Consider the following 55,672-nt stretch of genomic DNA (forward strand, 5'->3'; position numbering starts at 1 on the left):
TCGTGCCGGGGCATGGGCCGGTGGCCAGCGATGCTAAGCCTTTTGCGCAGATGCGTGATTACCTGGGCTGGCTGGATGGCTTGATGCGCGAGGGGGCAGCGCGTGGGGATGACATGGTCGAGATGATCCGCAGCCCGATCCCTGAGCGGTTTGCCGGTATCAGCCTGACCCGTTATGAGTTGATTCGCAGCGTCAGCCACCTGTACCCGCGGTATGAGCGTTTGCGGTTGCAGCGTATCGACGGCAAGCCGCCTCTCTGACCCGAAGAAGCAGCCTACAGGCTGTGGGAGCGGGCTTGTCCCGCGAATGGGGCTACGCGGTGCTTGGCACCGGCTTTGCCGGTGTTCGCGGGGTAAGCCCGCTCCCACAGAGTCCCTGCTAGCTCAACAAGCTATGCGCTGTTCTATGAAAGCCCCTGTACCAAGGAACTAGAAAACTCCACATTGCGGGCAATTGTTGGCAAGCAGGTCGGGCACAAGAATTCTCGGCACACCGGGAAAATTTCCCGGGCACAACAAAAAAACCAAAGGTAGCCGTCATGACCCGATCCCCACGTCGTCCCTTGTTCGCCGTGAGCCTGGTGCTCAGCGCCATGCTGCTGTCCGGCGCGGCACAGGCCGCTGTCAGCGATGAAGAAATCCTCCAGGACCCGAAAAACCCGCAGCAGATCGTGACCAATGGCCTGGGGGTCCAGGGCCAGCGCTACAGCCCGCTGGACCTGCTCAATGTCGGCAACGTCAAGGAACTGCGGCCAGTCTGGGCCTTTTCGTTCGGCGGTGAGAAGCAGCGCGGCCAGCAGGCCCAGCCGCTGATCAAGGACGGCGTGATGTACATGACCGGCTCCTACTCGCGGGTGTTCGCCGTCGACGCCCGTACCGGCAAAAAGCTCTGGCAATACGATGCGCGCCTGCCAGATGACATCCGCCCTTGCTGTGACGTGATCAACCGCGGCGTGGCGCTGTACGGCGACCTGGTGTTCTTCGGCACCCTGGATGCCAAGCTGGTGGCCCTGAACAAAGACACCGGCAAGGTGGTCTGGAGCAAGAAGGTCGCCGACCACAAGGAAGGCTATTCCATCAGCGCCGCGCCGATGATCGTCAACGGCAAGCTGATCACCGGTGTGGCCGGGGGCGAGTTCGGCGTGGTGGGCAAGATTCAGGCGTACAACCCGGAAAACGGCGAGCTGCTGTGGATGCGGCCGACCGTGGAAGGGCACATGGGCTACGTCTACAAAGACGGCAAGGCCATCGAGAACGGTATCTCGGGCGGCGAGGCGGGCAAGACCTGGCCCGGCGACCTGTGGAAGACCGGTGGCGCAGCGCCGTGGCTGGGCGGTTACTACGACCCTGAAACCAACCTGTTGCTGTTCGGCACCGGCAACCCGGCGCCGTGGAACTCCCACCTGCGCCCAGGCGACAACCTGTATTCCTCGTCGCGCCTGGCCCTGAACCCGGACGACGGCACCATCAAATGGCACTTCCAGAGCACGCCCCATGACGGCTGGGATTTCGACGGCGTCAACGAGCTGATCTCGTTCAACTACAAGGACGGCGGCAAGGAGGTCAAGGCTGCCGCAACCGCTGACCGCAACGGCTTCTTCTACGTGCTGGACCGCACCAACGGCAAATTCATCCGCGGCTTCCCCTTCGTCGACAAGATCACCTGGGCGACCGGCCTGGACAAGAATGGCCGCCCGATCTACAACGAGGCCAGCCGGCCAGGGGCACCGGGCACTGAGGCCAAGGGCAGTTCCGTGTTCGTCGCACCGGCCTTCCTCGGCGCCAAGAACTGGATGCCCATGGCCTACAACAGGGATACCGGGCTGTTCTACGTGCCGTCCAACGAATGGGGCATGGACATCTGGAACGAAGGGATCGCCTACAAGAAAGGCGCGGCGTTCCTCGGGGCCGGTTTCACCATCAAACCGCTCAACGAAGACTACATCGGCGTGCTGCGCGCCATCGACCCGGTCAGCGGCAAGGAAGTGTGGCGCCACAAGAACTTCGCGCCATTGTGGGGCGGGGTGCTGACCACCAAAGGCAACCTGGTGTTCACCGGCACGCCGGAAGGTTTCCTGCAGGCGTTCAACGCCAAGACCGGCGAGAAAGTCTGGGAGTTCCAGACGGGCTCCGGCGTACTTGGCTCGCCGGTGACCTGGGAAATGGACGGCGAGCAGTACGTCTCGGTGCTGTCCGGCTGGGGCGGCGCGGTGCCGCTGTGGGGCGGCGAAGTGGCCAAGCGGGTGAAGGACTTCAACCAGGGCGGCATGCTCTGGACCTTCAAGTTGCCTAAACAGCTGCAGCAAGCGGCCAGTGCCGAGGCGCCAGCACCCAGCGCCAAGCCGCAAAGCTGACACCGGGCCGCTTGCGGCCCTACTACCAAATGACGAGAGCTCCGCTGCCAACGATGCATACGTCTGGCACGCGGGGCTTTTTACCATCGGTCCATCGCCTGTCGTTGGACAGGCATCGACCCGCAGAGGCTCAGCATGATCTACGCACAACCCGGAACCCCAGGCGCCATCGTGTCGTTCAAACCCCGCTACGGCAATTTCATCGGCGGCGAGTTCGTGCCGCCGTCCGGTGGCCAGTACTTCACCAACAGCTCGCCGGTCAATGGCCAGCCGATTGCCGAATTCCCACGCTCCACCGCCGCGGACATTGACCACGCCCTGGACGCCGCGCATGCCGCTGCCGACGCCTGGGGCAAAACCTCGGTGCAAGACCGCGCCCTGGTGCTGCTGAAGATCGCCGACCGCATCGAGCAAAACCTGGAAGTGCTGGCCGTCAGCGAAAGCTGGGACAACGGCAAGGCTGTGCGCGAAACCCTCAATGCCGACGTGCCGCTGGCGGCGGACCACTTCCGTTACTTTGCCGGCTGCATCCGTGCCCAGGAAGGTGGGGCGGCAGAGATCAACGCGCTGACCACGGCCTACCATTTCCACGAACCCCTGGGTGTGGTCGGGCAGATCATCCCGTGGAACTTCCCGCTGCTGATGGCCGCCTGGAAGCTCGCCCCGGCCCTGGCCGCCGGTAACTGCGTGGTGCTCAAACCCGCTGAACAGACCCCGTTGTCGATCACGATTTTCGCCGAGCTGATCGCCGACCTGCTGCCAGCAGGTGTGTTGAACATTGTCCAGGGCTTTGGCCGTGAAGCCGGTGAGGCACTGGCCACCAGCAAGCGCATCGCCAAGATCGCCTTTACCGGCTCCACCCCGGTGGGCTCGCACATAATGAAATGCGCGGCCGAGAACATCATCCCGTCTACCGTCGAGCTGGGCGGCAAATCGCCGAACATCTTCTTCGAAGACATCATGCAGGCCGAGCCTGCGTTCATCGAAAAGGCCGCCGAAGGCCTGGTGCTGGCGTTCTTCAACCAGGGTGAGGTGTGCACCTGCCCGTCGCGGGCGCTGATCCAGGAATCGATCTACGAGCCGTTCATGGCCGAGGTGATGAAGAAGATCGCCAAGATCACCCGTGGCAACCCGCTGGACACCGACACCATGGTGGGTGCCCAGGCCTCCGAGCAGCAATACGACAAGATTCTCTCCTACCTGCAGATTGCCAAGGAGGAGGGCGCGCAGTTGCTCACCGGCGGCGCTGCCGAACGGCTCGACGGTGACCTGTCGACCGGGTACTACATTCAGCCGACCCTGCTCAAGGGCCACAACAAGATGCGCGTGTTCCAGGAAGAGATCTTCGGCCCGGTGGTGGGCGTGACCACCTTCAAGGACGAAGCCGAAGCGCTGGCCATCGCCAACGACAGCGAGTTTGGCCTGGGCGCAGGCCTGTGGACCCGTGACATCAACCGCGCCTACCGCATGGGCCGGGCGATCAAGGCTGGCCGCGTGTGGACCAACTGCTACCACCTGTACCCGGCGCATGCGGCGTTTGGCGGTTACAAGAAATCCGGCGTGGGCCGCGAGACCCACAAGATGATGCTCGACCACTACCAGCAGACCAAGAACCTGCTGGTGAGCTATGACATCAATCCGCTGGGCTTCTTCTAAGGGCACACAGGCCCGGCGGTAGGGTGCCGCCAGGCCTGGATGCAAAGACGCACGTGGGGAGGGCTCTGGGTGGGCGCCTCCCCGCGTGCGTCACCCGTGGGTAAAGGCCCGCGTCACCCCCTACCAACGCACCCCGCGAGCTCGTTCCAAAGTAGCATTCGGCCCCGCGGCCCCCCGTGCATTAATGCCTCTACCGGAATTGCCCGGCACAAGAAGAGGACTGCCCCATGTGGACTAAACCCGCCTTTACCGACCTGCGCATTGGCTTCGAAGTGACGATGTATTTCGCCAATCGTTGATGGCTCTGCGGCCATCGTAGCGATGGCCGTTTCTTCTCTGGGGATCGTTGTCCATGCACATTCGTGTTCTCGGCTCCGCCGCTGGCGGTGGTTTTCCGCAGTGGAACTGCAACTGTCGCCAATGCGCCGGTGTGCGTAATGGCAGCCTGAGGGCGCAGCGGCGCACGCAGTCTTCGATCGCGGTGAGCGACGATGGCGAGCAGTGGATACTGTGCAACGCTTCACCCGACATCCGCGCCCAGCTCGAAAGCTTCCCCGCTTTGCAACCGGCGCGCCGCCTGCGCGACACGGCAATTGGCGCGGTGGTGCTGCTGGACAGCCAGATTGACCACTGCACGGGCCTGCTCAGCCTGCGCGAAGGCTGCCCGCACACGGTGTGGTGCACCGAGCGGGTGCATGTAGACCTGAGTAGCGGTTTCCCGCTGTTCACCCTGCTCAAGCACTGGAACGGTGGCTTGCAGTGGCAATGCATCGGCCTGGACCGCGAACCGTTTCGCATCGCTGCCTGCCCAAACCTGCAATTTCGCGCGGTCCCGTTGCTGAGCAACGCGCCGCCGTATTCGCCCAACCGCGGCAACCCGCAATCGGGCGACACCATTGGCCTGCTCATCGAGGACCGGCGCAGTGGTGCCTCGGTGTTCTACGCGCCGGGCCTGGGGCAGGTCGATGCCGAGGTGGCGAGCTGGATGCGCCATGCCGACTGCCTGCTGCTGGACGGCACGCTGTGGCGTGACGACGAGATGCGGGTGTGCGAAGTCGGCCAAAGCCTGGGCAGTGAAATGGGCCACCTGGCGCAGAGTGGCCCGGGTGGCATGCTCGACGTGCTGGAGGGCTTCAGCCGCCAGCGCAAGATCCTCATCCACATCAACAACACCAACCCGATCCTTGATGAAGACTCGGCCGAACGGGCTTTGCTGGATCGGCGGGGGATTGAAGTGGCGTACGACGGCTTGTCTATCACGCTGTAGTGGCTGGCACCGCGTGCCCTGGAGAACCGCAATGACCGACACCCCCATGACACCCCCTGAATTCGAAGCGGCCTTGCGTGCCAAGGGCGCCTATTACCATATCCACCATCCCTTCCATCAGGCGATGTATGCCGGGCGTGCGACCCGTGAGCAGATTCAGGGCTGGGTTGCCAACCGCTTCTACTACCAGGTCAACATCCCGCTCAAGGACGCGGCAATCCTCGCCAACTGCCCAGACCGTGAGGTGCGCCGGCAATGGTTGCAACGGGTGCTCGACCACGATGGCGCGCCGGGCAGCGAAGGCGGCATCGAAGCCTGGTTGCGCCTGGGGGAGGCGGTCGGGCTGACGCGTGAGCGCATCCTCTCCCAGGAGATGGTCCTGCCTGGGGTGCGATTTGCCGTGGACGCCTACGTCAATTTCGCCCGCCGCGCAGGCTGGCAGGAGGCTGCCAGCAGTTCGCTGACCGAACTGTTCGCGCCGCAGATCCACCAGTCGCGCCTGGACAGCTGGCCCCAGCACTACCCGTGGATCGATGCCGCCGGCTACGACTACTTCCGCACGCGCCTGGGCCAGGCGCGGCGCGACGTCGAACATGGCCTGCGCATCACCTTGGCGTATTACGTCACGCGTGCCGGCCAGCAGCGGATGCTGGAGATTTTGCAATTCAAGCTCGACGTGCTCTGGAGCATGCTCGATGCCATGAGCATGGCGTATGAGCTGGAGCGGCCGCCTTATCACAGCGTGACCCAGGAAAATGTCTGGCATCGGGGGATCGCCCTGTGAAACTGATCGATGGCGAACAGGTGCTGGGGTTGCGCCGCGGCTACCGCCTGCAATGGGAGCCGCGGCAGGATTGCCATGTGCTGCTGTACCCCGAGGGCATGATCAAGCTCAATGCCAGCGCCGGTTGGGTGCTGGAGCTGTTGGACGGCCAACGGTGCGTGGCGGCGATCATTGACGGCTTGGCGCAGCGCTTCCCCGATGCACAGGGGCTGGATGAGGATGTGCTGGCGTTTCTGGAGGTGGCCCGTGGCAAGCACTGGATCGAATGACACGCGCCCGGGGCCGCCGCTGTGGCTGCTGGCGGAGCTGACGTACCGCTGCCCGTTGCAGTGCCCGTATTGTTCCAACCCGTTGGACTTTGCCCAACATGGCCAGGAGTTGACCACTGACGAGTGGATCCGCGTGTTCCGCGAAGCGCGGGCGATGGGCGCCGCGCAGCTGGGCTTTTCCGGCGGCGAACCGCTGGTGCGTCAGGACCTCGCGCTGCTGATCAAGGCCGCGCGGGACATGGGCTACTACACCAACCTGATTACCTCGGGTATCGGCCTGACCGAACAGAAAGTCCGCGACTTCAAGGTCGCCGGGCTCGACCATATCCAGATCAGCTTCCAGGCCGCAGATGAGGCGGTCAACAACATGCTGGCCGGCTCGCGCAAGGCGTTCGCCCAGAAGCTGGCGATGGCCAAGGCAGTCAAGGCCCAGGGTTACCCGATGGTGCTGAACTTCGTGACCCATCGGCACAATATCGACCAGATTGCCGACATCATCGAGCTGTGCCTGGCGTTGCAGGCGGACTTCGTGGAACTGGCGACCTGTCAGTTCTACGGTTGGGCCGAACTCAACCGTGCCGGCCTGCTGCCGACCCGCGAGCAATTGCAGCGGGCCGAAGCCATTACCCAAGCGTATCGCCAGCGGCTGGAGGCCCAGGGGCATCCGTGCAAGCTGATTTTCGTCACGCCGGACTACTACGAAGAACGCCCCAAGTCCTGCATGAACGGCTGGGCCAACCTGTTTCTCGATATCACCCCAGACGGCACTGCGCTGCCGTGCCACAGCGCCCGCCAGTTGCCGGTGGCCTTCCCCAACGTGCGCGAGCACAGCATCGAGCACATCTGGAACGATTCTTTTGGCTTCAACCGCTACCGTGGCAATGACTGGATGAAGGAGCCCTGTCGCTCGTGCGATGAAAAACACCAGGACTTGGGCGGCTGCCGCTGCCAGGCGTACATGCTCACCGGCGATGCCGCCAACGCCGACCCGGTGTGCAGCAAGTCGCCGCACCATGGGGTGATCCTCAAGGCCCGGGAGCAAGCGCAGACCGCAGGGCAGGGCATGGCGCAGCTGACCCTGCGCAACGAGCAGGCGTCGCGGCTGATTTTTCGTGGCTAAGCCGGGGCCCCGCTTTGGTCTGGTTGCTTTCGCTGCGGGATGCTTTACGCTGGCGATTACCTTCCAGAACAATAAGAACAGGCTTTCCAATGAGCCAGAGTTTCAGCCCGCTTCGCAAGTTCGTTTCGCCTGAAATCATCTTTGGTGCCGGCTGCCGGCACAACGTCGCCAATTACGCCAAGACCTTCGGTGCGCGCAAGGTGTTGGTGGTCAGCGACCCCGGCGTAATTGCTGCGGGTTGGGTGGCGGATGTCGAGGCCAGCCTGCAGGCCCAAGGCATCGACTACTGCCTGTACACGGCCGTTTCGCCCAACCCGCGGGTCGAAGAGGTCATGCTCGGCGCCGAGATCTACCGGGAAAACCACTGTGACGTGATCGTCGCCGTCGGCGGCGGCAGCCCGATGGATTGCGGCAAGGCGATCGGCATCGTGGTCGCCCACGGGCGCAGTATTCTCGAGTTCGAAGGGGTGGACATGATCCGCGTGCCCAGCCCGCCGTTGATCCTCATCCCCACCACGGCCGGCACCTCGGCGGACGTGTCGCAGTTCGTGATCATTTCCAACCAGCAGGAGCGCATGAAGTTCTCCATCGTCAGCAAGGCGGTGGTGCCCGACGTCTCGCTGATCGACCCGCAAACCACCCTGAGCATGGACCCGTTCCTGTCTGCCTGCACCGGCATCGATGCGCTGGTGCATGCCATCGAGGCGTTTGTGTCCACCGGCCACGGGCCGTTGACCGACCCGCATGCGCTGGAAGCCATGCGCTTGATCAATGGCAATTTGGTGCAGATGATCGCCAACCCGACCGATATCGCCCTGCGCGAGAAGATCATGCTGGGCAGCATGCAGGCCGGGCTGGCGTTTTCCAATGCGATTCTGGGTGCGGTCCACGCCATGTCCCACAGCCTGGGCGGCTTCCTCGACTTGCCCCACGGCTTGTGCAACGCGGTGTTGGTGGAACACGTGGTGGCGTTCAACTACAGCTCGGCACCCGAGCGTTTCAAGGTGATTGCCGAGGTGTTCGGCATCGACTGCCGCGGGCTTAACCACCGGCAGATCTGCGGGCGCTTGGTGGAGCACCTGATTGCCCTGAAGCACGCGATCGGCTTCCACGAAACCCTTGGCCTGCATGGGGTGCGTACGTCCGACATCCCGTTCCTGTCGCAACATGCGATGGGTGACCCGTGCATCCTCACCAACCCCCGCGAGTCGAGCCAGCGTGATGTCGAGGTCGTTTATGGCGAGGCCCTCTGACGAGCAGCAGCGGGCGCTCGCCGGGCTGCTGGGGCTGGGCGACCACTCGGCGCGCAAGAGCCATTACCCGGAGCTGGCAGCCCGCCTGGACGAGCTGGAGGCCGAACGCAACCGCTACAAATGGCTGTTCGAAAATGCCGTCCACGGGATTTTCCAGGCCAGCCTGCAAGAAGGCATGCGTGCCGCCAACCCCGCGCTGGCGCGCATGCTTGGCTACGACAGCCCGCAGGCGGTGTTGTTTTCCCTGACGGACCTGGCCGCCAACCTGTTTGTTGGCGGCGCCGAAGAGCTGCATGCGATCACTGCGACGCTCGCGCGCGAACACAGCCTGCACGGCTACGAAACCCGCTTGCGGCGCCGCGACGGCAGCCACCTCGATGTGCTGATGAACCTGCTGCTAAAGCCTGGCCACGAAGGGCTGGTCGAAGGCTTTGTCGCCGACATCACCGAACGTAAGCAGGCCCAGCAGCACCTGCAGCAACTCAACGACGAACTCGAACAACGGGTCGCCGCGCGGACCGATGAACTGCTCGAGGCCAACCGCAACCTGCAGCAGCAGATCACCGAGCGTAAAGCGATTGCCCGCGCCCTGCGCGATGCCCGCGACGCCGCCGAAACCGCCAACCGCAGCAAGGACAAATACCTGGCTGCTGCCAGCCATGACCTGCTGCAACCGCTCAATGCCGCCCGCCTGCTGATCTCGACCCTGCGCGAACGGCAGTTGCCGGAGGCGGAGCAGGTGCTGGTGGAGCGCACCCACCAGGCACTGGAGGGCGCCGAAGACCTGCTGACCGACCTGTTGGACATCTCCCGGCTCGATCAGGCGGCGGTCAAGCCCGACGTGGCCTTGTACCGCCTCGACGAGCTGTTTGGCCCGCTGGTCTCGGAGTTCAATTCGGTGGCGGACGCTGAAGGGCTGAAGCTGCGGGCGCACATTGGCGACTATGCCATCAACACCGACCTGCGGCTGATGACACGGATTTTGCGCAACTTTCTCAGCAACGCCTGCCGCTACACCGACGAAGGCAAGATCTTGCTCGGGGCCAGGCGTCGCGGCAGCCACTTGCGCCTGGAGGTCTGGGACACCGGGCGGGGCATCGCCGAAGATCGGTTGGAAGCTGTTTTCCTTGAGTTCAACCAACTGGACGTCGGCCGTGCTGCCGATCGCAAAGGCGTGGGCCTGGGGTTGGCTATCGTCGAGCGGATCGCCAAGATTCTCGGTTACCGCGTCCAGGTACGGTCGTGGCCGGGGCGTGGCTCGATGTTCAGCATCGAGGTACCGATCGGCACAGAAGTGCCGCTGCCTGCTCACCCGGCTATGCCGCAAGCCAGCGCTGGAAACCCGTTACCCGGCCGCCGGCTGCTGGTGTTGGACAACGAAGTGAGCATCCTCGAAAGCATGGGCGCGCTGCTTGGGCAATGGGGCTGTGAGGTGGTGACTGCGACCGACCAGGCCGGTGCCCTGGCGGCCTTGCGGGGGCAGGCGCCGGAGTTGATCCTGGCGGATTATCACCTGGACCACGGCGTTGTGGGTTGCGAGGTGGTCAGGCACTTGCGCGAGCATTTTGCCGTCGCCATTCCAGCGGTGATCATTACCGCGGACCGCAGCGATCAGTGCCGGCGCGCCTTGCAGAAGCTTGGCGCGCCGCTGCTGAACAAGCCCGTCAAACCGGGGAGGTTGCGGGCGGTGTTGAGCCAGTTGTTGGGGTAGGCGGTGAGGGCCAAAGGGTCCGCTGCGCGGCCCCAACTGACCTGGAGTAGTCCACTTCAGTTCGACAAGCCTGCCTTATCCAGCACCTTATCGAGCCACGACTGGTCCAGTGCACCCGTGGCAATCTCTGCCTTGACGGCCTCTTCGTGAGCTTCGTGTTCGCGCGCTTTGCCTAGCACGAGTTCAGCCAGGTTCTGGGGGAAGGCGACGATGCCGTCTTCGTCAGCAACGATGATGTCACCGGGTAAGACGAGCATGCCACCAATCGAAACCGGCACGTTGATTTCGCCTGGCCCGCTCTTGTAAGGGCCGCAGTGCACGACAGCCCGTGCATAGCAAGGGCTGGTCTTGAAGCTTTCAACGTCGCGAATCGCCCCGTCGACGATGAAACCAACGCAGCCACGCTGCTCTGCGTAGAGCTTGATCAACTCGCCGATGACCGCATTGTTGGTGTCACCCTGGGCATCGATGACCAGTACGTGACCGGGTTCGAGCAGCGTCAGTGCCTTGTAGATGAACAGGTTGTCGCCGGGGCGCGTTTTGACGGTCAGCGCAGTCCCGACCAGCTTGCCCGAGGTGTTGTAGCGGGTAAGCCCTCGCGCGCCAATGTGTCGACCCAGGTTGTCGCTGATGTGCGGCGTGACGACCGATCGGAACGATTCGATCACATGCGCAGGGGCGAGTGTTGGCGACGGCAGGATACGAGACCCGGGTAACAGCATGACAATCTCCTGAATGGCTTGACCCAGTGGGGTATGGGTCGATGGTAGGAGAGAACTGCCGTTACTTTTAGCGATATTTATTGATCAAAAAACATCGCCTCAGGTGATGATAAGCCGGGTGAAGTCGCAGGCCTGTTGCGCCAACCGCGCCACTTCATTACTGAGCCCTTGGTAGCGGTCTGCCCGGTGCACGCAGACATAGCTGATCGGCGGCAGTGGCAAGTCGGTTTGTACGACCTTCAAACGGCCCTGCTCGATCATCGAGCTCATGCATTGCCTGGGCAGGTAGCTGAGCCCGACACCCGAAATCGCCAACCCGACTTGTGCCACCAGGTAGTTGCTGGTGAGCGTCTTGGTCAGCCGCACGTCATGTTCCGCCAGCCAGCGTTCGTAGGTTTTTCCGGTGCCTGAGCTGCCTCCCTGGGTAAGTACCGTAAACGACGACAGCGATTGCAAGTCCATGGGCGCGTCACTCGGGTAGAGCGAGGGTGAGCACATCCACGCGTTCTCGACAGACGCGAGCGGGGTACTGATGAAGCGTGCATCGCGGAAGATGTCAGGCACGATGATCAGGTCAAGCTCGTCAGCCTCGAGCCGGCGCAACAGGTCGGTGCTCAACTCGATCGAGGGTTCCAGATCGACCTTGGGGTAGGTCTGGTGAATCTGATCGACCAGGTTCGGCAGCCACGTGAGCGCCGTGAGTTCCGTTACGCCGAGCCTGAAGCGTCGGACCAGCGTTTCTTTCGAGCTGATGCGCTCCAGCAGGTTATCCCGCTGGCGCAACATTTCAACGGCGCAGCCATGTAGCTCTAAGCCCTTTTGAGTCAGCCGGGCACTGCGTTTCGAGCGGTCGAAGATGGCTACGCCAAAGGCATCCTCGAGTTCTTGCACGCGTTTAGAGATCGCCGATTGAGACATGTTGAGTTTGGCGGCAGCCGCTTCAAAGCTGCCCAGCTCGACAATCCAGTAGATGGCCTCGATTTGCTTCAGCGTGATCATCGCGTGCTCCAGGTGTGAAAAGCCCGTTTCAGAGCGGCCCCGAAGAGATTTCAAGGCAGGTTAGTGAAAGCGATTGTCCACTAAAAGTGATGATAAGTGGTGAGTATTTGTCGCTTTTTTTCTACCTTTGCGGCGCCTAGATTACCGCCGAATTACAAAAACAAAGGTATGTACCTATGTCGATCGCTGAAGTTGCCTATGCCAAAGGGCGCAGCAGTTACCGGTGGATCGTGGCTGGCATGATCTTCTCGATCTACACCATCGCTGCCGCCGACCGCGCCAATCTCGGCGTGGCGTTGCCTTTTATTCGCAAAGAGTTCGAGATGAGCAACGCCGAAGCGGGTGGGCTGATGAGCCTGTTCCTGCTGGCTTATGCCTTGGCGCAAATCCCGGCAGGCTTGGCCTTCAGCCGCCTGGGCGTGAGCCGGATCTTGCCGACCGCCATGGTCATGACGTCGGTGCTGACCGGGTTGGTAGGTACCGCAGGCTCACTGCTGGCGTTGAAAATCTATCGGTTCGGCCTGGGCCTTGCCGAAGGGCCGCTGCCGATCAGCATGACCACCACCATCAACAACTGGTTTCCGCCGAGAGAAAAGGGCATTGCTTCAGGCATTTTTCTGTCTGCGGTCAAGTTCGGCCCGGTCATCGTACCGCCGCTGTGTGCCGTGATCATCGCGGTGTGGGGCTGGCGCGAGGTGTTCTTTTTCTTCGCCGTGCCGGGCATTTTGCTGTCGATCGCCTGGTACTTTCTGATTGCCGACCACCCTTCGAAAAGCCGCTTCGTCAATCAGGCGGAGCTTGATTACATCACTGACGAAACGCCGCGCGACAACGTCGCCAGCACTGAACCCACCGTGCAGACGACCTCAGGGCGAGGCTTTGAACGCCTGGACTTCTTCATTCGGCGGCGCGAGGTAGCGGCGCTGGAGACCAAGCGCCAGGTCTTCGGTTCGTGGTTGATCTGGGGGAGTGCGCTGGCGTACTGCTTCCAGCTGGGTGTTTCCAGCGTATTGTTGTCCTGGATCCCCACCTACCTGATCACCGTCAAAGGCTTCTCGTTGATGAATATGGGGCTGGTCTCGGCTGCGCCTTGGGTAGGGGCAGTGCTGGGCAACCTGTTGGGCGGCTATTGCTCGGACCGTTGGTTGGGCGGGCGGCGCAAGCCTGGGATGCTGCTTTCAGCGCTGGGTACCTCGGTGATGATGTACCTGTTGATTCATTCACCTGCCGACCCGTTCTCGTATGGCCTGTTGCTGATGGCGACCGGCATCGTGCTGAGCTTCGGGTTTTCTTCTTACATGGTTTACCCAATGGCACTGGCGACCAAGCAGACGTTCCCCGTCGCCAACGCCATCGTCAACATGGTCGGGCAGCTAGGTGCCGCGGCGACGCCGTTTTTGACCGGCTTGTTGCTTGACAGTTATGGCTGGAACTACGTGTTCTCTTACCTTGCGATTGGTTCGTTCGCCAGCTTTGTGCTGTTGCTGACGATTCTGGAGCCGGTGCCGAAGACCCAAAAGGCGTGACCTCACGGCCTGTGATGTCACCCGTTGTGATCAATCCGTCTGTTTGAAAGGAGCTAAAGATGCACGCAGAAGATAAAGCGCTGGTCGCACTGTTCGAAGGGCTGGACACGCCCGGCGTCTCGGATGCCTTGGACAAGCTCGGCCTGCCTGGCCATTGCTTTGGTGTGATGCCGCTCGACAACTACAAACAGGTGGTCGTGGGGCCGGCGTTCACGGTGAAGTACGTGTCGGCGAGCGTGCCACCGGGCACCGTTGGTGACTTCATCGAAGAGGTCGCTGAGGGCGACATCGTGGTGATCGACAATGATGGCCGCACCGACTGCACCGTGTGGGGCGATATCATGACCCAGTATGCCGGGGCCCGGAAAATTGCTGGCACGGTGATCGACGGCGTCTGCCGCGATGTGAACAAGGCCTTGGGCGATGGCTATCCGCTGTTTACCCAGGGGCGCTTCATGCGCACAGGCAAGGACCGCGTCCAGGTCGAATCGGTCAACCAGCCGGTTTCCATCGGCCAGGCCCGTGTCTGCTCCCGTGACATCATCGTTGCCGATGCCAACGGCGTTGTTGTAGTGCCGCGTGAGCGGGCGCAAGAAGTTGCCCAGGTTGCCCGTCAGATCGAAGCAGTCGAAGCGGATATCCGTGCGTTGATCAATGAAGGGCGCACCCTCAAGCAAGCGCGCGAAGCGCTGAATTACCACACCTTGCAACGCAAGTCCTAAGTGGCATTGTGCTGACCCCTGCAGGTGCAGGGGTCAATAGCTGTTATGCCCAGAGGGTTTAGCACCGCTCGCAGCATCGCCTTAAACTAGGCGCGTGCGTCCCGCGCACTGATTCGTTCGTCTTGTTGAAGGTTTATCGTGCACGCCGAAGCTCGTCTACCTGGGGCCCCTGGCATTTTTTGCCTGGGCATGCTGCAGATTCTGGTCTGGGGCGGCTCGTTCTTCTTGCTGGCGGTCATGGGCGAGCCGATAACGCGCGAGACCGGTTGGGGCAGCCAGTGGGTATACGGCGCGTTGTCGCTGAGTCTGATGGTCTCGGCCCTGCTTGCGCCGCTGTCGAGCCGCCTGGTTGCCCGTTATGGTGGCCGGACACAACTGGCCAGCAGTGGCGTGATCGTTGCTCTCGGGTTGTTGATCGTCGCGGCTAGCCAGACGTTGCCGACGTTTTTGCTCGCGTGGGTGATCATCGGTGTTGGCATGGCCGCCGGGCTCTACGAAGCGCTGTTCGCGACATTGGGTGCGCTGTATGCCGAGCGTGCGGGTAAAGCCATTACCGGCATCACCCTGATTACAGGGTTTGCCACAACCCTGTGCTGGCCGCTGGTGGCATTTGCCATCGAGCATGTGGGCTGGCGCTACGCGTGTGTCGGCTATGCCACAGTGCTTCTGGTGACCACGCCGTTCTACCTCAAGGTACTGCCGAGCGCCGTCCGGTCAGCGCCGCGCAAGCGCCTCATCGAGCAGAGCAGTGCGGGTGGGAATCGACGCTTGTACCTGCAACTGACGTGGATCTTCGCGCTGGGTGCGGTCATCATGACCGCCATTTCGGTGCAACTGGTCGCCGTTCTGCAAGGGCTGGGCTATTCGCTGGCTGCTGCCATCGCGCTTTCGGCGTTGTTGGGGCCGAGCCAAGTCGCCTCGCGCGTGTTGCAGATGCTAGCGGGCAAGCGCCACCCCATTTGGACTGCACTGGTGTCAGTCGTGCTGGTTGCGGTAGGCGTATTGTTAGTCGCGTTTGCGCCAGGCGCGACAGCGGTGGGCTTGTTACTCTACGGCCTGGGCAACGGACTGAGAGCGATCGTTCGCGGCCTGCTACCGCTGGCATTGATGCCACCGTCGCAGTACGTGGTGCTGATGGGCAAGATGTCGCGGCCTTCACTGATCGGCCAGGCACTGACACCGTTAGTTGGCGGCTACCTGCTGCAGCACTTCGGTGCCATGGGGGTGCTCATGGCGTTGGGTTGCTTGGCGGCAATCAATGTCGGGCTGGTAGTGATGGTGTTGCGCGCGTTGCCAGCAGCCAAGTCGGCACCGAATGAAACGGACGAAACGATAGCGGTCGATGGAGATAGCGATGCACGATGATGCACGAAGCGAACAGCTGATCACGGGCCCGGCCGGGCGGATCGAATTGATTGTCGATGAACCGGTGGTGCCCGTCAGGGGCATTGCGGTGGTCAGCCATCCGCAACCCTTGCTGGGCGGCAGCCCACACCACGTGGTACCGCTGACCTTGGCCCGCAAGCTGTGCGCTGCAGGCTGGCGCGTGGTGCGCCCGAGCTTTCGCGGAGTGGGGCAAACCGCTGGCGCACATGCCGAGGGAGTAGGTGAGGCCGAAGACAGCATTGTCGTCGTCAGGCACCTGCAGGAACGTTACCCCGAACTGCCCATCGCACTCGTCGGCTTCTCGTTTGGTGCGCACGTGTTTGCCAGGGTCGCGGTCACGCTGGAAAGCTCGCTGCATGCTGTCGCGTTGTTGGGGCTGCCAGTGGGAGAGGTGCCTGGCGGGCGGTTCTATCCAGCGCTGCCGTTGCCGTCCCGCTGCCTGTTGCTGCATGGCGAGCACGACGAGATGGCGCCGCTGGCCAACCTGCTTGATTGGGCACGGCCAGAGCACCGCCCGGTCGTCGTCTATAGCGCGGCCAATCACTTCTTCAAAGGCTGCCTGGCGCAGGTAGCAGACCAGGTGGTCAGGCATTTGAACGAGAGAAGCTGAACGCCCGGCACGATTGATGTATAGCTGCCTAGTATCTAAGACATTTACGGGAAACACGGCTTTCCCTAGGGATGCTGCGATCAACTGTTTTCGAGCCATCCACAGGTTCGACAGGGCGAACAGCGTGGTCAACTGAGCGGTGTTTTTCATCAGTCCACGAAAGCGCACTTTCACGTAGCCAAACTGACGCCTGATCACCCGAAACGGATGCTCGACATCGGCGCCGATATGCACCTTCATGCCGAAGAAGTATGGGTTACCTTTCTTCGTCTGATGCATCTCGGGGGTTGGTACTGTAGTGGTCATGCAGTGTCCGGCACTATCAAAACTATCACTTTTACCAGGTGTTGAAGTGTTCCCGCGTGTGTAACGTTGCTGAACGCACCTGCGCGCCTGTTTCCCTTACGTTGGAAGAGGGATGGTGGGGCGTCCATAACTACTGTTGCTTGTTTTATTGCAGCTCCAACTGCATCGAAGGATTGAAAAAATGAGCTCAACAATGATAGCCCCCCCCGTTAATCCGAATAGCATTGTGCCAGGCAGTCGTGCTGGCATTGACGATCTGCGCATCGAGTTTGATCTTCACCTGAAGAGCCGCTATCCGAAAGAGGCGATTTCAGATTATCCAAGGCCTATGGTCATCGGTGCCACGTGGCCTGTCTCAATCGCGGATGTGGGTATCAACCACGAGGAAGTCTGGGACCCTGACGACGGCGTGGTGGTCGTCATCCCTGCCTACAAGGGCATGGCCGTGGATGATTGGATCATCGCAGACTGGAGCGGCAAGAGAGTACCCGCGAAGGTCGTAGCGGGGGACGTGAGCAACCAGTACCTGACAGTGATCGTGCCCAGTGCCTTCATCAAGGAAAAAGATGACGCGCAAGTAAAGTATTACGTTGCACGCAAAGGCAGCGCTGGCCTCTATGGCACTGTGGGCACTTCACAGGTGTTGATTGTAAAGGTGCGATTCGGCCAACCGGGGCATGTGGGTAACGCAGCACCTGTGCCGTTGAATGCGCCCACCCTGACAACGCCGGCCGCGGGGCCGGTAGGCGAAAGCGACGCCAAGAGCGGCGTGCAAGTGACGATTGCGGCTTACACGGGCATGGCGGCCTTCGATACGGTCGTACTGTATTGGGGCCATGAAACCGTTGAGCATAGCGTGCAAGCGGCACACGTGGGCAAGCCGATTGTCATCACCGTGCCGGAGGCTACTGTACTGGCAGCGGGAGACAGCAAAGACCTTGAAGTGGATTACTACGTCGTTGATGAGGTTGGCAACGAGTCCGAGTGGTCGGTAACCACCCGTGTACAGGTCGCCGTATCGAAGCTTACGTTTGCTGCACCCACCCTCGGCGATCTGGAAGACCTGAAACGCACTATTGTCCAACCTTTCAATTTGGACATCTATGGCAGCTGGGGGCTGGAAATTAAAGCTGACCCCGGCAATTTCCAGCCAGGCGATACTGTAACCGTCAAATGGAAAGCCACTACCGAAGCAGGCCTGGCTCAGGCATCCGACCTGGGTACTGTGGATATAACAGCTGCTGGCGAAGTGCTTACCTTTACACTGTTCCCCAGGGAGTTGTGGGGCCTCGCCAATGGTTCGGGCAGCGCTTATTACGAAGTAGAACGCAATAATACGGTCACGTTGTCACAGTCAGCCATCCTTGATTTCATCGGCACGCGTGCATCCAACGCATTGCCCGCAGTGTCGATAGACGGCGCCGAAAGTGTGGATAATGGCTGGTGGACCGACTCTGATCTGGCGGTGGCAGACCTGGTGATTCCTCAACTGGCCAATCTGATGAAGGGTGATGTTGTTGACGTCGTGATGCGCGGGGTTGCTGCCGACGGTCGTAGCCTGGTTTTCAAACCCAGAAAGCATCGTGTCACCGCAGTCCAGGTCGGCAGTGAATTGCGGTTACGTTTGGACGGGCCTAAGTTCCTGCTGCCCTTCGAGGGTGGCTATGTGGATATCTACTACACCGTGAAGCGGGGCAAGAACAAGGTCAAGTCGTTATACCAGCGATTCTACGTCGGTTATCTTGCCGAGACGCTGCCGGCGCCCACCACTGAAACCGATCTTTCCGGTTCCAATAATGTGTTGGACCCCGGCCGGCAGGAGTTTGCACACGGTGTTTATATCGCGCTGCCGGATCTAAGCGCGGTGAAGGGGGATTATACGCTTCAAAATGATCTGGGAAACCTCGGAAGGGGGGTACCACGAGCAGTCGCAAGACGTAGACGCAGGCGATACCCCGACCTCGTTCCAGGTGCCTGCCGCTGAACTGAAACTCAATGGAAACCCGATTGATGTCGTTGTTTACTACATTGTGTCCCAGGCCAACACACCTGATCGTGCGTCTGCGGACCTGGAGTTTACAATCGCAACGCCGGCGATGCTGGTTGCCCCGTTGGATGTCAGCCAAGCCCCGATGGTGCTGCGCGGAGGGGCCATCGAGATGTGTCAAATGGTGGCCAATGCCTGGGCCGTTATCCCGCCCAAAGTCAATGGCAATATCGCAAGGTCCCAACAGCGATTGCCCACCGGCGGCACCCCTCCGTATACCTATGCTTCAAGTGCCCCAGCCATTGCTCGGGTAGATGCCGACGGTCGTGTCTGGCCATTACGCAATGGCGACGTAACCATCACGATCACCGATGTGGCGAAAAAAACCATCAGCTATCCGGTGCAGGTGAGTTATTGCTTCAGGGTGCTGATCGGCCCAGGCAGCTACAATTTGGTCAGTGCCGAGAGTTTTGTCAGTGCGGAGTCGGCCCTGCCTGTGAATGACGATTTGATCCCGGATCTGCGTGTATTATACGGGGCACAGTTGCCATTAAATCGTCATACCTGGACAGGCCATAGGCTTTTCCCTGAAGGCTACAACAATGGTCCAGGCTCCGGGCCTTTCTATCACGTTGCAACAAAGATAATTCACTTTGCGAATTCTTATAACACGACGGTCACAGGCGCCATGGCAATGAAACCTGTCTAGGGCGGCTTCAAATGAACAGTTCAATTTCGCGCATTTCCCTACGCGTGGTGTTGAGCTGCGGGCTGTTCCGGTTTCTATTTGTCCGAGAACGACATCAAATTCGAAGTGTTCGCCGATGACTTCCTGACCGTTGAACAACGTCGCGCTTGCGCGACGCTGCAACCTTTCATTCGCGGGGGGTTGCCAGAAACAATTCCCCTACTCGAGGCGGCGCTACGCAATTTCACCGCCGATCAGAGCGTGGCGGGCTGACAGCCGGGTGAGCGCGACCAGGCAGCCAGGCTACTTGAGCGGATGGCTGCTCAGCAGCCGCAGCCCGATCCGTTACTGCGTCGCGACGCCGCCCGCCTGGTGGCGCAGCACGACCCGCAGCGGGCGCTGAGCCTTTACGCTGCAGCGATGGCCGATGCGCAGTTGCTTGACCCGGCGGCGGTGTCGCCACGGGACGACCGCGCAATGACGCTCGCCAGCCGAGAGCAGGACGGCGATGAGGAAAAAGCTGACGAGCGTGTGCGCGTTGGCGTGACGCTGATGCACTGGCGCCACGACAAGGACCTGGGCGGCTACAGCCTGGGGCAGGGCGGCTATTACAGCCCGCAGCGCTACACGTCGGTCGGCGTGCCGGTCAGTTATGCCTGGCGCAACTACGACTGGTCGTTGCTGCTGGAGGGCTCCGTCGGTTGGTCCCAGACCCACAGCGGCAGCAGCCGTCTGTACCCGGATGCACATGTCAATCACAAGGTGCTGGCGCAGCATAGCGTCGACTCCAACCTCGACGCCATCAGCGACGCCAGTAACAGCAGCGGACTGGGTTACCGCCTGCGCGGTCTGTTCGAACGCCGGCTGAGCGATCACTGGGTGATGGGCGGCGGGTTCGACTGGCAGCACAGCGATGACTATGCACCGAGCCATGGGGTGGCGGGGCAATCTGGCGCTGCCGGTGACGCCGCTGGAGCCTTACAGCGATTGGCGTTGACAGGCCCATCTAAGGGGCGCTCAGCCGTCTTATGTCCACCACCGGCAGCCCACCGCGCCGCGCTGCCTCCAGGCCTTGCTCGCTGTCCTCGAACACCAGGCAGCGAGCAGGCGACAGCCCCAGTCGCCGGGCGGCCTCTAGAGGGATAGCAGGATCAGGCTTGGCCTTGCCGACATCGTCGATGGTCACAATGACGTCGAACAGCTCGACCAAACCCAGTGCGGCCAGTGAGTTCAAGACAATCTCGCGTGATCCACTGGATGCCACCGCCATGGGCTTCACCCCGGCAAACCGCCTGGCGATTGCAGTCACCTGGGTGATCTCACGCAGATGCTGGGAAAGGTTGGCCAGGTAGTGCTGGCGCATCGTCGCCACCACCTTGGGGCGATCCAGCGTGACCTGGTGGCTCTGTTCGAAATGCGTCATCAATTGCGTCTCGCAGAGCCCGCAGCGGGCAGCGTGCCATGCGCTGTCCATGCCCTTGCCAGACGCAGCGAAGCCCGCGCGCCAGGCGCTAGCGTAGGCGGGCAGGCTGTCGATCAGGGTGCCGTCGCAGTCGAAAATGAAGCCTTCGGCGGCCAGCAAGCGTGTTTCCAGTGGGGTGTCGAGTGGGTGTTTCATAGCGCTTCGACCTGGCCGGGGTAGCGGGTTTGCAGCACTACTGCGAGGGCGTCCGGGCGCCAGAATTCCTGGTCGAACTCCACGGGCTGGCCGCGCTCGCCGAAGCTCAGGCGTTCCAGGTAGAAACTGCTCGAGCCTGGAGAGACTTGCAGCAGGTCGGCTTGAAAGTCGTTCATCGTCTCAGGGTGCATGCACAACTCGCTGCGCGACTGCACGCGGCCGAAACGTTCGCGCAGCAGGGCGGTCAGCGAGGTGTTGAGGTCGGCGTCGAGCAACGCGGGGCACCAGTCGGCGACCAGCACATTGCACTCGAGCAGCACCGGGCGTTGGTCCACGTAGCGACGGCGCTGCAGGTAGAACACCGGCTCCTCCGCATGCTCCAGGCCCATGCGCTTGGCCAGCCAGGCCCCGGCTGGGCGGCGCTCGGCGTGCAAGCACTCGGTGCGTGGCGTGCGCCCTTGGGTGGCGACGTACTCCATGAAGCCTGTGATGCCGGTTGGGTCGTAGCGGATGCGTGGGGGGCTGACGTACCAGCCGCGGCGGTCCTGGCGGTAGATGACGCCGTCGGTTTCCAGCAATTGCAGTGCCTGGCGCAGGGTCACCCGTGTGCAGCCGAAACGCTCGGCCAAGTCGCGCTCTGCGGGCAGCTTGCTGTCGGCGGGCAGGCAGCCTTTGGCCAGGTCACTGGCCAGTTGATCGCGGATACGCAGGTAATGGGGCTGGCTGGCGCGCCAGGTGGCCTGTGGCTGCGACTCGCTGACGAACGAGGTGCGAAACGGGTTCATGGCAATACCTCGGCGCCTGCAGGCAGGGGCTGTTGCTGGGCCAGCAGTTCGTTGCGCCAGGCCAGCAGGCCGTAGGCGGCCAATACCACGAAGCCGGCGTACAGGGCCGCTGTGAGTTGCAGGTCCTTGAACAGGAACAGCCCGACGTAGGCGCTGTCGAGCACGATCCACAGCCCCCAGCTGGCGACGTATTTGCGTGCCGCCCAGAAGCTTGCCACCAGGCTGAGCGAACTCAGCAGCGCATCGATCCACGGCGCGGAGGCATCGGTGTAGCGCTGCATGACGGCGCCAAGCAGTACCGCGCCAGCAAGCCCCGCCGCCAGGCTGACGATGGCCTCGCGGCGCGGCAGGCGTTGCACGCCGACCTTGCCGGCGACGCTGTAACCCTGGCTCCAGCGCCACCAGCCGTAACCTTGCAGCACGGCGAAGACCAGTTGCAGCAGCATGTCGCAATACAGCTTCACGTCGAAGAATATCCAGGCGTAGAGCAGCACGGCGACCACGCTTACCGGCCAGCACCAGCGAATACGTTGGGTGGTCAGCCACACGCCGAGGATATTGAACAGCACGGCGATGATTTCTAACGTTGACATGGGCGCCTCCTCGGCAGCGTCAGTACTGGGGCTTCAAGACCTTGTGCTTGAAGGCGCGCTTCTGTTGTTCCGACAACCCCTCGCGCCCCTGGTACGGCGCGCTGTACCAGCCGCCATAGGTGGGGTTGGGCAGCAGGAACCAGCGTTCACCCAGCCAGGCGAAGTAGGGGCGGGCCGCGTCGAGCTGGGCCTGCTGGCTGCCTCGGGTGGCCATGAAATCACCGAAACTGTCGCCCAGCTGCATCAGCACCCGCGCCTGGGTCCCCACCCAATGACGGCGGCAGGTCTTGTCCGAACCGCTGGCCTGGCAACCGCCAATGGCGGTGCCGGCGGTGAGGATCTGGGCGCTGCTGTCGATGGGGAAGCCGGCGCGGCGCAGGTTTTCCAGGGTTGCCTGCTCCTGGCCTGGCGCTCGGTTGGTCAGGTAGTACGGCGTGATACCACGGCGCGCGGCGGCCTGCAGGAAGTCCACTGCGCCGGGCAGGGCAGGGCCCTTGGCGCGATCGACCCACTGGTACCAGGCGTCGTAGTCATAGGGGCGGTCATTGATGATCGAACGGGCGTTGAGCGGGACGTTATCCAGCAGGGTTTCGTCGATGTCGATGATCAGCGCCGGTGGCAAGCCGTGTAGCGCGCGCGGTGCGTGTGCCAGCGCATCCCAGGCGGGGTCGGCCAAGGCCCTGTCGAGGTGCTGGGTGGCACTGGCATACACCTGGCGGAACAGCAGGTCGTGTTCCACCGACGTCTGGGTCCAGAGCACCGCATCGAGCTGGTCGTTAGCGGGCGGGTGCTGCTGGCAACCGGTGAGCAGCGTTGCCAGCAGGGCGGCGATCAGCGAGACGGACCGGGTCATGGCGATTCCTCAGAAATTCACGGTGGCGGACAGGCGAGCGGTGCGCGGCGCACCCTGGAACAGGTAACCATCCCCCATGTATTCGCCCACATCACGCCAGTAGCGTTTGTCGAAGAGGTTGTCCACGGTCAGGCGCACTACGGTTTCGTAGCCTTCCAGGTCCAGGGTGTAGCGCGCCCCGGCATCGAACACCGTGTACCCGTCGACCTTCACATTGCCGGCCTGGCTTGCATACTTGCTGGCGCTGTAGCGCAGGCCGCCGAGCAGGGCCAGGCCCTTGATGCTGGCGACACTGTAGTCGGCGTGCAGGCTGGTGCGCACGTTTGGCACGTTGATCGCCTGGTGCCCTTCGTAGCTGTCAGTGCCGCTGTCCTCGACCCGGGCGCGGATGGCCGCGGCACTGGCCGACACCTGCAACTGCTCGGTCAGGTGCCCGCTGGCGGACAGTTCGAGGCCGATGTTTTCCTGGTCGCCTTGCTGCACGTAGGTGAAGCTGCCGTCGCCATTGGGACGTGAATACTGGTAGGCCTTGCTGATGCGAAACAGCGCGGCGCCGAGGCTCAAGCCCCGCCAGTCAAGCTTGGCACCTACCTCCAGTTGCCGTGAAACCGTGGGCGGCAGGATCTCGTCGGCATTGGTGGTGAACCACGCCGCTTCACCGCCCAGTGACAGGCCTTTGCTGTAGCTGGTGTACAGCGAGATGTCCGGGCGCGGTTTGTAGATCAGTGCCACGTTGGGCAGGAACTCCGAACGTTGGGTATGGCGCGTGGTGTTGCCGTCGATATTGAAGGTTTTTTCGTCCAGTCGCACCTGGCGGCCACCCAGAATGGCCTGCCAGTGTTCGCCGTAGCTCAGCCGGTCGCTGAAGAACAACCCGTACTGGCGGCTGTCCAGGCGCCGATAGGTGTGGCCCAGCGGTTCGCTGGTCGGCGCAAAGTCGGGTACCGGCTGGTAGATGTTGGCAGTACCCACCCATTCGTTGACCGAGTCGCGGCGGTCGACGATACGGCGCAGGGCGCTGCTGCCGACGGTCAGCTCATGCTGCAAAGGGCCGCTGTCGAAGCGCCCGCTCAGTGCCGCCTGGAGCTCGTCGTTGCGGCGGGTATCGTCGGGGTTGCGGAAGTCGTAGACATCGTAGTCGCCCTCGGGGCTGAAGTAGTTGGGCACGGCGGAGCTGGCGCAGCTCGGGGCGCCATAGCAGCCCCAGGCGAAGGCGCTGTAGTCGTCGATCACCACCCGGCTGCGCGAAGCGCTCAAGTTGGCGCTCCAGTTGTCGTCGAAGCGGTACTCGAAGCGGCTGCCAAGGTTGAGCGAATCGATACCCACCGGTTTCGACCAGCGCTGGTCGGCCAGGCGGTCCTTGGGGTCGATGCCGCTGGGCACCACGCTACCGCCGAGTAGCTGATAGCCCGGCACCGAGCGCTGTTCGCGGGTCTGGTACTCGGCATCCAGCTGCAGCAGGGCGGCATCGCTGAGGTTCCAGTCCACGGCCAGGGAGGCGAAATCGCGTTTGCCGTCCGAGTTGTCCACGTAGGAGCGGATGTCTTCGTGGGCGAAGTTGGCGCGCACGCCCAGGCGCTGCTCGCTGTCCAGCCAGCCGCCAAGGTCGGTGGCCACATAGCGCTCGCCTGATTCGTTGCTCGCGACGGTGACTGAATGTACGTTCTGCGGGCGCTTGGTGACGTAGTTGACCAGCCCGCCCGGCTCGGAAACGCCACTTTGCAACCCGGAAAGGCCTTTGAGCAGCTCGACCTGCTGTTTGTTTTCCAGCGCGACGTTCTGCTCGCCGGTGATGGTGCTGCCGTTGATCTTGTAGCTGTTGGCGGCGCTGAGGGAAAACCCGCGAACCACGAAGTTTTCGTAGTAACCGATCGGTGCATAGCTTTCGCCGGTCGAGGCGTCGTTGCTGAGCACTTCGCTGAGCAGCCTGGCCTGGCGGTCCTTGAGCAGTTGCTCGGTGAACACCGCAACCGAGGCCGGCGTATTGAGCAGTGGCGCCTCGCCCAGCCCCCCCACCGAGGCTGAGGTGGCTTGGTAGCTGTTGGTCTGTGCGCCCGTCACGGTGATGGCCTCCAGCAGGGTGCTTTCTGCCCAGGCCAGGGCCGGGTTCAATGACAGGCTCAGCAGCCCCAGCGCAAGGCCGTGGCGGTGATGAAAAGACAAAGATGAAGCCATGAACGAACTCCTGGGTGACCAGCGGTGTGGCACCGAAAATCGGGTAAACCTGTGCTCGCGATGCCGCGCCTATGCAGCGGCGACAGCATCGTTGAGCGGGCGCTTGAAGGGGGTGTAACTTCAGGCCGGCGTTGCTCCGGTGGTCATTGGTAATGCAGGGTCAGCTGCCCATTCCTGCAGCGAGCCGTCATAGATCGAAACGCCCTGGCGCCCCAGGCGCGTCAGGGCCAGGGCAGTGGCGGCCGCGGAAATACCGCCGCCACAGTAGAGGACCAGTGGCTGGGTGCCTTCGACCAATGCTGGGCCGAGTGCGCGGGCCAATGCGTCGGGCGCCAGGTAGCGGCCCTGCGCGTCGAACAGCTGCCGCGCCGGTCGGTTGAGGCTGCCGGGGATATGGCCGCGTCGGGCATAGCGGGTCACCGCGCTGCCCTCGAACAGCCCCTTGGACAGCGCACACACCAGCGTGCCTGGCGCTTGCCCATCGAGTACGGCCAGCACGTCTTCGCGGTTTGCCCAGTACCCTGGATGGACGGTGAGCGACACTGGTGAACCCGCCACACCAGGCTGAGCTTGCTCACCGCGGGCCAAGGGCAGGTTGGCCTGGCGCCAGGTCTTCAGGCCGCCGTCGAGCACCGACGCGGCCACGCCCAGGCTACGCAGCATCCACCACAGGCGTGCGGCCCAAAAACCCTCATGCCGGTCGTAGACCACGATGTGCCGTGCCTCGGCGATGCCCAGGCGTGCCAGCGCCGCGGCTGCCTCCGTCGGCGAGGGCAGGGCGAAGCTGTAGCCCGCTGCGGTGTCGGCCAGCTCGCGCGTCAGGTCGGCATGCCGCGCCGTCGGGATGTGTTCGGCCAGCCAGGCCGCATGGCCACTGGCGACGCGGTAGTCGCCATCGAACTGGGCGGCGGCCAGTTCCACACTGGCGTCGAGCACCACCAGCCCCGGCTGTTGCAGGGCGTGGTGCAAGGCGTTGGGTGAAATGAGGATGTCGGGCATAGGGGCTCCTGTCAGCGCGCGCGTGCGATGCGGTGCAGATGATCGAGCAGGCGGGTGCCTTCGCTGTCGCCAAACCATTGGCCATGGCCGATCAAGAAATTGTGGTAGGCGATGTCGGCGTTGCTCCGGGATCCGACGATGCCCTGGAAGTAGTCGATTTCGGCGAGGGCGAAGTCCACATGGACCAATGGCAGCAGCGCTTTGAGCGTGAGCAGGTCGGCCTGTGTCAGGGGCCGCTGGCTGTGGTAACCGGCCAGCAGTGCATCGACGGCGTCGAGGTCGGCGGCGGCGCGCCCGCCTGCATCGAGTTCAAGCCAGGGAATGCAATTGCGTTCTACCGCAGTGGCCAGGTCGAATACGGCGAAAGTCCGGTCACTCAGGCCGAAATCAAGGACGCTGCGCACCAGCGTGGTGTTTGCCGATTCGTCCCACAGCAGGTTGGAGGCGTGCCAGTCGTTGTGGGTCCACAGCGCCGGCTGGTGCTGCAGCAGGGGCAGCAGGGCGCAGTGATGGGGCAGATAGAGTTCGCTCAGGGCCTGCTGCCAGTGTTTGTCTGCGAGGTAGTGGGCCAGTGCGGGCTGCTGCGCCGAGGCCGTTTCGATGGACGACAGCGGCGCCTGGTGGCTGAAGAACCGCAGGTTGGCAATCAATACGGGCGTGCGTCGGGCGCCCGCAGTGAAGCCTTCGGCGGCCAGGTGCAGGCGAGCAAGGGCAACGCCCGCCGCATGGGCGTGCTGCAGGCTGAGGAAGGGTGTCCACGACAGCGCGTCACGGTACAGGTCGTGGCCCTGCGCGCAGGGCAGCACCTCGTAAGTCCATTCACCCAGGGCCACCACGCTGTCGCCGTTGCGGTCGAGCAACGGGGTAACAACGGGCGCGCCACGCTGTTCAAGGTGCTGAACGAAGCGGTGTTCCTCCAGCAGCCAGGCGGGCTGGCGGACACTGCGGTGGTGGCGTTTGACGAACAGCTCCCCTTTTTCCGTGCGCACCTGCGCGGCAGCCGAGAAGGGGCGGGGGCTGTGCCAGTGCAGCGGGCCCACGGCGCCAAGCCGCGGGAAGTGGCTCAGTACCGCTTCCACATCCACCTGAGTCAGCGCGGGCCAGTCGGCTTCTACCGGCTGCACGCCCATGCCATGGGCCATGCGCAAGGGCTCGTTCATGCCTGTGGCTCCGGCAGGTAACGGTTACTGGTGGCACCACGCCAAGCGTCGGCGTCGGCCAGTACGCCGTGGTGGTGCAGCCACTGGGCGTAGGGGGCGATCAATTCTTCGCGTTGCTGGCCCCAGCGCTGCTCATGCAGCCAAGTGGGTGCGATGTGCTGTAGCGATTGGCTGAGCAGCGCCCTCGGAAAGTAAGGGGTGGCGGCCTCATAGGCGCCCAACGCGCTTTGCGGGTTAGCGGCCGCCGCGCGAAAGCCACGCTCGGTGGCGGCGAGAAAGGCGCGGGCGATCTCGGGGTTTTCCTCGAACCAGCGTTGCTGCCCGCCAAGCAGGTAGCTGTGATAACGCGGTGCGCCAATGTCATCGACTGGCCAGACCACACGTCGCTCGGCCGCAACCGGGCTGTCCATCAAGGCTTCCCAGGCCCAGTAGCCGCCAAAACTGGCGTCGGCAATGCCTGCCGCCAGGTCTTCCGGGCGCAGTTCGCGCACTTTGCTGTCGACGATGATCACAGCATCCGGGTCGCCGCCATCGGCGGCCACCAGATGGCGCACCATGGCCAGGCCACGGGGCGTGGGGTTGAGCGCCAGGCGTTTGCCTGCGAGGTCCCTGGGGCGGCGAATGCCGAAGTCGGTGAGGGTCTGGATCGATTCAAGGCCCCGATGGTTGATGGCCGCGACACCCAGCAGCGGCTGGCCGAGGCTGCGCCTGACCAGCAAGCGATTGCTGGGAAACACGCCGACATCCGCATCGACATCCGCATCGCCTTTGAGCAGGTGCTCCAACGTGTCGCCATGGAAGGGGTCGGGCACTACCAGTTGCACCGACAAGCCGGCGTCCTGATACCACCCGCGCTCCCTTGCGACGTAGAACCCTGCCGAATTTGGCCAAGGGTGGAAATACTCCAGCATTACCCGTACAGCGTTCATCCTTTCGTGCTCCTTGGTGCCCTCGGGGCTCAGGGAGCAGATTTAACGGGTAGACATCTGGTATATACCAATATCGTTCGGTGCTATTTTTATTCCTTCAGGTAATAAATTGGTCTACTTTAATTTCTTTTTTGCTGTGGCGCATTCGGTTCATGCAGCCCGTCGTTCGCCCTTGAGCATTTTCCTGTGCGCCTCCATGGCAACGCCCATCTCTTCCAGCTGATCTTTGCCCAGCAGCTTTTTCGCAGTGGGGAACAGTTCGCCTTCCTCTTCTTCGATGTGATGTTCAAGCAGCTCTTTCATCACCTTCACCCGCCCGGCAAATTCGAGGGTGCCGGTTTCGGTATGAAGCAGATCAGGAAGCACCAGCGAATCCACGGTACGGTGTTCTTCCTTGGCTTCGTAATACATCTTCGCTTCTTCCTTGCCGCCGGCCTTCTTGATGGCCGGGTAGAGGATGTCCTCCTCCAGAGCAGTGTGGACTTGCAGCTCCTGCTCGATCCGGTGCAGCAGTTCGGCGCGCTTTTTCACGGCTCGCTCGGTGGTTGAAGACAATTCAGCCAGCAGCTTCTTCACCAATTTATGGTCTTGAATCAACAGGTCGATAGCGTTCATGCAGGCACCTCATGGCGGTCGGAGAAACACGGATTGCTGGGTACAAACTCATCGCTACTGTTGCGGTGGACGTGATGGGCGTGCGAATGGTTCAAGTCTTTACCGCATGGCTCGCAGCGCGCAGATGAAGCGTCGAGGCCTGCGACAGCAAGCCTTGTCATGGTCGTCAGAGGATCGGTTTGCCGCCCGTGACGCCGTAGCGTGAACCCGAGATATAACTGGCTTCATCAGAGGCCAGCAAAACGTAGATCGGCGCCACCTCGACCGGTTGCCCTGGCCGCCCCATGGGGTAGCCCGAGCCAAAGTTTCTGACGGCCTCATCCGGCATGGTGGCAGGGATCAACGGCGTCCAGATCGGGCCTGGCGCCACGCTGTTGACCCGGATGCCTTGCTTCGCCAGCAACTGGGCGAGGCCTGCAGTGAAGTTGGCAATGGCGCCTTTGGTGGCGGCGTAGGCCAACAGGCTGGGTGACGGGTCATCGGAGTTGACCGAGCTGGTATTGATGATCGAGCCGCCCTTCGGCATTGACGGCAATGCCCTTTGGCAGATGCGGAAGATGGCGGTGATGTTGGTGTCGAACGTCTTCACCCATTCCTCGTCGTCAATGTCGTCCAGGCTCTCATGGGCCATCTGGAATGCGGCGTTGTTGACCAGTATGTCGATGCGACCGAACTGTTCCACGGTCTTGTCGACGATGGTGTAACAGTGCTGTTTGTGCGCCAGGTCACCGGGCAGCAGGAGGCACTGGCGGCCCGCGGCTTCGACCCAGCGCGCCGTTTCTTGCGCATCTTCGTGCTCATCCAGGTAGGCGAGGGCAACGTCCGCACCTTCACGCGCGTAGGCAATCGCAACGGCCCGACCGATGCCGCTGTCGGCGCCGGTGATCAAGGCGATTTTGCCTTCGAGCCGGTTGTGGCCTGTATAGGTCTGCTCACCACAGTCCGGGTATGGCTCCATCTTGCGCTGCGAACCGGGGACGCTTTGCGCTTGCGAGGGGAATGGCGGAGTAGGGTAGTCGCTCATGGTCGAAGCTCCTGCAGTTGAGAACGCTCATTACCGTTCGAACGGTGCGGGAAGCCAGTGTTGAAGTGGATGCTGGTTTTGAACGACGGACGGCCTGCTACCCACTTGCAATGAATTTTCGTTGAAGGGATCGCTCTATCGCTGATCAGCAGTGCGCTGCTCTCACCCCTTTCAGGAGCGCCCGAGTGCCTCGAATCATTACGCCCACCACCTCTGAGCATGAGATCGATCAGCAGAATGCGCGGATGTTCGGCACGCCCAAGGAACGCCTGGACTTCTATCGACGCGAAATCCAGTACGAGACCACTATCCTGGCCAACCGTACCGATGCGTACCTGGCCGCTCAGTCGTTCCTGGTCATCGCCTTCGTGTCTTCGATGAGCAATCTTAACCAGAGCTGGGGGGAAATGTTCACCTTGATCGTGCCGGCGTTTCTCGCCCTGCTCGGCGTGTTGAGCTCGTTGAATGCCTGGCCAGGCATCCGCGCGGCGTTCCGGATCATCGAGCACTGGCAGTTGAAGCAGAGCCACTTGCTGCGCAGTGAGCCGATGATGGGCCTGGCCTATGATGAATCGCCCTTATTCTGCGAGGCTGAGACGTCCCGGGCCGGGCACCGGAAATCCTTGCTGTTCTCCCTTCGCACGCCTTGGATTTTTCTCGGGTTCTGGGTTTTGCTGGGCAGCTACTCGGTGTATATCCAGCTCGCGTGACGGGCGCGCTGCTGTGCGCAAATGACTGCCAGCAAACCCTAGCGGCGCCTGCGTTGCGAACGGGTGAAGACAAACCCGGCAATGACACCCAGCAGCGCCGCACCCACCCATAACGACGTTTTATCTTTCTGAGTTCTCCAGCCACCGTCCACACTTCGCCGGTCATCGGGTGGCTCGAACAGATTCCCGGAAGATATCGCCGCGCTGGGGCTGCGGTTCAAGCCCCAGCGCGTGAGCCACCCTGACAACTGAGGCAGCCCCGGTACCAGGTAGCTGGCCAGATGGGCGAGGCGGGCTGCAGCGCCGACAGTGGTACGCGCGCTCGGGGAAATGGCGCAGGCTACCATGGCGTTTGCCACCCGTTCCGGGTCGTAGATCGGCCCTGGGGGTGTCAGCGCGTGGCCGGTGTAGTTGCCTGCGTCCCGCAAGCCTGGCGTGTCCATGACGGCCGGATAAAGGTCGCAGACATGAATGCCGCGGAACTCCGTCAGCTCACCGCGCAGCGCTTCGGTCAGGCCACGCAGGCCGAACTTGCTCGCCGAGTATGCTGCCGCATAGGGTTGGGCGATCCAGCTGCCAAGCGACAAGGTGTTGATCAGTATGCCGCTGCGCTGTGCCTTGAAGTAGGGAAGCACCACGTAAGCGCCGCGCAGATAACCGACCAGGTCGGTTTGAATCACCTGCTCATGTGCCTCTAGCGGTGTTTCGTCGAAGCTGCCCAGCGCGCCAACCCCGGCGTTGTTGATCCAGATATCGATACGTCCATGGCCAAACTCGGCAGCTTGGGTGGCCAGGGCTGCCACTTGATCGCTGTGGGTGACGTCGGTGGTGATGGCGACAGCGTCCGTGCCGCAGTCGGTGCATTCATCCAGCACGTCGAACAACGCTTCCTCATCGCGTGCCGCGAGCACCAGGCGGGCACCTTTGCAGGCAAACGCATGCGCAGCCGCCCGGCCTATGCCGCTGGAGGCGCCGGTGATGACCACGACCTTTCCGCGCAATGGGCCTTTGATCGGCGTCGGGCTCATTGGCATGGAGTGCTCTGGGGCTGGTGAGTCTTCGCTGTCGTTAGACGGCAGTGTGGCACTGGCTTCTAGGGGGCAAAGCTCAAGGGTGGTTCCATCAGCCATTACCAGCTTCAAGCCCTCGATGGTACCCGCTATCCGATCCGGGAAGACGGGTTCGCCTTCAGCATCCAGGCTGTCGTAGATGAACTGCGTGCCTTCGAGCCAGCCGACCGCAGTCAGCAGTTCGGGGCCGAGGTAATACTTGCCGTCTTGAAAGTACCCCGGGAACTGATGGGCGCGCTCGACGTTCTCCACGCAATAGCGCTCGCCTGGTTTCATACCTGTCGCTTGATCGATCATGGTGAAAACCCCTTTTCTGAAAGCCGGCTGTGCAGCAGATATTGCAGTGAGTAAGCAGGGGAATCCGTTGGGCAGGACAAAGTTCAGAGCAAGCGTTTCAGCGGTTTTTTTTAAAGGCGGATGACCCGTGTTTACCGTCCTCATCAACGCTGTACAAGGGTTTGTTGAAACCTATACAAAAAGCTATTCTTGTACAGGATTTTCCCAATTGTTCGAGGTAAGCATGGTGCCTCCTGCGCGTTGGGCCAGCCTGTGCGTGCTGATGGTTGCGCTGTCGACCGTAGCAGCGGACTGGCGAGCCGAATTGCCAACGGCGCAACCGTTGGGTGCTGGCGATTTCACGTGGTTCGGCGTGCGCCTTTACAGCGCCCGGCTGTGGACAGTGGGCCCGGTTCAGGACTGGAACCAGCCCTTTGCCCTGGAACTGCGCTACCACCGATCGCTGTCCAAGGAGACGCTGGTAGACGCCAGCCTTGCGGAGATACGCCGCCTTAACGCCAACATCACGCCGCAGCAACGCGCAGCGTGGAGCAAGGCGCTTGAAGCGGCATTCGTGGATGTGCGCCCGGGTATGCGTATCACGGGTGTGTACCTGCCAGGGCAAGGGTCTCGCTTCTATGTCGATGGCACACTCAGCCAGGTAATCGCCGACCCGGAATTTTCCCGAGCATTCTTCGCCATCTGGCTCGACCCACGGGCCAGGGACCCACAGCTGCGCCAGCGCCTGCTCGGGCTGGCGGGCAACGACCGAGGGACGTGAACATGTACAGAGCACTGTTACTGGTTGGCTGCCTGCTCCTCGGCAGTTGTGGCAACGTCGGTGTCGAGCACTACGCCAAGGAGCAGCCGAAACTCGACCTGGCGGCATTCTTCTCGCGACCGGTGCAAGCCTGGGGGATGTTCCAGAAGCGTTCCGGCGAGGTGGTGAAGCGCTTTCACGTGCGTATCGACAGCCGCCGCGACGGTGAGCGGCTGATCCTCGATGAGCATTTTCTTTACAGCGATGGCACGCGTCAGCAGCGAACCTGGACGCTGGTGCCGGAAGGTGCGGGCCGCTGGCGAGGAACAGCGGGTGACGTGATCGGCGAGGCCCATGGCGAATCGGCCGGTAATACGTTGCGCTGGCGCTACCGGCTGGACCTGCCGGTAGACGGGGAGCATTGGCAGGTGGACCTGGACGACTGGATGTACCTGATGGATGACGACACCCTGATCAACCGCTCAAGCATGAGCAAATTGGGCGTGGAGATTGGGCAGATCACGCTGTTCTTCCGCCGCTTGCCGGAGGGCACACCATGAACCTGAATGCGCTCACTCAACGGGTTACGGCCGGTGAAGTTAAAGAGCTTGAACTGCTCTCGCTAGAAGGTGGCTTCTACATTCTCCGCGCACTGACCGGTGCCGGCCCGGTCACGTTGATTGATGATCGTGGTCAGCCCGTTCGCCTGCGCTCCACCACCGAGCTGCGCCACTTGCTGGCCGACCTGCCACCGGTGCCGTGCATGCTGGTGCAACAGGTGGTGCATGATGAAATGTGTGGGCAGCGTGACGGGCCTATCGCGCCGCTGCGGGTGCCCGTGACGCTGACAACCCAATGGTAGCCCGGCCCCCGCGGCTGGGGTTGGTACTCGGTGACCAACTGTCGTTCGACCTGGCAAGCCTGGCGGCCCTGGACCCTACCCGCGACGCTATTCTGATGGCGGAAGTGGAGGGTGAGGCCCGCTACGTGCCGCATCATCCGCTGAAGATCATCCTCATCTTCAGTGCCATGCGGCATTTCGCAAAGGCGCTGCGGGAGCGGGGTTGGCAGGTGCACTATGTCGAGCTCAACGCTGCCGGCAACAGCGGTAGCATTGCAGGCGAGCTGCGTCGCTGGCAGCAGGCATTGGGCGCCACGCACATCCACCTGACAGAGTGCGGTGAGTGGCGCCTGGAGCAGGCGCTACGTGATGCGCAGCTGCCGCTTGTGTGGCACCGCGATACGCGCTTTTTGTGCTCGCGTGAAGCCTTCGCGCGGTGGGCGCAGGGGCGTAAGCAACTGCGCATGGAGCATTTCTACCGCGGCATGCGCAAGCGTTGCGGGTTGCTGTTGGAGGCCGATGGCAGCCCCGCAGGCGGTGCCTGGAATTTTGATGGGGACAACCGCAAGCCGTTGCCGCGCCAGTTGCGAGGGCCGTTCGCTGCGCAGTTTGAGCCGGACGCGATCACGACAGCGGTAGTGGCCTTGGTTCGGCAGCGTTTCAGTGACCATTACGGGGCCGTGGACGGGTTCAATTACCCCGTGACCCATGAGCAGGCTCATCAGCTCTGGCAGCATTTTCTCGATTTCGGCCTGGCGGCGTTTGGTGACTACCAGGACGCCATGGCAGAAGGCGAACCGTACCTGTTCCATGCGCGCATCAGCGCGGCACTCAACATTGGCCTTCTGGATGTGCGCTGCCTGTGCGACGACGTCGACAAGGCGTGGCGTGAGGGGCGGGTGCCCCTGAATGCCGCCGAAGGCTTCATCCGCCAGTTGATTGGCTGGCGCGAGTATGTGCACGGCATCTACTGGCTCCGAATGCCTGAGTATGCCGGGCTCAATCATCTGGGAAACCAGCGTGCCTTACCGGAATTCTACTGGACGGGCGCCACCCGCATGCGCTGCATGGCGCAAACCATCGGGCAGACGTTGCGCTTGGGTTACGCCCACCATATCCAGCGGCTGATGGTCACCGGTAATTTCGCCCTGTTGGCCGGCATCGCGCCAGACGCCATTTGCGAGTGGTACTTGGCCGTGTACATGGATGCCTTCGACTGGGTCGAACTGCCCAACACGCTGGGCATGGTCATGCATGCCGACGGTGGGTACCTGGGGTCGAAACCGTACTGTGCCAGTGGTCGTTACATCCAGCGGATGTCCGACCATTGCAAGGCGTGCAGCTACAAGGTCGACCATGTGATCGAGGAGGATGCCTGCCCATTCAATGCCTTGTACTGGCATTTTCTGATACGTCACCGCGCTCAGCTGTCGGCCAATCCACGCCTGGCCATGGTCTACCGTAACCTGGACGGCATGCCGCCTGGCCATCGCGAAGCGGTGTGGTTGCGTGGTCAGTCACTGCTGGCGCGGCTGGATGCTGGCGAGGTGGTATGAAAAAGAGCCTGCTGCCCAGCAAAACCTGCGTGGTATGTGGCCGACCCTTCAATTGGCGCAAGCGCTGGGCACGCTGCTGGGCCGAGGTGCGCTATTGCTCCGAACGCTGCCGCCGGTCAGCGCCGCGCCGCGATGCGCAGCAGTAATGGCAGGGCCAGGGCCCACACCGGCATAAGCAACAAGCCGGTTTCAATCACACCCAGCGGCAGGCCGACCCCCGCCAACCTGGCGCCACCGACGTAGGCCAGTGGGGCGCCAAGGGCGCCCAGCAACGCGCCGCGCCAGTAGGGCCGGCCGGCCCAGGCCAGGCTATGGCGAAGGCCGCTGGCCAGCACCCACCACAGCAATACCAGCCACAAGGGCAGGGGCCACGTATCGAAGCGGAATACGCCCAGTGCCCCCAGCACGCTATCCAGCACGCAGCCGGCCAATGCGACACGCAACAATGCCTTGATTTCTGCCTTGTAGTCTGGGCACAGCCACAGGTGTATGGCCAGGCCGAGTGGCACCAGCAGCAACAACCCAGGGTACCGAGCGCCCAGCACGCAAGCCCACCAACCGGCCTGCAACCAGAGTGCATTGGCGACCAGCCAGCTGCTGGGCATCATTCACCGCCCGGACAAAAATGAGCGTCGTGCCTGGGGCGCCACCCAGGCAAGTAGCGCGTTGAGATTGCCCCTTGCAAGATGGTTGAAGGGCTTGGCGAATGGCTGAAAAACGGACATGTTTTGCTCCAGATGATCCTCAAGCAACAGTGAACAGTTGAAGGGATATAGCTCAAGCCTATGACTAAATTTGTACAAGTCAACGAAGTTGTACAGCTTTGTATGGCGGTGGCAGGTGCGGATTATCATGCCTTCACGGTGATGCCCTCACTATGTCGGCCTATCTGCGCAATGACGCTTAGGCGCGCGGGCCAGTGCTGACCTTGTAACGTCGCTAGCGCAGTGCGTCGGACCCACAGACGGTGTCGAGCATGGACTGGCACCGTTCGGTAACATGGCCCAGCACTTGGGCCTGTCGTTGAAAGAGATTTGTATGGAGCTGCGTCAACTTCGCTATTTTCTGGGTGTATTGGAGTACGGCAGTCTGGGTAGGGCTGCGGTCGAGCTTGGGGTTGGCGCCTCTGCATTGAGCCAGCAACTGTCGAAGCTGGAGAGCGAGTTAAGTACCCGGCTTTTGACACGTTCGAGTACCGGCGTCTCTCCGACGGCAGCGGGCCTGGCCTTCGAGTACCATGCTCGCCTGGCGCTTCGCCAGGCAGAACATGCCGTCCTGGCGGCACAAAGCGGGCGCATGAGCGGCTATGCCAGCGTGGGGCTGGCACCGACCACGGCGTCGATTCTTGGCCTGGCATTGATCGACAGGATGCGCGAACGCTATCCCAACATTCGTCTGCACCTGGTGGAAATGCTATCTGGCTATCTGACCAACCAACTCAATACCAGGCACCTTGACCTGGCGGTGTTGTTTCAGACGGAAACAGGGCCGCGATTAGAGGTGCGGGCGCTTTTGACAGAGCGACTGTTCGTGCTGGTTCCTGCGCCGCTGGTCAACGCCGAGTGGGGCGAGTCGTTGACACTGGAGCAGATCGCGACGCTACCCTTGGTGATGCCCAGTACACAGCATGGTTTGCGCACGACAATGCGCGCGATTTTCGAACGGGCGGGGCTAGAGACCAGCATCGTCATGGAAGTCGATGGCCTGTCGTTATTGATGGATTGCGTCTGTGCCGGTCATGCCGCCACCATTCAGCCTGGCGCGACGGTGGCCCGGGCGCATCAGGCTGGCTTGCGCGTGTTCGCTATCGATGAAGCACAGGCGCAGCGTCGCAATGTGATTGTCAGCCTGACCGATGACGAGCTTTCGCCGGCTGCGTTGGCGACACGGATCGTATTGCAGGAGGTCGCCCGGGACTTGGTGGAACAGGGCCGATGGCCTGGGGCCCGGTTGCTTTGACCTAGGCTCGGGGGCCTCTCACCCAACCCCTTTAGTAAAACTAAATGGCTCCCCTCGGCGATCGCGTTTCGCACCCTCCGGGCACTGATTAAAGTCCGTGGCCACGAAGAGCCCCCGAACATTCGGCTCTTCGCGACCTGGAGGCAAAATGATCGATGTGTTAGTCATCGGAGGGGGCAATGCCGCCCTCTGTGCCGCGCTGATGGCGCGCGAGGCCGGAGCCAGCGTGCTGCTGCTCGAGGCTGCACCCCGCGCCTGGCGGGGTGGCAATTCGCAACATACGCGTAACTTGCGGTGCATGCATGATGCCCCGCAGGACGTGTTGGTGGAGGCGTACCCGGAAGAAGAGTTCTGGCAGGATCTGCTGAAGGTAACCGGTGGCCAGACTGACGAGAAGCTCGCGCGCCTGGTGATTCGCGCGTCCTCCCATTGCCGCGGGTGGATGCGCCGTCATGGCGTGCATTTTCAGCCGTCGTTGTCTGGTGCGCTGCACACCGCACGGACCAATGCCTTTTTCATGGGCGGCGGCAAGGCGCTGGTCAATGCCTACTACCGTAGCGCCGAAAACCTCGGGGTAGAGATTCGCTACGACTCACCGGTGGCCGACATCGAACTGCAGGGCGGTCGCTTCGTTGCGGCCCATGTGCCGGCGCGTGAGTGCCACGGGCGACAGCTGCCTGCCGAGCGCATCGAAGCGCGCAGTTGCGTCCTCGCCGCCGGCGGCTTCGAGTCCAATCGCCAATGGTTGCGTGAGGCCTGGGGGCAGAACGAGCGGGGGGAGTGGCCTGCGGACAATTTCCTGATTCGCGGTACGCGTTTCAATGACGGCGTGCTGTTGCGCCGCATGATCGAAAAGGGCGCTGACAAGATTGGCGACCCGACACAGGCGCACATGGTGGCGATCGATGCCCGTGCCCCCCTGTACGACGGGGGTATCTGCACCCGTATCGATTGCGTGTCGCTGGGCGTGGTGGTCAACCGCGACGGTGAACGCTTCTACGATGAGGGCGAGGATTTTTGGCCCAAGCGCTATGCCATCTGGGGGCGCTTGGTGGCGCATCAGCCGGGGCAGGTTGGTTTTTCGATCATCGACCAGAAAGCGCTCGGTCGGTTCATGCCGCCGGTTTTCCCGGGCACCGCCGCCGACAGCCTGGAGGCGTTGGCCGGTTTGCTGGGTTTGCCCGTGCAGGCCTTCGTTGAAACCGTGCGGGCCTACAACCGTGCCTGCCAGGTGGGAACCTTCGATCACACGCGCCTTGATGACTGCCACACCGTGGGCCTCGAACCGGCTAAAAGCCACTGGGCGCGCCCGCTCGATACTCCGCCTTACTACGGGTACCCCCTGCGTCCTGGCGTGACCTTCACCTACTTAGGGCTGCGCACCGACGAAACCGCCGCGGTTCACTTCGATGGGCGCCCCAGCCCGAACCTTTTCGTCGCCGGCGAGATGATGGCGGGCAACGTGTTGGGCAAGGGTTACACCGCAGGTGTCGGCATGTCCATCGGCACCGCTTTCGGCCGCATCGCGGGGACCAGCGCCGCGGCTGCGGCAGGACACGTCTATCCAGAACAAGAGAATCGCCATGACCGCACAACTGCCTGAACCACGCCAACCGGATGCCGCCCAGCCGGGCCTCGCACTGATCCCGGTACTGAACCTGGAAGAGCAGGAAGTCGATCGGCAAATGCGGATCTGTAACGCCTGCCGATACTGCGAAGGTTTCTGCGCTGTGTTCCCGGCGATGACCCGCAGGCTGGAGTTCGGCAAGGCCGATATCCATTACCTGGCCAACCTTTGCCACAACTGCGGCGCATGCCTGCACGCCTGCCAGTATGCTCAGCCCCACGAATTTGCCGTGAACGTGCCACAGGCGATGGCCAGAGTGCGCGGGCAGACGTATGCCGATTACGCCTGGCCGCCCCTCTTTGGTCGACTGTATCGGCACAACGGCACCTTTGTCGCCGGTGCTTTGGTAATCGCGTTGTCACTGTTCTTGCTGCTGACGTTGTACGTCAACGGCACGTTGCTGCCGGGGCGGTTGGCGGGGAACTTCTATGCGGTCTTCCCGCACAACACCTTGGCCTTGATGTTCGGCGGTGTCTTTGCAGCGGCAGCGGTGGCGCTGACGGTGGCGATACGGCGTTTCTGGCGTTCGGTCTCGCCTGCCGAGGCCCTGGCGCAACCGGCCAGGGGGGCAGTGTTCGAGGCCTCGAGCGCGGCGTTGACCCTGAAGTATCTGGACGGTGGGCATGGCCAAGGCTGCACTGATGTCGATGATCGATACACGCTCTGGCGCCGTCGTTTCCATCATTTCACCTTCTACGGCTTCCTGTTGTGCTTCGCTGCCACTGTGGTCGCTACCGGGTACCACTACCTATTGGGCCAGCAGGCGCCGTATCCATTGCTGAGTGCACCGGTGCTGCTGGGAACCTTGGGTGGTGTTGGCCTGATCATCGGGCCGGCCGGGCTTCTGATGCTCAACCTTCGCAGGGCATCGGAGCAGGGCGATGTTGCCCAGCGCCCCATGGACCGGGCTTTCATCCTGCTTCTGCTGCTGGTCAGCGCTACTGGCCTGGCCTTGCTGGGCCTGCGTGATACTGCAGCGATGGCAATTGCGCTGGCGATTCACTTGGGTGCGGTGATGGCGCTATTCATCACGCTGCCATACGGCAAGTTCGCCCATGGCCTGTTCCGCAGCGCCGCACTGCTCAAATTTGCGATCGAGAAGCGCCGGCCCAACCCACTGGGTTTAGGGGAGGAATGAGCCATGAACGCAGCGCGTAATTACCCTGCGTCGCGTCAGGCCGGAAGACGCGCATTGCTTTCAACGGTTCGGCCATTTGTCCAACAAGATCGACACGAACTTTTCCGCTGCGGGCGACAGAGACGCCCCTCGGCGATAGACCAATCCCAGTGTACGGGTTACCTGGGGGTCGATGAGCGGCACGCTGACCAGCGTCGGGTGGTCGGCGCTTGGCATGGCCAGGCTGGGCATGGCCGACACGCCCAGCCCGGCCTCGACCATGCCCAGCGAGGTGGACAGGTGCTGAACCTCATAGAACCACTTCGGCCGCAGGTTGAGCCCGGACAGCGCATGGTCCAGCAGCATGCGGTTGCCGCTCAGGCGGCCTACGCCGATCAGCCGGTAGTCGGCCAGCTCTGTCCAGGTGACGGAGTCACGGTTCGCCAACGGGTGGTCTCTTCTGCAGGCCAGGACGAAATGCTCCTGCACCAGGGAGACGAACTCGATGTCTGGGTGCTGGCCGCTCATCATGTTGATGCCGAAGTCCGCCTCACCCCGCAGCACGGCTTCGAGCCCGTCATTGGCGCTGAGGTCCAGCAGGCGAATACGGATCTTCGGGTACTGCTCGTTGTAGTCGCGGATTACCGACGGCAGAAAATAGAACGCTGCCGTCGGGATACAGGCAAGGGTGACCTGGCCACTCTGTCGTTCGGCGAGTTCGCGAATGCTGAGGATCGAATCTTCGAAGTCATCCAGCAAGCGCCTGGCCTTGGGCAAAAAGTCCCGCCCGACGCTGGTGAGGCTAACGCGCCGGGTGGTGCGTTCCAGCAACGAGGTCCCTAGTCCTTCTTCGAGCTTCTTTATCCGCCGGCTGAGTGCCGGTTGGGACAGGTGCAAGGCTTCTGCAGCTTCATGGAAACTGCCCAGTTCGGCGATTTTAACGAAAGATCGAATGTCTTGAAGCTCATATTCCATCTGAGTTGACTCCCCAACCTTGGTCATAAATTGATGTTTGAATCGCAATAATACCTACGATATTTGCATTGGAATGATTTATACAGAGCTGTCAGTCTTGTGCCCACAACATCAATGATGTCCATTGATCAACAAGAGTGCAAAATCATGCAACGAATTCCCTGCGTGCTCATGCGCGGTGGCACCTCTAAGGGGCCCTTTTTCCATGCATGGGATCTTCCTGCCAATGTGGTCGAACGCGACGAACTGCTGATCAACCTGATGGGTTCCGGGCATGAACTGGAAATCGACGGTATCGGCGGTGGTAGCCCTCAAACCAGCAAGGTCGCGATCGTCAGCCCTTCGCTGCATGCCGACGCCGACGTCGATTACCTCTTCGTCCAGGTCATGGTTGCCCAGCGCCGGGTCGATACTGCGCCCAACTGCGGCAACATGCTGTGTGCCGTTGGCCCGTTCGCCATTGAGCAAGGGCTGGTCAAGCCCCAGGATGGCAAGACCCTGGTACGCATCCGTAATTTGAACACCAACACCTTCGTCAACTCGCTGGTGGAAACACCTGGCGGGATCGTCCGTTATGAAGGCCGTACGGCGATCGACGGGGTACCCGGTACTGCCGCCCCGGTGCACCTGACCTTCCTCGATGCGGTGGGCAGCAAGACGGGCAAGCTGTTCCCGACAGGCCAGGCTCAGGATGTCATCGACGGTGTCCCTGTCACGTGCATCGACATGGCCATGCCGATGATGATCGTCGATGCCAGCCAGTTGGGTGTCACGGGTTCTGAGACCCCGGCGCAGTTGGATGCGGACACGCGCCTGCTGCAACGTTTGGAGGCGTTGCGCCTGAAGGCAGGCAAGGCAATGGGGCTGGGCGATGTCAGCGGCATGGTGATTCCAAAGCCAGTGTTGGTTTCTCCGGCGCGCTATGACGGCACGCTGCAGGTCCGCTACTTCATGCCCCATAACTGCCACCGCGCCCTGGCCATAACCGGTGCCATTGGCCTGGCGACTGCCTGCGTCAGCCCTGGCACGGTGATCTTGGACATGCTTGGGGATCAAGCCCAGCAATTGAAAGAGGTTCGTCTGGAGCACCCGAGCGGTGGTATCGACGTGGCGCTTACGCGCAGCGGTGCCGATGGCAAGACACTTCAGGCCTCCGTGGTGAGAACCGCACGCCGACTCTTTTCAGGCTTCGTCTACGCCCCGACCTTGCGCAGGATGGCAGGGTAGGAAGGGGCGGATCACGTTGGCAACCATCGCATCCGCACAATTTCAACAATGGGTGATGCCTCATGAAACTCGCGAAGTCACTGTATTTCCAGATCCTCTGCGCTGTCCTGCTGGGCGTGGTGGTTGGTCACTTCTGGGCGCAACAGGCCGTTGCGCTGAAGCCACTGGGTGATGCGTTCATCAAGCTGATCAAGATGATGATCGCCCCCGTGGTGTTCTGCACCATCGTCACCGGCATCGCCGGCATGACCGACAAGCGCTCCCTTGGGCGGTTGATGAGCAAGACCTTGCTGCTGTTCCTGGTATTGACGGTGGTCAGCCTGATCATTGGCCTGGGGGCGGTGTACCTGTTCCGTCCGGGTGTTGGCATGAACATCGATCCGGCTACGCTCAGCACTGTAGGCCTCAGCCAGTACACCGCCTCTGCGGCCAAGCTCAGTGTGGTCGATTTCTTCATGCACATCATTCCGGACACCTTCATGGGGGCGTTCAACAAGGGTGAAGTGCTGCCGGTGTTGTTCATCGCTGTACTGAGCGGATTTGCTCTGTCGTCAATGGGCGAGAAAGGCAAACCGGTACTCGATGTACTGGAGTCCGCCTCGACCATGGTGTTTCGTATCTTCGGCTACCTGATGCGCTTCGCCCCAATTGGCGCCTTCGGTGCACTGGCCTTCACTGTCGGGCAGTATGGCGTGACGTCCCTGGGCGCATTGGCCAAGCTGGTAGGTACACTTTATATCGCCTGCGCATTCTTCGTGCTGGTCGTGCTGGGGGGTATCTGCCGGGCGCACGGCTTCAGCCTGTGGAAGCTGCTGCGGTATTTTCGCGAGGAGTTTCTGGTGGTGCTCGGCACATCGTCCACCGAGCCCGTTCTGCCGCGCATGTTGGAAAAACTCGAGAAGCTTGGCTGCAAGAAAGGTGTGGTGGGGCTGGTGCTGCCAACCGGCTATTCCTTCAACCTCGACGGTACCGCCATCTACCTGTCACTGGCGGCGGTGTTCATCGCCCAGGCTTGCAACATCGATCTGACGTTGGGCCAAACGTTGACAATGCTGGCGATCATGCTGTTGTCGTCCAAAGGCGCTGCGGGCGTCACCGGCAGTGGCTTCGTGGCGCTGGCCTCGACGTTGACGGTTATTCATGACATCCCGCTGGCAGGGCTTGCCTTGCTGATCGGCATTGATCGCTTCATGTCAGAAGCGCGTGCACTGACCAGCCTGGCCAGCAATGCCGTGGCCACGGTGGTCATTTCACTGTCGGAGAACGCCTGTGATCGAGAAACCTTGCTGCGTCGCCTGAACGGCACCCCGGCAGCACCGGGCGAAGCGGACACGGCGCAGGCCAGCTGGTCAGCCGAACCTCGGCATCACGGCTAATAGCCGCTTCCACCTCCCATTGTTGACTTAAAATCCCACTCAACATCCCAGTGATGTCGAGTGGGGTAGGGGGCCGTCTGCCCTATCGACGGCCGCACACAATAAAAACAAGAGAAAAGACCATGCTCGCACTTCTGGGCCTGATTATGGTGGTGACCTTCACCTACCTGATCATGAGTAAACGCCTGTCTCCTATCGTTGCCCTGACCGTCGTTCCGATTGTTTTCGCTGTGATTGGCGGCTTTGCGCCTGACCTTGGCAAGATGATGCTCGATGGGCTGAAAATGGTCGCACCGTCTGCGGCGCTGCTATTGTTCGCCATCCTGTTTTTCGGCCTGATGATCGACGCGGGTCTGTTTGATCCGCTGATCCGCAAGATTCTCAAGCGGGTGAATGGCGACCCGATCAAGATCGCCATCGGTACCGCCTTGCTGTCGCTGCTGGTGGCGCTGGACGGTGATGGCACCACGACCTACATGATTACCTGTGCCGCCATGCTGCCGCTGTACAAGCGTATCGGCATGAACCCGATGATCCTGGCCACCGTATCGATGCTGTCGTTGAGCATCATGAGCGGCATGAGCCCATGGGGCGGGCCTGCTACCCGTGCCATTGCGGCGCTGGGTCTAGATGCGACCGAGTACTTCATCCCGATGCTGCCGACCGTCATCGGTGGGGCAGCGTGGGTAGTGTTCACAGCCTACTTGCTTGGCCGCGCCGAGCGCCGACGCATCGGCAACATCGCGCTGGAGTCCGGTGGTGGTAACTGCTACATCAAGGAAATCCTCGGCGATAACCCGCACAAGCGCCCGCGGCTGGCCTATGTGAACCTGTTGCTGGTCATCGCTGTCATGACTGCGCTGGTGCTGGGGGTTATGCACGCAGCCATCTTGTTCATGATCGGTTTTGTCGCCGCATTGATGATCAACTACCCGCAACTGGACTTGCAGAAAGAGCGCATTCTCGCCCATTCAGGCAACGCCATGACCGTGGTGCTCCTGGTGTTCGCCGCAGGCATCTTCGCCGGTATTTTCTCGGGTACGAAGATGGTCGATGCGCTGGCGCAGACCCTCGTGGACTGGATTCCGGAAGCCTGGAGCCACTGGTTCCCGCTGGTGGTGGCGCTGACCAGCATGCCGCTGACCTTTGTGCTTTCGAACGACGCTTACTATTTTGGCGTTGTGCCGATCCTGGCCAATGCGGCTGCCGCGTATGGTATCGACCCTGTAGAAATTGCCCGCGCTTCGGTGCTGGGCCAGCCTGTACACCTGATGAGCCCGCTGGTGGCTTCGACCCTGCTGCTGGTGGGCATGGTCGATCGAGATATCGGCGACTTCCAGAAGGCAACCGTGAAGTGGGCGGTTTTGACATCGCTGGTCATCACTGCGCTGGCCTTGCTCACGGGTGCTTTGTCCTTCTTCGTCTGATCTAAATAGGGCGCAGCGTGCGCCCGCCTCATCCAATAACAACAACAGAGTATCGAACATGTCCCGAGCTGTTTTCCGTGGGGCCACCTGTGGCCTGCTCTGCGGCTGCTTGCCTGTGGCCGGCGCTGCCGGATTCATCGACGACAGCAAGCTCAAACTGCAGCTGCGCAACGTCTATTTCAACGAAAACTTCCGCGACGAACAGGGCATGAGCGCCCGCGCTGCTGCGACCGCCAAGAGTGAGCGGGTGGAATGGGCGCAGGGCTTTTTGCTCGACTATCAATCAGGGTTTACCCAAGGCCCGCTGGGCCTTGGGCTCGACGCCCTAGGGCTTGTAGGCGTGCGCCTCGACTCTGGGCGCGGCCGCAGCGGTACCGGCCTGCTGCCGGTCCATGACGATGGCCGCGCCGCAGGCGAGTTTGCCAGTGCCGGCGTGACTGCCAAGGCGCGGGTGGGCCAGACCGTGGTCAAGCACGGTACCTTGCTGCCCAAGACACCGGTGCTTGTTTATAACGATGCCCGGCTTCTGCCGCAGACCTACCAGGGCACGCAGTTGACCAGTACGGATGTCGATGGCCTGACGCTGACCGCCGGCCACTTGGATCGGTTCAAGCAGCGCGACTCGTCCAACAGCACGGGCCTGTACCTGGATGGTTACGGCGGCGACGAGTCTGGCGATTTCAGCTTTGCGGGTGCTGACTTAGCCATCAGCAAGCAACTGCGTGTGAGCTACTTCCACGGCCAGCTCGAGCACTTCTACCGCCAGGATTATGCAGGGCTGGTGCACGATCTACCCTTGGCCGGCGGGGTGTTCACCACCGACCTGCGCTACTTCAAGAGCCGCGACAGCGGAGCTGCTTATGGCGGCAAGATCGACAACGACATGTTCAGTGGGCAGGTGTCGTATACCCACTCCGGGCACACCGTCGGTGCCGGTTACCAGATGCTAGACGGCGATGCCGGGCTGCCCTACATCAGCGGTGCGACAGTTTACTCGTTCAGCAACGTCGGCATCGGCAAGTTCATCGAGGAGGAAGAGAAAACCTGGATGGCAAGCTATGCCTACAATTTTGCAGCAGCCGGTGTCCCTGGGCTCACGTTCATGGCGCGATACCTGAGCGGGGACAACGGTCGTTCCGCTGAAGCTGAACTCAACGAATGGGAACGTGACATGGAACTGGCCTACGTTGTGCAGTCAGGGCCCGTCAAAGGGCTGGGTGTAAAACTACGCAACTATGTCTACCGTTCTGATTTTTCCCGCGGGCGCGACAGTAACCGCATCTACCTGACCTACGACATTGCGATTTGGTAATGCGGCACCCTTGCTCTCAGGCGCGCTCCCCACGCAGCCAGCGCTCGTGATAATGAATCAGCCGGGTTAGCCCGTAGACGGCGCCGTCATGCATGACCTGCGACCGCTCTCCAAAAAATCGCTGGGTGCGGGTAAACACGGCAATGGGCTCGCCGGCAAATGCCCACGCAAAGCACAGTGTGCCGGGTAGTACCCCAGAGGTTGGGCTAGGCCCGGCTACACCGGTAGTTGCAATAACGACGTTGGCATCGCTGTCCTTCAATGCCCCTCGGGCCATTTCCCAGGCGACTGGCTCACTGGTCAGCCCGTACCGTTCGATCGTTTCCGCGCTTACCCCGAGTAGGCGCTTCTTGGCGGAAGGGGAATAGACGACATAGCCGCTTTCCAGTACCTCGCCTGTACCGGGGAAAGCCGCCAGCAAAGCAACCATGCAGCCTGCTGTACAGGACTCGGCAGTGGTAAGTACTAGGTGGTGGTCTTTGAGATAGCCGAGCACGGCCAATACGGGATCATTTGCCATCTTGGTGTCGACTCGTAGTGCTTTTGCGGTGGACGTATTGACGATGCAAATGGTTCACCAGGTTCACCAGGTTCGCTTGGTTGCCTGAGCTGAACTTTTTTGCCTGCGTTGATCTCCCTGAAGGAACACGGAGCGGGGCGCCGAACCCCTGCACTTGGACCTGAGGTGAGTATGGCAACTTACAACATTAACTATCGCTTGGCTGAAGAGCCGAAACGTTATCGATTGGAGGTGGAGCAGGGCACGCTCAGTCGTCACGAAGCTGCAATGCACCTGATTGTGTTGCATTTCGGGGACAGCGAAAACGGGCTTGTGCTGCCTGCTGCTGATTCATCGCCGAGCGAGATCATGGCTCAAGCCAATGTGCTTGGGTTGTCCCACATTGAGGTTTGCGCCGTGTGATGTTGGCTGGCTCAATCACAGCACCTTGTCGAGCGTGATGGGAAAGTCCCTTACACGCTTGCCCGTGGCATGGTAGACCGCGTTGGCCACCGCGGCGGCAACCCCGACGATGCCGATTTCGCCGACACCCTTGGACCCCAGCTCGTTGACAATATCGTCGTGCTCTTCAACGAAGATCACGTCAATATCCCCGCTGTCTGCGTTGACTGGGATGTGGTATTCCGCCAGGTTGTGGTTGACGATGCGGCCCAACCGATGGTCGGTCAACGCTGCTTCGTGCAGGGCCATGCCCACCCCCCCACACCACGCCCCCCAGAATCTGACTGCGCGCGGTTTTCGGATTGACCACCCGTCCTGCCGCCACCGCGCTGACCACTCGAGTTAATTTGATCATGCCAAGGTCCTCGTCGACGTGGACTTCCACGAAGACCGCCGAATGGGTGGCGGTGGAGAACGGTTCACGCCTGGCGCCGGGTTCGGCGTCGATCTGCACGGCAAACTCCCCGTCGGGGGCGCTGGCAACGATGTCCGCCAAGACCAGCCGATGGCTGCCCGCGTGCAGGTAGCCCTCGGCGAAAACGATCTGCTCCCGGGGCGTGCTGGCCACTTGGGGGTACATTTTGTGCGCATGTTCCAGCACTTTGTTGTGCGACCGGGCCGGCTGAGCAAACGTTCAGCGGGTTAGCCGACGTGCCCATCACTTTTTGCCTGGTAGCACCGAGCCGAGCACCTGCTTGGCTGTCTGGACGATGATGCCCGCCTGGTCGGGGTCGCCCTTGAGCAAGGTACTGGCAAACTTCTTCGCTTGCTCCAGCTTGATGTGCGGTGGCAGGGGCGGCACGTTCGGGTCGGTCTTGAACTCGATCAGTACCGGCCGGTCCGCAGCCAACGCGCGCTCCCACGCAGCGGCAACGTCCTCTTCGCGGTCTACGTAGATACCTTGCAGGCCAATGGAAATGGCGAACAAATGGTAGGGCACGTCAGGGATCGACTGCGACGCTTCGAACTTGGGGTCGCCCTCCATGACCCGTTGCTCCCACGTCACCTGATTGAGGTCCTCATTGTTGAACACAGCACAGATCCATTGTGGGTTGTCCCACTGTTGCCAGTACTTGGCCACGGTGATCAGCTCGGCGAGGTTGTTCATCTGCATCGCCCCATCGCCCAACAGGGCAACCACAGCCCGTTGCGGGTGGGCGAACTTGGCTGCAATCGCGTAGGGCACAGCTGCGCCCATGCAAGCCAGGCCTCCGGACAGCGAACACTGCATCCCCTGGCGAATCTGCAGGTCGCGGGCAAACCAGTTGGCACAGGAGCCGGAATCGCTGGTGATGATGGCGTGGTCGGGCAGGCGAGGGGACAGCTCATGCACTACACGTTGCGGGTTGATCGGGTCAGCCTTGACCAGGGCGCGCTTGGCCACGGTCTTGTCCCACTGCGCACGCCAGGTCTGGACCTTGTCGCGCCACCGCCGTTCGGTCTTGTATTCAAGTAACGGCAACAGTGCGCGCAGTGTTTCGCTGGCATCGCCGACCAGGTTGACCTCCATCGGGTAGCGCAGGCTGAGCATGTCGGGTTGCAGGTCGATCTGCACGCCTCGTGCCTGGCCTTCCTTGGGCAGAAACTCGGAGTAGGGGAAGCCGGAGCCGATCATTAGCAGGGTGTCGCATTCGCTCATCAGCTGATAACTGGGTTCGGTGCCGAGCAGGCCGATCGACCCCGTGACCCACGGCAGATCATCCGGTAGCACAGCCTTGCCCAGCAGCGCTTTGGCCACGCCAGCGCCGAGTTGTTCGGCGACCGCCATTACCTGCTCAGTCGCCTGCAGGGCGCCGGCACCCACCAGTATCGCCACTTTGCGCCCGGCGTTGAGTACAGCGGCGGCGCGCTGCAGGTCTTCGTCGAACGGCAACACCCTCGGCTTGCTGTAGCCGATGCCTGAATGCACCGTACCGTGAGCCCTCGGGGGGGCGTTGTAGGGCAGGTCCTGCAAGTCGTTGGGCAGAATAACAGCGGTGACCCGGCGTTCGCCGACGGCCGTACGCACCGCACGGTCGAGCAGGTGGCGCACCTGTTCTGGCGTAGAGGCCTGCTGGACGAACGCACCGGCGACATCCTTGAACATCGACAGCAGGTCCAACTCCTGCTGGTAGTGGCCGCCCAGTGCTGCACGGGCCTGTTGACCGACGATGGCCAGCACTGGCTGATGGTCCATGCGTGCATCGTACAGCCCGGTCAGCAAGTGCGAGGCGCCCGGGCCGGAGGTCGCGATGCAAACACCAAGCTCGCCAGTGAACTTGGCATGGGCGCTGGCCATGAAGGCGGCCATTTCCTCATGGCGGGCCTGGATGAATTCAATCTTGCCGTTGGCCCGGCTCAGCGCGCCGAACACGCCATTGATGCCGTCGCCGGGGTAACCGAAGATGCGCCGCACGCCCCATTGATACAAACGCTCCACCAGAAAGTCGCCTACCGTGCCGGTCATTACCTGCTCCCGTTTAGTGATCGATAGGGGTCTGGACTTGGCAGGTGTCGGGAAAGTTTCAACGGTATCCGCTACCGTCTGCCGGCTGGAACTTGGCAACAGCGGGCGGGTTCGAAGGTGAACCCAACAACCGATCAGGATGCGCATCGTGACGCTCATGAACACATCAGATGCCGCCGTGCAGGCGTTGTATTTCGAGGACGACGGCGCTACGCCGAACAGCCGTTTTCCCGTGCTGTTCTATCGGCTGACGCTTGATCCGTCGGTGGATAATGCCCGAACCTTCGAAGCACTGTTTGCGGCTCACCAATGGACCCCGCTGTGGCGCGACGGGATCTTCGATTATCACCACTTTCACCCTAACGCTCATGAGGCGCTGGGCATTGCTTGCGGGCAGGCCCGATTGACGCTTGGCGGAGCATATGGGCAAAGCGTCAGCGTAAAACGCGGCGATGTGCTGGTGCTGCCGGCAGGCACGGGTCATCGCTGCAGCGAATGCAGCGATGACTTTCTAGTGGTCGGCGCCTACCCACACGGGCAGGAAGACTACGACATCCAGCGGCCCGACAGCGCCGCCCACCCGCGCGCGCTGGCGCGCATCGCCAAGGTGCCGCTGCCTGAGCAAGATCCGGTCAGTGGCATCCGCGGTGCATTGATGACGCATTGGCGTTAAGTGCGCGGCTAACGGGGCTTGCGCTGAAATGATCTCAGGGCCGCCAAATAGGCGATGAACGAGTAACCCATCGCCATCGGCTATTTCAGTTAACTGCCGGAACCTGAGCCTGATCCGCTACCGGCCGAGCCGCTGCTTCCACTGCCCGAGCCTGTACCGATATCACCAGAGCCATTACTGCCGGTTCCCGAGCCACTGTTGGTACCGTCACCTCCGGTGTTGTCCGTCCCATTGTCATCAGTACCGCCATCACCGGTACCCAGGCTATCGCCTGGTTTTCCTGAGCCTGTCGCATCGCCTTGGCCGTTCATGTGCCCATTGTCGTGAGATTGTGTGCCCGGGGCGCGCTGATCGTTAAGGTCTGTGGCAGCCAAGGCAAGGGGGGCACCCAGGCTCAGGCACAACGCGAGCAGTAATGTATGTGGTTTTGCTGGCTTCATGGCGGAGCGCCTTTTCTGGTTGTTCACCCTCTATTCGGCCTGTGGATAGCCAGAGGGTGCCTGCAGAGCGACGGAAGGCTCTGCTAACTTGGCATAGACCACCAGGCGTAGGTGGCGATCTTCGTCGATGGTCAGCGAGGTGTGCTCGAACAGCTCGATCTTGCCGTCAATGGTCAGCTTGCGCATGCCTGCAGAGGGGGCGTGAACATCGTGCCGGCGCGCGTTGGGCGCATTGCTGGTGTTTTTGGTGTATTCCACGTCCAGTTCGTTCTTCTTGTGCTTCACCTTGTTGGTGCAGACCGGGCTGGGGCTTGATCCTTTGACTGCGGGTAGCATTTTCGCACCCTGCAGCGTGGGGTTCGTGCTGGCGTCGCTCGTCGCGCCCAAGCTGGTGGCGAGATGGGGGGCGAGCGCCATCGTTGTAGGTGCGATGGTGTATGCCGTTTCGATCGGGCTATTGATTGCGCAGGTTTGGATGGCGGGTGCGGCCCTGAGGCCCACGGGGTTGATCCCCGTGCTGATGGTGGTCGGCGCCGGTCAGGGTTTGATCATGACGCCACTGCTGAACCTGGTATTGGGTTTTGTCGATGAAGCCCAGGCCGGTATGGCGTCGGGAGTGATCTCGACTGTTCAGCAGGTGGGGGCGGCTCTGGGAGTAGGGGTAGTGGGCATCCTGTTCAACAAGGCGCTGGTCGCGGGTGATGGCGGGGTCGTGCTGGCAGGTCACTACGTGGCGGCTTTCGTCACGGGCATGCTCTACAACTTGATGGCAGCGCTGCTGGTTGGCCTTTTGTTGCTGACGTTGGCTAAGGCACAGCAGCCGGCGGTAGGCAGTTGAGAGAAAGCGTTCGATGGCACGTGAACTGATTGTGCTAGCGCCCATTTGAGCGTTAGGCGGCGTGGTTAAGGCCGCAGCTTACGCATTGGATTCGTGCCAGTCGCTATGCGCTGCCCAGCGTATTGTCTTGAACAGCAGCGTCCAGCCATGCTGCTGTGTCAAAACGCGACCTCACCGTTAATCTCTTCGTCTAGGTTCACAGGGTGGCGTGCGTTGGCGCGCATGGCCTGTGCCAGGTCGTCCGGTAGCGCGGTGATGTTGCGTCCGTTGCAGATGTCAGCCTCCAACAGGGTTAGGAATGCGCCGATGGCAGGGTCTTCGTGATCGGCCCCCACCCGGCTGACTACGACTTCGTTCCTACGGACGTCGAACGCGACTTTGGTGCCGGTATTCAGGCCCAGCAGTTGGCGGACGGCTTTGGGTAAGGTGACCTGGCCCTTGGAGGTGAGGGTGGCGGTTACGCGGATGGCAGGCATGAGTGTTCTCCTGGGCGTGTGGAAGAGGTCGTAATCCTTACGCTATCAATCTCGGTTTTCTGCAGAGATCGTGCAGGCCGAATGGAAGGCTGCTCATGTCGCAGGTCATCCGGGTCAGTGTTCGTTTCGAGGCCGGCTTTCTCATGTTCACGGGGACGTGGTCAGGGGCCATGGCATGAACGCATGACCGACGATTGCTGATGCCTTGGCCAGAACAGAGGCGATGCGAAAGCCGCCTTCGTCGACATCCCCCCAGTGATGAACGGGCGTTCCTGCGACAATGCTCGACAACAATCGCTGATACATGGCTCGCCACGCTGGAGGCGGCTTTTCAATGCCTCTAAATCGCCTTAAAGGCTGTCAGGATCCCCAAAAAACATCTGTATCCGCGATCGCAACCAGCGCTCTGCCGGATCATTATCCTGCGCCCCCCGCCACGCCATGTGCAGCTCGAAACTGCGCACCTCGATCGGCAGGTCCTCAGCCCTCAACCCCCCGGCAGCCGTCAACGCATCCGCCGTGTAATCCGGCACCGTGGCAACAATGTCGGTACCGGCCAGCAAACTCCCCAGCCCATTGAACTGCGGTACCGCGAGCACCACATGGCGCTTGCGGCCTATCTCGTCCAGGGCTTCGTCGATGAAACCGGACAGGTCACCGGCAAACGACACCAGGGCGTGCGGCCGGGCGCAGAAGTCGTCCAGGGTGATGCTGCCGGGCACACTGTCGGCGCGCAGCAGTTTCGGCTTGCTGCGGCGCAGCACCTTGCGCTTGGCATTGGCTGGCAGCTCGCTGGTGTAGCTAACGCCCACCGAGATTTCCCCTGAGGCGAGTAGCGTTGGCATCAGCAGGTAGTTGACCCGGCGTACCACCAGCACGATACCCGGTGCTTCGGCACGGATGCGTTTGAGCAGTTGCGGCAGCAAGGCGAATTCGGCGTCGTCCGACAGGCCGATGCGGAACACAGCATTACTGGTGGCGGGGTCGAACTCGGCCGCGCGGCTGACAGCGGTAGAGATCGAGTCCAGCGCCGGGGAGAGCAGGGCGAAGATTTCATGCGCCCGCGCCGAGGGCTCCATGCTGCGGCCGGTGCGCACGAACAGGGGGTCGTCGAACAGGTTGCGCAGGCGCGACAGGGCCGCGCTGATGGCCGGCTGGCCGAGGAACAGTTTCTCGGCAGCACGGGTCACGCTACGCTCGTGCATCAGCGTTTCGAACACGATCAGCAGGTTGAGGTCTACACGACGCAGGTCGTTTCGATTCATCGGTGCGCTTCGCCTAAAGTGGGGCAGGGGTGAATCTTAAGGCCAAAGGCTGTTACCCTGCACCGATTTCCGGGGGCCAATTCAGATGAATGTCAGGTGCCCAATCGATGACAAGCATGTCGACTATTAATGACCACTGATGGTCTAACGGCCAAAGCCCGGATAAAGTCCGTGGTAATAGAGGTTCACAAGGCGAGGTATGCGATGTCCCGCATGATCCGTTTCCACAAGTTCGGTGCAGCCGATGTGCTCCGTTGCGAAGAGCAGGCCGAACCGTCGCCCGCCGCCGACGAGGTGCAGGTCCGCGTCGAGGCGATCGGCGTCAGCTGGTATGACGTGCTCTGGCGTCAGAACCTGGCACCGTCCCAAGCCCGCCTGCCGGCGGGGATCGGCCATGAGATGGCGGGTGTGGTGACGGCTGTCGGTGAAGGGGTCGAGGATATTGCGGTGGGTGACCGGGTCGCCAGCTTCCCGGCCACCAGCGCCAATGATCACCCGGTCTATGGCGACGTGATCGTGCTGCCGCGTACAGCCATCACCCGCTACCCGGGTATCCTGACGCCGATCGAGGCCAGCGTGCATTACACGCCGCTGCTGATTGCCTACTTCGCGTATGTCGACCTGGCCCGCGCCAAGGCAGGGCAAACCGCGTTGGTGACTGATGCCAGCCACTGCGCCGGGCCTGCGTTCGTGCAACTGGGCAAGGCGCTGGGGTTGAAGGTGTTTGCGGCCACCAAGGAGCCTGAACAGCGCGACTACCTGTTGGGCCTGGGGGCCGACAAGGTGATTGTCACCGAGGAGCAGGACCTGCTGCTGCAGGTTGGTAAATACACCGACGGGCGTGGCGTGGACATGGTTCTCGATGGCATGGGTGGGCCGCAGATGTCGCTGCTCGGCGATGTGCTCGCCCCCCGTGGCAGCCTGGTACTGTACGGCCTGCAAGGCGGCAACCAGACACCGTTCCCGGCCTGTGCGGCGTTTCAGAAGAACATCCAGTTCTATGTGCACTGTATCGGCAACTTTACCGGCAAGCCGGAGCTGGGTATCAGCCAGGACCAGGTCGCGCTGCAGCGGGCGCTGCGGGATATCAACCAGTTCACCGCCGATCAGTTGCTGAAACCGCAGATCATCAAGGTGTATCCCTTCGATCAGGTGGTCGAGGCGCATCGGCACATGGATGAATGCCCGTGTGGCGGGCGGGTGGTACTGGATATGGCACAGCCTTCCTGAAGGGGGGTTGAAGACCACAAGAACCCGGGCAACGTCCCGGGTTTTTTGTGCGTTGGTGGGCGCAATGCCCAAATGCTATATCCATAAAAAATCAGACGCATCCTACAATTAAGAAGTACGGAGACTACATATTTTAAGCGTTTGCTTTTTATTGTCGTAATATCTTGGAAGGAAAATCAAGTTGAATACTTGTGGCCCCCGGACCATTGTGTGTTCCAGTGCTTGCTGAATGGTTTTTTTACGCTGATCTGTATCTTCTATTCGATATCCAACGCTCGATAATGGCCCAGTGATAGTTTGCGCAAGGAGCGTGGAATGAGCATGGCTATGCCCGAGTTAGGGCAGCGTATGGCAGCAGCCGGTCATCGGTGCGGCGCATTTTTTTCGATGGCTTGGCGACAGAGCAGGTCACGTCATTATTTCCCGTAGTTTGTAGGGAATTTCTTCAGGAAGGACGCATTGCACTGTTTGCAGTTGCCGGTGTGATGGATACATGAAGTTGATGAGGTGATTACGTGGGCGCTATTCACGATCAGGCGATGCACTATATCTACCAGCAAGTGCTCGAGCGCTTGTTGAGCCATATGTCCCAGGCGCAACGTGCCTCCTTGCAGTTGCTGATTCAGCGATTGCTGGTGGCTGCCGGTGGGCCCGAATACATTGGCACGTTCCGTTTGCTGGTGTTGCAAGGGGCTGACCGGCGCAGTGCCCACCTGTTGGCCACCTTGCGTGCCGCCCAGTTGAGTATCGCCTTGCGTGCCCCTGTGACGTTTCAGTTGCGGGTACTGGTGGTCAACCTGCCTGCTGCCGGCAATACCGTGCTGGAAAACCATGAACGCAGCTTCAATGCCTTGTTCATGCAGGATGACCCGCGGGTGCAACTGCAGATGACCGAAGGCTGTGAAGTCGTGCCTTTCAGCCGTCGGCTGTCGGCTACGCCGGAGCGCTGGGCACTGGCGCGCAATGCCATGCTGATGTTCGGCCACGGGGTCGATGCCAG

55 protein-coding genes and 3 pseudogenes (2 of these 58 only partly in view) are annotated in these 55,672 nt (G+C 61.7%); 36 read left to right on the forward strand and 22 right to left on the reverse strand.

The features are described from left to right. The 10 genes from MFF34_RS14200 to MFF34_RS14245 all read left to right on the forward strand — a co-directional run. A protein-coding gene (locus tag MFF34_RS14200) for a quinoprotein relay system zinc metallohydrolase 1 (RefSeq protein ID WP_099429604.1) crosses the window boundary here: on the forward strand, positions 1-260 show its final stretch. The gene continues 679 nt to the left of window position 1, outside the view; the window shows 260 of its 939 coding nt (coding positions 680-939); the start codon falls outside the window, past its left edge; it ends in the stop codon at positions 258-260. 278 nt (positions 261-538) lie between these two features. Continuing rightward, positions 539-2,353: a PQQ-dependent alcohol dehydrogenase PedH gene (gene pedH, locus MFF34_RS14205; protein WP_027596448.1), complete on the forward strand. Its 1,815-nt coding sequence runs from the start codon at positions 539-541 to the stop codon at positions 2,351-2,353. Between the two features lie 135 nt (positions 2,354-2,488). Further along, positions 2,489-4,009 (forward strand): aldehyde dehydrogenase family protein, encoded by a 1,521-nt coding sequence (locus tag MFF34_RS14210; protein ID WP_238214772.1) that lies wholly within the window; start codon positions 2,489-2,491, stop codon positions 4,007-4,009. 227 nt (positions 4,010-4,236) lie between these two features. Beyond that, positions 4,237-4,308, forward strand: coding sequence for a pyrroloquinoline quinone precursor peptide PqqA (gene pqqA / locus MFF34_RS14215; protein WP_003253598.1), 72 nt, complete (start codon positions 4,237-4,239; stop codon positions 4,306-4,308). Between the two features lie 53 nt (positions 4,309-4,361). Next, positions 4,362-5,276 (forward strand): pyrroloquinoline quinone biosynthesis protein PqqB, encoded by a 915-nt coding sequence (pqqB, locus tag MFF34_RS14220; RefSeq protein ID WP_238214773.1) that lies wholly within the window; start codon positions 4,362-4,364, stop codon positions 5,274-5,276. Between the two features lie 31 nt (positions 5,277-5,307). Next, on the forward strand, positions 5,308-6,060 hold the full coding sequence (pqqC, locus tag MFF34_RS14225) for a pyrroloquinoline-quinone synthase PqqC (protein WP_027596451.1): 753 nt from the start codon (positions 5,308-5,310) through the stop codon (positions 6,058-6,060). After that, the gene (gene pqqD, locus MFF34_RS14230; RefSeq protein WP_099429600.1) at positions 6,057-6,329 is read left to right on the forward strand and encodes a pyrroloquinoline quinone biosynthesis peptide chaperone PqqD; all 273 of its coding nucleotides are present in this window, start codon (positions 6,057-6,059) and stop codon (positions 6,327-6,329) included. The genes pqqC and pqqD overlap by 4 nt, the downstream gene beginning before the upstream one ends. Further along, the gene (gene pqqE / locus MFF34_RS14235) at positions 6,280-7,449 is read left to right on the forward strand and encodes a pyrroloquinoline quinone biosynthesis protein PqqE (protein WP_374707403.1); all 1,170 of its coding nucleotides are present in this window, start codon (positions 6,280-6,282) and stop codon (positions 7,447-7,449) included. The genes pqqD and pqqE overlap by 50 nt, the downstream gene beginning before the upstream one ends. Positions 7,450-7,538: 89 nt before the next feature. Next, entirely contained in the window at positions 7,539-8,702 is a 1,164-nt protein-coding gene (gene ercA, locus MFF34_RS14240; protein WP_238214776.1) for an alcohol dehydrogenase-like regulatory protein ErcA, read from the forward strand. Beyond that, positions 8,686-10,413: a NahK/ErcS family hybrid sensor histidine kinase/response regulator gene (locus MFF34_RS14245; protein WP_238214778.1), complete on the forward strand. Its 1,728-nt coding sequence runs from the start codon at positions 8,686-8,688 to the stop codon at positions 10,411-10,413. The genes ercA and MFF34_RS14245 overlap by 17 nt, the downstream gene beginning before the upstream one ends. Before the next feature lie 56 nt (positions 10,414-10,469). On the opposite strand, the gene MFF34_RS14250 is transcribed toward MFF34_RS14245, so the two are convergent. Both MFF34_RS14250 and MFF34_RS14255 read right to left on the reverse strand, forming a co-directional pair. Then, a complete protein-coding gene (locus MFF34_RS14250) occupies positions 10,470-11,135 on the reverse strand; it encodes an RraA family protein (protein ID WP_238214783.1) in 666 nt (221 codons plus the stop codon). 99 nt (positions 11,136-11,234) lie between these two features. Then, the gene (locus MFF34_RS14255; protein ID WP_085273786.1) at positions 11,235-12,134 is read right to left on the reverse strand and encodes a LysR family transcriptional regulator; all 900 of its coding nucleotides are present in this window, start codon (positions 12,132-12,134) and stop codon (positions 11,235-11,237) included. A gap of 176 nt (positions 12,135-12,310) precedes the next feature. Between MFF34_RS14255 and MFF34_RS14260 the strand changes: the two genes are divergently transcribed. The 4 genes from MFF34_RS14260 (at position 12,311) to MFF34_RS14275 (ending at position 16,378) form a co-directional block, all read left to right on the forward strand. After that, positions 12,311-13,660, forward strand: coding sequence for an MFS transporter (locus MFF34_RS14260; RefSeq protein ID WP_238214785.1), 1,350 nt, complete (start codon positions 12,311-12,313; stop codon positions 13,658-13,660). 59 nt (positions 13,661-13,719) lie between these two features. Next, entirely contained in the window at positions 13,720-14,382 is a 663-nt protein-coding gene (locus MFF34_RS14265; protein WP_238214788.1) for an RraA family protein, read from the forward strand. Positions 14,383-14,571: 189 nt separating this feature from the next. Beyond that, entirely contained in the window at positions 14,572-15,747 is a 1,176-nt protein-coding gene (locus MFF34_RS14270; protein WP_238214789.1) for an MFS transporter, read from the forward strand. Further along, positions 15,737-16,378 carry an alpha/beta hydrolase gene (locus tag MFF34_RS14275; protein ID WP_238214791.1) on the forward strand — a complete coding sequence of 214 codons (642 nt, stop codon included), beginning with the start codon at positions 15,737-15,739 and terminating at the stop codon, positions 16,376-16,378. The genes MFF34_RS14270 and MFF34_RS14275 overlap by 11 nt, the downstream gene beginning before the upstream one ends. A 75-nt stretch (positions 16,379-16,453) precedes the next feature. Here MFF34_RS14275 and MFF34_RS14280 read toward each other — a convergent pair. Next, a pseudogene (locus MFF34_RS14280) lies at positions 16,454-16,663 on the reverse strand (IS5/IS1182 family transposase); the annotation flags it as partial. 202 nt (positions 16,664-16,865) lie between these two features. On the opposite strand from MFF34_RS14280, the gene MFF34_RS14285 reads away from it, so the two are divergent. From MFF34_RS14285 to MFF34_RS28170, 4 genes and pseudogenes are all read left to right on the forward strand, one after another. Next, entirely contained in the window at positions 16,866-18,668 is a 1,803-nt protein-coding gene (locus MFF34_RS14285; protein ID WP_238214793.1) for a hypothetical protein, read from the forward strand. Then, positions 18,655-19,380, forward strand: coding sequence for an Ig-like domain-containing protein (locus MFF34_RS14290; RefSeq protein WP_238214794.1), 726 nt, complete (start codon positions 18,655-18,657; stop codon positions 19,378-19,380). The genes MFF34_RS14285 and MFF34_RS14290 overlap by 14 nt, the downstream gene beginning before the upstream one ends. Positions 19,381-19,458: 78 nt before the next feature. Beyond that, positions 19,459-19,632: a hypothetical protein gene (locus MFF34_RS14295; RefSeq protein WP_238214797.1), complete on the forward strand. Its 174-nt coding sequence runs from the start codon at positions 19,459-19,461 to the stop codon at positions 19,630-19,632. A 6-nt stretch (positions 19,633-19,638) separates the two neighbouring features. Continuing rightward, a pseudogene (locus MFF34_RS28170) lies at positions 19,639-20,356 on the forward strand (cellulose synthase subunit BcsC-related outer membrane protein); the annotation flags it as partial. Positions 20,357-20,365: 9 nt separating this feature from the next. Here the strand turns inward: MFF34_RS28170 and MFF34_RS14305 are convergent. The 10 genes from MFF34_RS14305 to MFF34_RS14350 form a co-directional block, all read right to left on the reverse strand. Further along, on the reverse strand, positions 20,366-20,977 hold the full coding sequence (locus tag MFF34_RS14305) for an HAD family phosphatase (protein ID WP_238214799.1): 612 nt from the start codon (positions 20,975-20,977) through the stop codon (positions 20,366-20,368). Next, positions 20,974-21,762: a GntR family transcriptional regulator gene (locus MFF34_RS14310; RefSeq protein ID WP_085273773.1), complete on the reverse strand. Its 789-nt coding sequence runs from the start codon at positions 21,760-21,762 to the stop codon at positions 20,974-20,976. Before MFF34_RS14310 ends, MFF34_RS14305 begins: the two co-directional genes overlap by 4 nt. Further along, a complete protein-coding gene (gene pnuC / locus MFF34_RS14315) occupies positions 21,759-22,355 on the reverse strand; it encodes a nicotinamide riboside transporter PnuC (protein ID WP_099429583.1) in 597 nt (198 codons plus the stop codon). The genes MFF34_RS14310 and pnuC overlap by 4 nt, the downstream gene beginning before the upstream one ends. A gap of 19 nt (positions 22,356-22,374) precedes the next feature. Beyond that, entirely contained in the window at positions 22,375-23,208 is an 834-nt protein-coding gene (locus MFF34_RS14320) for a 5'-nucleotidase, lipoprotein e(P4) family (protein WP_238214801.1), read from the reverse strand. A gap of 9 nt (positions 23,209-23,217) precedes the next feature. After that, on the reverse strand, positions 23,218-25,383 hold the full coding sequence (locus MFF34_RS14325) for a TonB-dependent siderophore receptor (protein WP_238214803.1): 2,166 nt from the start codon (positions 25,381-25,383) through the stop codon (positions 23,218-23,220). 120 nt (positions 25,384-25,503) lie between these two features. Then, positions 25,504-26,382, reverse strand: coding sequence for a sulfurtransferase (locus MFF34_RS14330; RefSeq protein ID WP_238214804.1), 879 nt, complete (start codon positions 26,380-26,382; stop codon positions 25,504-25,506). Between the two features lie 11 nt (positions 26,383-26,393). Beyond that, positions 26,394-27,542 carry a phosphotransferase enzyme family protein gene (locus tag MFF34_RS14335; protein WP_238214805.1) on the reverse strand — a complete coding sequence of 383 codons (1,149 nt, stop codon included), beginning with the start codon at positions 27,540-27,542 and terminating at the stop codon, positions 26,394-26,396. After that, positions 27,539-28,471, reverse strand: a complete 933-nt coding sequence (locus MFF34_RS14340) for an ABC transporter substrate-binding protein (protein WP_238214807.1) — start codon at positions 28,469-28,471, stop codon at positions 27,539-27,541. The genes MFF34_RS14335 and MFF34_RS14340 overlap by 4 nt, the downstream gene beginning before the upstream one ends. Positions 28,472-28,621: 150 nt before the next feature. Then, the gene (locus MFF34_RS14345) at positions 28,622-29,086 is read right to left on the reverse strand and encodes a hemerythrin domain-containing protein (RefSeq protein ID WP_099429577.1); all 465 of its coding nucleotides are present in this window, start codon (positions 29,084-29,086) and stop codon (positions 28,622-28,624) included. 166 nt (positions 29,087-29,252) lie between these two features. After that, on the reverse strand, positions 29,253-30,110 hold the full coding sequence (locus MFF34_RS14350) for an SDR family oxidoreductase (protein WP_238214809.1): 858 nt from the start codon (positions 30,108-30,110) through the stop codon (positions 29,253-29,255). Between the two features lie 185 nt (positions 30,111-30,295). On the opposite strand from MFF34_RS14350, the gene MFF34_RS14355 reads away from it, so the two are divergent. Further along, the gene (locus MFF34_RS14355; protein ID WP_027596487.1) at positions 30,296-30,820 is read left to right on the forward strand and encodes a hypothetical protein; all 525 of its coding nucleotides are present in this window, start codon (positions 30,296-30,298) and stop codon (positions 30,818-30,820) included. Positions 30,821-30,858: 38 nt separating this feature from the next. On the opposite strand, the gene MFF34_RS14360 is transcribed toward MFF34_RS14355, so the two are convergent. Beyond that, entirely contained in the window at positions 30,859-32,187 is a 1,329-nt protein-coding gene (locus MFF34_RS14360; RefSeq protein ID WP_238214812.1) for an SDR family oxidoreductase, read from the reverse strand. A 223-nt stretch (positions 32,188-32,410) separates the two neighbouring features. On the opposite strand from MFF34_RS14360, the gene MFF34_RS14365 reads away from it, so the two are divergent. Genes MFF34_RS14365 through MFF34_RS14385 form a run of 5 tightly spaced genes read left to right on the forward strand, consistent with a single transcriptional unit; the run spans position 32,411 to position 35,469 of the window. Next, entirely contained in the window at positions 32,411-32,947 is a 537-nt protein-coding gene (locus MFF34_RS14365) for a chalcone isomerase family protein (protein WP_238214936.1), read from the forward strand. Between the two features lie 2 nt (positions 32,948-32,949). Next, positions 32,950-33,486, forward strand: coding sequence for a DUF3833 domain-containing protein (locus MFF34_RS14370; protein ID WP_238214813.1), 537 nt, complete (start codon positions 32,950-32,952; stop codon positions 33,484-33,486). Then, positions 33,483-33,788 (forward strand): DUF6482 family protein, encoded by a 306-nt coding sequence (locus tag MFF34_RS14375; RefSeq protein WP_238214815.1) that lies wholly within the window; start codon positions 33,483-33,485, stop codon positions 33,786-33,788. The genes MFF34_RS14370 and MFF34_RS14375 overlap by 4 nt, the downstream gene beginning before the upstream one ends. Next, positions 33,782-35,323: a cryptochrome/photolyase family protein gene (locus tag MFF34_RS14380; RefSeq protein ID WP_238214819.1), complete on the forward strand. Its 1,542-nt coding sequence runs from the start codon at positions 33,782-33,784 to the stop codon at positions 35,321-35,323. Before MFF34_RS14375 ends, MFF34_RS14380 begins: the two co-directional genes overlap by 7 nt. Beyond that, complete coding sequence (locus MFF34_RS14385) at positions 35,320-35,469, forward strand: DUF2256 domain-containing protein (RefSeq protein WP_186676319.1); 150 nt, start codon at positions 35,320-35,322, stop codon at positions 35,467-35,469. Before MFF34_RS14380 ends, MFF34_RS14385 begins: the two co-directional genes overlap by 4 nt. Here the strand turns inward: MFF34_RS14385 and MFF34_RS14390 are convergent. Further along, positions 35,440-35,928, reverse strand: a complete 489-nt coding sequence (locus MFF34_RS14390; RefSeq protein ID WP_238214821.1) for a DUF2878 domain-containing protein — start codon at positions 35,926-35,928, stop codon at positions 35,440-35,442. The two genes, MFF34_RS14385 and MFF34_RS14390, sit on opposite strands and share 30 nt — an antisense overlap. Positions 35,929-36,361: 433 nt before the next feature. On the opposite strand from MFF34_RS14390, the gene MFF34_RS14395 reads away from it, so the two are divergent. From MFF34_RS14395 to tcuB, 3 genes are all read left to right on the forward strand, one after another. After that, a complete protein-coding gene (locus MFF34_RS14395) occupies positions 36,362-37,282 on the forward strand; it encodes a LysR family transcriptional regulator (protein ID WP_099429569.1) in 921 nt (306 codons plus the stop codon). A gap of 148 nt (positions 37,283-37,430) precedes the next feature. After that, positions 37,431-38,885, forward strand: a complete 1,455-nt coding sequence (gene tcuA / locus MFF34_RS14400) for an FAD-dependent tricarballylate dehydrogenase TcuA (RefSeq protein ID WP_238214822.1) — start codon at positions 37,431-37,433, stop codon at positions 38,883-38,885. After that, complete coding sequence (tcuB, locus tag MFF34_RS14405) at positions 38,866-40,047, forward strand: tricarballylate utilization 4Fe-4S protein TcuB (RefSeq protein ID WP_238214823.1); 1,182 nt, start codon at positions 38,866-38,868, stop codon at positions 40,045-40,047. The genes tcuA and tcuB overlap by 20 nt, the downstream gene beginning before the upstream one ends. Positions 40,048-40,107: 60 nt before the next feature. On the opposite strand, the gene MFF34_RS14410 is transcribed toward tcuB, so the two are convergent. Then, the gene (locus MFF34_RS14410; protein ID WP_027596498.1) at positions 40,108-41,001 is read right to left on the reverse strand and encodes a LysR family transcriptional regulator; all 894 of its coding nucleotides are present in this window, start codon (positions 40,999-41,001) and stop codon (positions 40,108-40,110) included. Between the two features lie 147 nt (positions 41,002-41,148). Here MFF34_RS14410 and MFF34_RS14415 point away from each other — a divergent pair, with 147 nt between their 5' ends. From MFF34_RS14415 to MFF34_RS14430, 4 genes are all read left to right on the forward strand, one after another. Next, a complete protein-coding gene (locus MFF34_RS14415; protein ID WP_027596499.1) occupies positions 41,149-42,228 on the forward strand; it encodes a 4-oxalomesaconate tautomerase in 1,080 nt (359 codons plus the stop codon). A 62-nt stretch (positions 42,229-42,290) separates the two neighbouring features. Further along, positions 42,291-43,604, forward strand: coding sequence for a C4-dicarboxylate transporter DctA (dctA, locus tag MFF34_RS14420; protein WP_027596500.1), 1,314 nt, complete (start codon positions 42,291-42,293; stop codon positions 43,602-43,604). 122 nt (positions 43,605-43,726) lie between these two features. Next, positions 43,727-45,031 carry a CitMHS family transporter gene (locus tag MFF34_RS14425; protein WP_027596501.1) on the forward strand — a complete coding sequence of 435 codons (1,305 nt, stop codon included), beginning with the start codon at positions 43,727-43,729 and terminating at the stop codon, positions 45,029-45,031. A 58-nt stretch (positions 45,032-45,089) separates the two neighbouring features. Then, a complete protein-coding gene (locus MFF34_RS14430; protein ID WP_238214824.1) occupies positions 45,090-46,343 on the forward strand; it encodes an OprD family porin in 1,254 nt (417 codons plus the stop codon). 16 nt (positions 46,344-46,359) lie between these two features. On the opposite strand, the gene MFF34_RS14435 is transcribed toward MFF34_RS14430, so the two are convergent. After that, positions 46,360-46,863 (reverse strand): CinA family protein, encoded by a 504-nt coding sequence (locus tag MFF34_RS14435; protein ID WP_238214825.1) that lies wholly within the window; start codon positions 46,861-46,863, stop codon positions 46,360-46,362. A gap of 171 nt (positions 46,864-47,034) precedes the next feature. On the opposite strand from MFF34_RS14435, the gene MFF34_RS14440 reads away from it, so the two are divergent. Further along, the gene (locus tag MFF34_RS14440; RefSeq protein ID WP_238214826.1) at positions 47,035-47,265 is read left to right on the forward strand and encodes a hypothetical protein; all 231 of its coding nucleotides are present in this window, start codon (positions 47,035-47,037) and stop codon (positions 47,263-47,265) included. Between the two features lie 15 nt (positions 47,266-47,280). Here MFF34_RS14440 and MFF34_RS28325 read toward each other — a convergent pair. Together MFF34_RS28325 and MFF34_RS14445 are read right to left on the reverse strand one after the other, a co-directional pair. Then, positions 47,281-47,908, reverse strand: a pseudogene (locus tag MFF34_RS28325) (molybdopterin cofactor-binding domain-containing protein); the annotation flags it as partial. 54 nt (positions 47,909-47,962) lie between these two features. Then, a complete protein-coding gene (locus MFF34_RS14445; protein WP_374707404.1) occupies positions 47,963-49,750 on the reverse strand; it encodes a thiamine pyrophosphate-requiring protein in 1,788 nt (595 codons plus the stop codon). A gap of 157 nt (positions 49,751-49,907) precedes the next feature. Here MFF34_RS14445 and MFF34_RS14450 point away from each other — a divergent pair, with 157 nt between their 5' ends. After that, on the forward strand, positions 49,908-50,423 hold the full coding sequence (locus MFF34_RS14450; RefSeq protein WP_238214827.1) for a cupin: 516 nt from the start codon (positions 49,908-49,910) through the stop codon (positions 50,421-50,423). A gap of 470 nt (positions 50,424-50,893) precedes the next feature. On the opposite strand, the gene MFF34_RS14455 is transcribed toward MFF34_RS14450, so the two are convergent. Next, the gene (locus MFF34_RS14455; RefSeq protein ID WP_238214828.1) at positions 50,894-51,121 is read right to left on the reverse strand and encodes a hypothetical protein; all 228 of its coding nucleotides are present in this window, start codon (positions 51,119-51,121) and stop codon (positions 50,894-50,896) included. Here MFF34_RS14455 and MFF34_RS14460 point away from each other — a divergent pair. Beyond that, entirely contained in the window at positions 51,111-51,701 is a 591-nt protein-coding gene (locus MFF34_RS14460; RefSeq protein WP_238214829.1) for an MFS transporter, read from the forward strand. The two genes, MFF34_RS14455 and MFF34_RS14460, sit on opposite strands and share 11 nt — an antisense overlap. Before the next feature lie 158 nt (positions 51,702-51,859). On the opposite strand, the gene MFF34_RS14465 is transcribed toward MFF34_RS14460, so the two are convergent. Together MFF34_RS14465 and MFF34_RS14470 are read right to left on the reverse strand one after the other, a co-directional pair. Beyond that, the gene (locus MFF34_RS14465; protein WP_238214830.1) at positions 51,860-52,177 is read right to left on the reverse strand and encodes a type II toxin-antitoxin system PrlF family antitoxin; all 318 of its coding nucleotides are present in this window, start codon (positions 52,175-52,177) and stop codon (positions 51,860-51,862) included. Between the two features lie 350 nt (positions 52,178-52,527). Next, positions 52,528-53,442: a LysR family transcriptional regulator gene (locus MFF34_RS14470; protein WP_225935653.1), complete on the reverse strand. Its 915-nt coding sequence runs from the start codon at positions 53,440-53,442 to the stop codon at positions 52,528-52,530. A gap of 204 nt (positions 53,443-53,646) precedes the next feature. Between MFF34_RS14470 and MFF34_RS14475 the strand changes: the two genes are divergently transcribed. Together MFF34_RS14475 and MFF34_RS14480 are read left to right on the forward strand one after the other, a co-directional pair. After that, positions 53,647-54,672 (forward strand): zinc-dependent alcohol dehydrogenase family protein, encoded by a 1,026-nt coding sequence (locus MFF34_RS14475; protein WP_238214832.1) that lies wholly within the window; start codon positions 53,647-53,649, stop codon positions 54,670-54,672. A gap of 515 nt (positions 54,673-55,187) precedes the next feature. Continuing rightward, positions 55,188-55,672 carry the start of a hypothetical protein gene (locus MFF34_RS14480; RefSeq protein ID WP_238214834.1) on the forward strand. The gene runs 898 nt beyond the window's last position, so 485 of the gene's 1,383 nt are visible here — the first part of the coding sequence; its start codon is at positions 55,188-55,190; its stop codon lies beyond the right edge, outside the window.

The sequence above is a fragment of the Pseudomonas sp. PAGU 2196 genome, from assembly GCF_022179005.1.
GTDB lineage: Bacteria > Pseudomonadota > Gammaproteobacteria > Pseudomonadales > Pseudomonadaceae > Aquipseudomonas > Aquipseudomonas kermanshahensis.

What these genes read in the sequence shown, in the direction of transcription:
- pedH (WP_027596448.1), top strand. Translation starts at nt 539, where the DNA reads ATGACCCGATCCCCACGTCGTCCCTTGTTCGCCGTGAGCCTGGTGCTC.
- MFF34_RS14210 (WP_238214772.1), top strand. Translation starts at nt 2,489, where the DNA reads ATGATCTACGCACAACCCGGAACCCCAGGCGCCATCGTGTCGTTCAAA.
- pqqB (WP_238214773.1), top strand. Translation starts at nt 4,362, where the DNA reads ATGCACATTCGTGTTCTCGGCTCCGCCGCTGGCGGTGGTTTTCCGCAG.
- pqqC (WP_027596451.1), top strand. Translation starts at nt 5,308, where the DNA reads ATGACCGACACCCCCATGACACCCCCTGAATTCGAAGCGGCCTTGCGT.
- pqqE (WP_374707403.1), top strand. Translation starts at nt 6,280, where the DNA reads ATGTGCTGGCGTTTCTGGAGGTGGCCCGTGGCAAGCACTGGATCGAAT.
- ercA (WP_238214776.1), top strand. Translation starts at nt 7,539, where the DNA reads ATGAGCCAGAGTTTCAGCCCGCTTCGCAAGTTCGTTTCGCCTGAAATC.
- MFF34_RS14245 (WP_238214778.1), top strand. Translation starts at nt 8,686, where the DNA reads ATGGCGAGGCCCTCTGACGAGCAGCAGCGGGCGCTCGCCGGGCTGCTG.
- MFF34_RS14250 (WP_238214783.1), bottom strand. Translation starts at nt 11,135, where the DNA reads ATGCTGTTACCCGGGTCTCGTATCCTGCCGTCGCCAACACTCGCCCCT.
- MFF34_RS14255 (WP_085273786.1), bottom strand. Translation starts at nt 12,134, where the DNA reads ATGATCACGCTGAAGCAAATCGAGGCCATCTACTGGATTGTCGAGCTG.
- MFF34_RS14260 (WP_238214785.1), top strand. Translation starts at nt 12,311, where the DNA reads ATGTCGATCGCTGAAGTTGCCTATGCCAAAGGGCGCAGCAGTTACCGG.
- MFF34_RS14265 (WP_238214788.1), top strand. Translation starts at nt 13,720, where the DNA reads ATGCACGCAGAAGATAAAGCGCTGGTCGCACTGTTCGAAGGGCTGGAC.
- MFF34_RS14270 (WP_238214789.1), top strand. Translation starts at nt 14,572, where the DNA reads ATGCTGCAGATTCTGGTCTGGGGCGGCTCGTTCTTCTTGCTGGCGGTC.
- MFF34_RS14275 (WP_238214791.1), top strand. Translation starts at nt 15,737, where the DNA reads ATGCACGATGATGCACGAAGCGAACAGCTGATCACGGGCCCGGCCGGG.
- MFF34_RS14285 (WP_238214793.1), top strand. Translation starts at nt 16,866, where the DNA reads ATGAGCTCAACAATGATAGCCCCCCCCGTTAATCCGAATAGCATTGTG.
- MFF34_RS14305 (WP_238214799.1), bottom strand. Translation starts at nt 20,977, where the DNA reads ATGAAACACCCACTCGACACCCCACTGGAAACACGCTTGCTGGCCGCC.
- MFF34_RS14310 (WP_085273773.1), bottom strand. Translation starts at nt 21,762, where the DNA reads ATGAACCCGTTTCGCACCTCGTTCGTCAGCGAGTCGCAGCCACAGGCC.
- pnuC (WP_099429583.1), bottom strand. Translation starts at nt 22,355, where the DNA reads ATGTCAACGTTAGAAATCATCGCCGTGCTGTTCAATATCCTCGGCGTG.
- MFF34_RS14320 (WP_238214801.1), bottom strand. Translation starts at nt 23,208, where the DNA reads ATGACCCGGTCCGTCTCGCTGATCGCCGCCCTGCTGGCAACGCTGCTC.
- MFF34_RS14325 (WP_238214803.1), bottom strand. Translation starts at nt 25,383, where the DNA reads ATGGCTTCATCTTTGTCTTTTCATCACCGCCACGGCCTTGCGCTGGGG.
- MFF34_RS14330 (WP_238214804.1), bottom strand. Translation starts at nt 26,382, where the DNA reads ATGCCCGACATCCTCATTTCACCCAACGCCTTGCACCACGCCCTGCAA.
- MFF34_RS14335 (WP_238214805.1), bottom strand. Translation starts at nt 27,542, where the DNA reads ATGAACGAGCCCTTGCGCATGGCCCATGGCATGGGCGTGCAGCCGGTA.
- MFF34_RS14340 (WP_238214807.1), bottom strand. Translation starts at nt 28,471, where the DNA reads ATGAACGCTGTACGGGTAATGCTGGAGTATTTCCACCCTTGGCCAAAT.
- MFF34_RS14345 (WP_099429577.1), bottom strand. Translation starts at nt 29,086, where the DNA reads ATGAACGCTATCGACCTGTTGATTCAAGACCATAAATTGGTGAAGAAG.
- MFF34_RS14350 (WP_238214809.1), bottom strand. Translation starts at nt 30,110, where the DNA reads ATGAGCGACTACCCTACTCCGCCATTCCCCTCGCAAGCGCAAAGCGTC.
- MFF34_RS14360 (WP_238214812.1), bottom strand. Translation starts at nt 32,187, where the DNA reads ATGATCGATCAAGCGACAGGTATGAAACCAGGCGAGCGCTATTGCGTG.
- MFF34_RS14365 (WP_238214936.1), top strand. Translation starts at nt 32,411, where the DNA reads ATGGTGCCTCCTGCGCGTTGGGCCAGCCTGTGCGTGCTGATGGTTGCG.
- MFF34_RS14370 (WP_238214813.1), top strand. Translation starts at nt 32,950, where the DNA reads ATGTACAGAGCACTGTTACTGGTTGGCTGCCTGCTCCTCGGCAGTTGT.
- MFF34_RS14375 (WP_238214815.1), top strand. Translation starts at nt 33,483, where the DNA reads ATGAACCTGAATGCGCTCACTCAACGGGTTACGGCCGGTGAAGTTAAA.
- MFF34_RS14380 (WP_238214819.1), top strand. Translation starts at nt 33,782, where the DNA reads ATGGTAGCCCGGCCCCCGCGGCTGGGGTTGGTACTCGGTGACCAACTG.
- MFF34_RS14385 (WP_186676319.1), top strand. Translation starts at nt 35,320, where the DNA reads ATGAAAAAGAGCCTGCTGCCCAGCAAAACCTGCGTGGTATGTGGCCGA.
- MFF34_RS14390 (WP_238214821.1), bottom strand. Translation starts at nt 35,928, where the DNA reads ATGCCCAGCAGCTGGCTGGTCGCCAATGCACTCTGGTTGCAGGCCGGT.
- MFF34_RS14395 (WP_099429569.1), top strand. Translation starts at nt 36,362, where the DNA reads ATGGAGCTGCGTCAACTTCGCTATTTTCTGGGTGTATTGGAGTACGGC.
- tcuA (WP_238214822.1), top strand. Translation starts at nt 37,431, where the DNA reads ATGATCGATGTGTTAGTCATCGGAGGGGGCAATGCCGCCCTCTGTGCC.
- tcuB (WP_238214823.1), top strand. Translation starts at nt 38,866, where the DNA reads ATGACCGCACAACTGCCTGAACCACGCCAACCGGATGCCGCCCAGCCG.
- MFF34_RS14410 (WP_027596498.1), bottom strand. Translation starts at nt 41,001, where the DNA reads ATGGAATATGAGCTTCAAGACATTCGATCTTTCGTTAAAATCGCCGAA.
- MFF34_RS14415 (WP_027596499.1), top strand. Translation starts at nt 41,149, where the DNA reads ATGCAACGAATTCCCTGCGTGCTCATGCGCGGTGGCACCTCTAAGGGG.
- dctA (WP_027596500.1), top strand. Translation starts at nt 42,291, where the DNA reads ATGAAACTCGCGAAGTCACTGTATTTCCAGATCCTCTGCGCTGTCCTG.
- MFF34_RS14425 (WP_027596501.1), top strand. Translation starts at nt 43,727, where the DNA reads ATGCTCGCACTTCTGGGCCTGATTATGGTGGTGACCTTCACCTACCTG.
- MFF34_RS14430 (WP_238214824.1), top strand. Translation starts at nt 45,090, where the DNA reads ATGTCCCGAGCTGTTTTCCGTGGGGCCACCTGTGGCCTGCTCTGCGGC.
- MFF34_RS14435 (WP_238214825.1), bottom strand. Translation starts at nt 46,863, where the DNA reads ATGGCAAATGATCCCGTATTGGCCGTGCTCGGCTATCTCAAAGACCAC.
- MFF34_RS14440 (WP_238214826.1), top strand. Translation starts at nt 47,035, where the DNA reads ATGGCAACTTACAACATTAACTATCGCTTGGCTGAAGAGCCGAAACGT.
- MFF34_RS14445 (WP_374707404.1), bottom strand. Translation starts at nt 49,750, where the DNA reads ATGACCGGCACGGTAGGCGACTTTCTGGTGGAGCGTTTGTATCAATGG.
- MFF34_RS14450 (WP_238214827.1), top strand. Translation starts at nt 49,908, where the DNA reads ATGAACACATCAGATGCCGCCGTGCAGGCGTTGTATTTCGAGGACGAC.
- MFF34_RS14465 (WP_238214830.1), bottom strand. Translation starts at nt 52,177, where the DNA reads ATGCCTGCCATCCGCGTAACCGCCACCCTCACCTCCAAGGGCCAGGTC.
- MFF34_RS14470 (WP_225935653.1), bottom strand. Translation starts at nt 53,442, where the DNA reads ATGAATCGAAACGACCTGCGTCGTGTAGACCTCAACCTGCTGATCGTG.
- MFF34_RS14475 (WP_238214832.1), top strand. Translation starts at nt 53,647, where the DNA reads ATGTCCCGCATGATCCGTTTCCACAAGTTCGGTGCAGCCGATGTGCTC.